This is a genomic window from Fictibacillus enclensis, assembly GCF_001457035.1.
In the GTDB taxonomy this organism is placed as follows: domain Bacteria; phylum Bacillota; class Bacilli; order Bacillales; family Fictibacillaceae; genus Fictibacillus_C; species Fictibacillus_C enclensis.
Window position 1 is genome coordinate 1,597,517 of sequence record NZ_KQ758617.1, and the last position, 57,671, is coordinate 1,655,187.

Annotated in this window: 56 protein-coding genes (2 of these 56 running past the window's edge); 12 read left to right on the top strand and 44 right to left on the bottom strand. The window is 45.2% G+C overall.

Annotated features, from left to right (window positions below):
- The 16 genes from AS030_RS08210 to AS030_RS08285 form a co-directional block, all read right to left on the bottom strand.
- On the bottom strand, positions 1–1,387 hold the 5' portion of the coding sequence (locus AS030_RS08210; protein ID WP_061970372.1) for a sigma-54-dependent Fis family transcriptional regulator. The gene continues 461 nt to the left of window position 1, outside the view; 1,387 of the gene's 1,848 nt are visible here — the first part of the coding sequence; it begins with the start codon at positions 1,385–1,387; its stop codon lies off the left edge, out of view.
- A gap of 164 nt (positions 1,388–1,551) precedes the next feature.
- The gene (locus tag AS030_RS08215; protein ID WP_061970374.1) at positions 1,552–2,325 is read right to left on the bottom strand and encodes an acetoin reductase; all 774 of its coding nucleotides are present in this window, start codon (positions 2,323–2,325) and stop codon (positions 1,552–1,554) included.
- Between the two features lie 21 nt (positions 2,326–2,346).
- Positions 2,347–3,729: a dihydrolipoyl dehydrogenase gene (gene lpdA, locus AS030_RS08220; protein ID WP_061970377.1), complete on the bottom strand. Its 1,383-nt coding sequence runs from the start codon at positions 3,727–3,729 to the stop codon at positions 2,347–2,349.
- Between the two features lie 15 nt (positions 3,730–3,744).
- Positions 3,745–4,986 carry a dihydrolipoamide acetyltransferase family protein gene (locus AS030_RS08225; protein WP_061970379.1) on the bottom strand — a complete coding sequence of 414 codons (1,242 nt, stop codon included), beginning with the start codon at positions 4,984–4,986 and terminating at the stop codon, positions 3,745–3,747.
- A gap of 28 nt (positions 4,987–5,014) precedes the next feature.
- A complete protein-coding gene (locus tag AS030_RS08230) occupies positions 5,015–6,046 on the bottom strand; it encodes an alpha-ketoacid dehydrogenase subunit beta (RefSeq protein WP_061970382.1) in 1,032 nt (343 codons plus the stop codon).
- A 21-nt stretch (positions 6,047–6,067) separates the two neighbouring features.
- Positions 6,068–7,063 (bottom strand): thiamine pyrophosphate-dependent dehydrogenase E1 component subunit alpha, encoded by a 996-nt coding sequence (locus AS030_RS08235; protein WP_061970384.1) that lies wholly within the window; start codon positions 7,061–7,063, stop codon positions 6,068–6,070.
- A gap of 202 nt (positions 7,064–7,265) precedes the next feature.
- Positions 7,266–8,144, bottom strand: a complete 879-nt coding sequence (locus tag AS030_RS08240) for an aldo/keto reductase (protein WP_061970387.1) — start codon at positions 8,142–8,144, stop codon at positions 7,266–7,268.
- A 170-nt stretch (positions 8,145–8,314) separates the two neighbouring features.
- On the bottom strand, positions 8,315–9,187 hold the full coding sequence (locus tag AS030_RS08245) for a YitT family protein (protein WP_061970389.1): 873 nt from the start codon (positions 9,185–9,187) through the stop codon (positions 8,315–8,317).
- A gap of 504 nt (positions 9,188–9,691) precedes the next feature.
- The gene (locus AS030_RS08250; RefSeq protein ID WP_061970392.1) at positions 9,692–10,918 is read right to left on the bottom strand and encodes a sensor histidine kinase; all 1,227 of its coding nucleotides are present in this window, start codon (positions 10,916–10,918) and stop codon (positions 9,692–9,694) included.
- 39 nt (positions 10,919–10,957) lie between these two features.
- Positions 10,958–11,728, bottom strand: a complete 771-nt coding sequence (locus AS030_RS08255) for a response regulator transcription factor (protein ID WP_061970395.1) — start codon at positions 11,726–11,728, stop codon at positions 10,958–10,960.
- Positions 11,729–11,854: 126 nt separating this feature from the next.
- A complete protein-coding gene (locus AS030_RS08260) occupies positions 11,855–12,268 on the bottom strand; it encodes a GlcG/HbpS family heme-binding protein (RefSeq protein ID WP_338082307.1) in 414 nt (137 codons plus the stop codon).
- 21 nt (positions 12,269–12,289) lie between these two features.
- Positions 12,290–12,589 carry a glycerol dehydratase reactivase beta/small subunit family protein gene (locus AS030_RS08265; protein WP_061970400.1) on the bottom strand — a complete coding sequence of 100 codons (300 nt, stop codon included), beginning with the start codon at positions 12,587–12,589 and terminating at the stop codon, positions 12,290–12,292.
- Positions 12,579–14,414 (bottom strand): diol dehydratase reactivase subunit alpha, encoded by a 1,836-nt coding sequence (locus AS030_RS08270; RefSeq protein ID WP_061970402.1) that lies wholly within the window; start codon positions 14,412–14,414, stop codon positions 12,579–12,581. Before AS030_RS08270 ends, AS030_RS08265 begins: the two co-directional genes overlap by 11 nt.
- A 2-nt stretch (positions 14,415–14,416) precedes the next feature.
- Positions 14,417–14,839, bottom strand: coding sequence for a diol dehydratase small subunit (locus AS030_RS08275; RefSeq protein ID WP_061970405.1), 423 nt, complete (start codon positions 14,837–14,839; stop codon positions 14,417–14,419).
- A complete protein-coding gene (locus AS030_RS08280; RefSeq protein WP_061970407.1) occupies positions 14,839–15,423 on the bottom strand; it encodes a propanediol/glycerol family dehydratase medium subunit in 585 nt (194 codons plus the stop codon). The genes AS030_RS08275 and AS030_RS08280 overlap by 1 nt, the downstream gene beginning before the upstream one ends.
- A gap of 12 nt (positions 15,424–15,435) precedes the next feature.
- Positions 15,436–17,118 (bottom strand): propanediol/glycerol family dehydratase large subunit, encoded by a 1,683-nt coding sequence (locus AS030_RS08285; protein WP_082635740.1) that lies wholly within the window; start codon positions 17,116–17,118, stop codon positions 15,436–15,438.
- Positions 17,119–17,368: 250 nt separating this feature from the next.
- Here AS030_RS08285 and AS030_RS08290 point away from each other — a divergent pair, with 250 nt between their 5' ends.
- The 3 genes from AS030_RS08290 to AS030_RS08300 are packed head-to-tail and all read left to right on the top strand — an operon-like array spanning position 17,369 to position 21,409.
- Entirely contained in the window at positions 17,369–17,827 is a 459-nt protein-coding gene (locus tag AS030_RS08290) for a MarR family winged helix-turn-helix transcriptional regulator (protein ID WP_061970410.1), read from the top strand.
- A gap of 16 nt (positions 17,828–17,843) precedes the next feature.
- Positions 17,844–19,568: an ABC transporter ATP-binding protein gene (locus AS030_RS08295; RefSeq protein WP_061970412.1), complete on the top strand. Its 1,725-nt coding sequence runs from the start codon at positions 17,844–17,846 to the stop codon at positions 19,566–19,568.
- Positions 19,565–21,409 carry an ABC transporter ATP-binding protein gene (locus AS030_RS08300; RefSeq protein ID WP_061970414.1) on the top strand — a complete coding sequence of 615 codons (1,845 nt, stop codon included), beginning with the start codon at positions 19,565–19,567 and terminating at the stop codon, positions 21,407–21,409. The genes AS030_RS08295 and AS030_RS08300 overlap by 4 nt, the downstream gene beginning before the upstream one ends.
- A 73-nt stretch (positions 21,410–21,482) precedes the next feature.
- On the opposite strand, the gene AS030_RS08305 is transcribed toward AS030_RS08300, so the two are convergent.
- Positions 21,483–21,806, bottom strand: coding sequence for a winged helix-turn-helix transcriptional regulator (locus AS030_RS08305; RefSeq protein WP_061970416.1), 324 nt, complete (start codon positions 21,804–21,806; stop codon positions 21,483–21,485).
- A gap of 132 nt (positions 21,807–21,938) precedes the next feature.
- Here AS030_RS08305 and AS030_RS08310 point away from each other — a divergent pair, with 132 nt between their 5' ends.
- Positions 21,939–22,475 carry a GNAT family N-acetyltransferase gene (locus tag AS030_RS08310; protein WP_061970418.1) on the top strand — a complete coding sequence of 179 codons (537 nt, stop codon included), beginning with the start codon at positions 21,939–21,941 and terminating at the stop codon, positions 22,473–22,475.
- Between the two features lie 127 nt (positions 22,476–22,602).
- Here the strand turns inward: AS030_RS08310 and AS030_RS08315 are convergent, their stop codons facing one another.
- From AS030_RS08315 to AS030_RS08375, 13 genes are all read right to left on the bottom strand, one after another.
- Positions 22,603–23,853 carry a M20 family metallo-hydrolase gene (locus AS030_RS08315; protein ID WP_061970420.1) on the bottom strand — a complete coding sequence of 417 codons (1,251 nt, stop codon included), beginning with the start codon at positions 23,851–23,853 and terminating at the stop codon, positions 22,603–22,605.
- A gap of 63 nt (positions 23,854–23,916) precedes the next feature.
- Positions 23,917–24,144: a hypothetical protein gene (locus tag AS030_RS08320; protein WP_061970422.1), complete on the bottom strand. Its 228-nt coding sequence runs from the start codon at positions 24,142–24,144 to the stop codon at positions 23,917–23,919.
- 36 nt (positions 24,145–24,180) lie between these two features.
- Positions 24,181–25,599: a dihydropyrimidinase gene (hydA, locus tag AS030_RS08325; protein ID WP_061970424.1), complete on the bottom strand. Its 1,419-nt coding sequence runs from the start codon at positions 25,597–25,599 to the stop codon at positions 24,181–24,183.
- A gap of 15 nt (positions 25,600–25,614) precedes the next feature.
- Positions 25,615–26,883, bottom strand: a complete 1,269-nt coding sequence (gene preA / locus AS030_RS08330) for an NAD-dependent dihydropyrimidine dehydrogenase subunit PreA (protein WP_061970426.1) — start codon at positions 26,881–26,883, stop codon at positions 25,615–25,617.
- 25 nt (positions 26,884–26,908) lie between these two features.
- Positions 26,909–28,282, bottom strand: a complete 1,374-nt coding sequence (locus AS030_RS08335; protein WP_061970428.1) for an NAD(P)-dependent oxidoreductase — start codon at positions 28,280–28,282, stop codon at positions 26,909–26,911.
- 27 nt (positions 28,283–28,309) lie between these two features.
- Positions 28,310–29,200 carry a nitrilase-related carbon-nitrogen hydrolase gene (locus AS030_RS08340; protein WP_061970430.1) on the bottom strand — a complete coding sequence of 297 codons (891 nt, stop codon included), beginning with the start codon at positions 29,198–29,200 and terminating at the stop codon, positions 28,310–28,312.
- A gap of 298 nt (positions 29,201–29,498) precedes the next feature.
- Positions 29,499–30,845 carry an aspartate aminotransferase family protein gene (locus AS030_RS08345; RefSeq protein WP_061970433.1) on the bottom strand — a complete coding sequence of 449 codons (1,347 nt, stop codon included), beginning with the start codon at positions 30,843–30,845 and terminating at the stop codon, positions 29,499–29,501.
- A gap of 15 nt (positions 30,846–30,860) precedes the next feature.
- Positions 30,861–32,324 (bottom strand): CoA-acylating methylmalonate-semialdehyde dehydrogenase, encoded by a 1,464-nt coding sequence (locus tag AS030_RS08350; protein ID WP_061970436.1) that lies wholly within the window; start codon positions 32,322–32,324, stop codon positions 30,861–30,863.
- 156 nt (positions 32,325–32,480) lie between these two features.
- The gene (locus AS030_RS08355) at positions 32,481–34,052 is read right to left on the bottom strand and encodes a PucR family transcriptional regulator (RefSeq protein WP_338082318.1); all 1,572 of its coding nucleotides are present in this window, start codon (positions 34,050–34,052) and stop codon (positions 32,481–32,483) included.
- Between the two features lie 77 nt (positions 34,053–34,129).
- Positions 34,130–34,351, bottom strand: a complete 222-nt coding sequence (locus AS030_RS08360) for a spore germination protein (RefSeq protein WP_061970440.1) — start codon at positions 34,349–34,351, stop codon at positions 34,130–34,132.
- Between the two features lie 117 nt (positions 34,352–34,468).
- On the bottom strand, positions 34,469–36,151 hold the full coding sequence (locus AS030_RS08365; protein WP_061970446.1) for a NucA/NucB deoxyribonuclease domain-containing protein: 1,683 nt from the start codon (positions 36,149–36,151) through the stop codon (positions 34,469–34,471).
- Positions 36,152–36,427: 276 nt separating this feature from the next.
- Complete coding sequence (locus tag AS030_RS08370) at positions 36,428–36,736, bottom strand: DUF4870 domain-containing protein (protein WP_061970449.1); 309 nt, start codon at positions 36,734–36,736, stop codon at positions 36,428–36,430.
- Positions 36,737–36,854: 118 nt separating this feature from the next.
- Complete coding sequence (locus AS030_RS08375; RefSeq protein WP_061970452.1) at positions 36,855–37,907, bottom strand: anthranilate phosphoribosyltransferase; 1,053 nt, start codon at positions 37,905–37,907, stop codon at positions 36,855–36,857.
- Between the two features lie 204 nt (positions 37,908–38,111).
- Here AS030_RS08375 and AS030_RS08380 point away from each other — a divergent pair, with 204 nt between their 5' ends.
- Genes AS030_RS08380 through AS030_RS08400 form a run of 5 tightly spaced genes read left to right on the top strand, consistent with a single transcriptional unit; the run spans position 38,112 to position 42,030 of the window.
- Positions 38,112–38,690 carry a biotin transporter BioY gene (locus AS030_RS08380; protein WP_061970454.1) on the top strand — a complete coding sequence of 193 codons (579 nt, stop codon included), beginning with the start codon at positions 38,112–38,114 and terminating at the stop codon, positions 38,688–38,690.
- A gap of 47 nt (positions 38,691–38,737) precedes the next feature.
- Entirely contained in the window at positions 38,738–40,207 is a 1,470-nt protein-coding gene (locus AS030_RS08385; protein WP_061970457.1) for an AMP-binding protein, read from the top strand.
- On the top strand, positions 40,203–41,297 hold the full coding sequence (locus AS030_RS08390; RefSeq protein WP_061970460.1) for an acetyl-CoA C-acyltransferase: 1,095 nt from the start codon (positions 40,203–40,205) through the stop codon (positions 41,295–41,297). The genes AS030_RS08385 and AS030_RS08390 overlap by 5 nt, the downstream gene beginning before the upstream one ends.
- A complete protein-coding gene (locus AS030_RS08395; RefSeq protein WP_061970463.1) occupies positions 41,294–41,689 on the top strand; it encodes an FAS1-like dehydratase domain-containing protein in 396 nt (131 codons plus the stop codon). The genes AS030_RS08390 and AS030_RS08395 overlap by 4 nt, the downstream gene beginning before the upstream one ends.
- A complete protein-coding gene (locus AS030_RS08400; protein ID WP_061970466.1) occupies positions 41,686–42,030 on the top strand; it encodes a MaoC/PaaZ C-terminal domain-containing protein in 345 nt (114 codons plus the stop codon). The genes AS030_RS08395 and AS030_RS08400 overlap by 4 nt, the downstream gene beginning before the upstream one ends.
- Positions 42,031–42,163: 133 nt before the next feature.
- On the opposite strand, the gene AS030_RS08405 is transcribed toward AS030_RS08400, so the two are convergent.
- The gene (locus AS030_RS08405) at positions 42,164–42,904 is read right to left on the bottom strand and encodes a L,D-transpeptidase family protein (RefSeq protein ID WP_061970469.1); all 741 of its coding nucleotides are present in this window, start codon (positions 42,902–42,904) and stop codon (positions 42,164–42,166) included.
- Between the two features lie 232 nt (positions 42,905–43,136).
- Here AS030_RS08405 and AS030_RS08410 point away from each other — a divergent pair, with 232 nt between their 5' ends.
- Together AS030_RS08410 and AS030_RS08415 are read left to right on the top strand one after the other, a co-directional pair.
- Positions 43,137–45,239: a molybdopterin oxidoreductase family protein gene (locus AS030_RS08410; RefSeq protein WP_082635742.1), complete on the top strand. Its 2,103-nt coding sequence runs from the start codon at positions 43,137–43,139 to the stop codon at positions 45,237–45,239.
- Positions 45,191–45,370: a hypothetical protein gene (locus AS030_RS08415; protein ID WP_061970472.1), complete on the top strand. Its 180-nt coding sequence runs from the start codon at positions 45,191–45,193 to the stop codon at positions 45,368–45,370. Before AS030_RS08410 ends, AS030_RS08415 begins: the two co-directional genes overlap by 49 nt.
- 45 nt (positions 45,371–45,415) lie before the next feature.
- On the opposite strand, the gene AS030_RS08420 is transcribed toward AS030_RS08415, so the two are convergent.
- From AS030_RS08420 to AS030_RS08445, 6 genes are all read right to left on the bottom strand, one after another.
- Positions 45,416–45,724, bottom strand: coding sequence for an MGMT family protein (locus tag AS030_RS08420; RefSeq protein WP_061971659.1), 309 nt, complete (start codon positions 45,722–45,724; stop codon positions 45,416–45,418).
- 189 nt (positions 45,725–45,913) lie between these two features.
- On the bottom strand, positions 45,914–46,399 hold the full coding sequence (locus AS030_RS08425; RefSeq protein ID WP_061970474.1) for a DinB family protein: 486 nt from the start codon (positions 46,397–46,399) through the stop codon (positions 45,914–45,916).
- Between the two features lie 133 nt (positions 46,400–46,532).
- Positions 46,533–47,564, bottom strand: a complete 1,032-nt coding sequence (splB, locus tag AS030_RS08430) for a spore photoproduct lyase (RefSeq protein ID WP_061970477.1) — start codon at positions 47,562–47,564, stop codon at positions 46,533–46,535.
- Between the two features lie 15 nt (positions 47,565–47,579).
- A complete protein-coding gene (locus AS030_RS08435) occupies positions 47,580–47,822 on the bottom strand; it encodes a transcriptional regulator SplA domain-containing protein (protein WP_061970480.1) in 243 nt (80 codons plus the stop codon).
- A 93-nt stretch (positions 47,823–47,915) separates the two neighbouring features.
- Entirely contained in the window at positions 47,916–48,461 is a 546-nt protein-coding gene (locus AS030_RS08440; RefSeq protein ID WP_061970483.1) for a GNAT family N-acetyltransferase, read from the bottom strand.
- 79 nt (positions 48,462–48,540) lie between these two features.
- Positions 48,541–48,822: a hypothetical protein gene (locus tag AS030_RS08445; protein WP_061970486.1), complete on the bottom strand. Its 282-nt coding sequence runs from the start codon at positions 48,820–48,822 to the stop codon at positions 48,541–48,543.
- Positions 48,823–48,969: 147 nt separating this feature from the next.
- Here AS030_RS08445 and AS030_RS08450 point away from each other — a divergent pair, with 147 nt between their 5' ends.
- The gene (locus tag AS030_RS08450; RefSeq protein WP_061970488.1) at positions 48,970–49,401 is read left to right on the top strand and encodes a DUF4395 domain-containing protein; all 432 of its coding nucleotides are present in this window, start codon (positions 48,970–48,972) and stop codon (positions 49,399–49,401) included.
- 38 nt (positions 49,402–49,439) lie between these two features.
- Here AS030_RS08450 and AS030_RS08455 read toward each other — a convergent pair whose 3' ends face one another.
- The 7 genes from AS030_RS08455 to AS030_RS08485 all read right to left on the bottom strand — a co-directional run.
- Positions 49,440–49,940, bottom strand: coding sequence for a metal-dependent hydrolase (locus tag AS030_RS08455; protein ID WP_061970491.1), 501 nt, complete (start codon positions 49,938–49,940; stop codon positions 49,440–49,442).
- An 83-nt stretch (positions 49,941–50,023) separates the two neighbouring features.
- Positions 50,024–52,462 (bottom strand): DNA topoisomerase IV subunit A, encoded by a 2,439-nt coding sequence (gene parC, locus AS030_RS08460; protein WP_061970494.1) that lies wholly within the window; start codon positions 52,460–52,462, stop codon positions 50,024–50,026.
- A 3-nt stretch (positions 52,463–52,465) separates the two neighbouring features.
- Complete coding sequence (gene parE, locus AS030_RS08465) at positions 52,466–54,439, bottom strand: DNA topoisomerase IV subunit B (protein ID WP_240482241.1); 1,974 nt, start codon at positions 54,437–54,439, stop codon at positions 52,466–52,468.
- A 175-nt stretch (positions 54,440–54,614) separates the two neighbouring features.
- Entirely contained in the window at positions 54,615–55,031 is a 417-nt protein-coding gene (locus tag AS030_RS08470; protein WP_061970500.1) for a CoA-binding protein, read from the bottom strand.
- A 173-nt stretch (positions 55,032–55,204) separates the two neighbouring features.
- A complete protein-coding gene (locus tag AS030_RS08475; RefSeq protein WP_061970503.1) occupies positions 55,205–56,719 on the bottom strand; it encodes a carboxypeptidase M32 in 1,515 nt (504 codons plus the stop codon).
- A 121-nt stretch (positions 56,720–56,840) separates the two neighbouring features.
- A complete protein-coding gene (locus AS030_RS08480; protein WP_061970506.1) occupies positions 56,841–57,035 on the bottom strand; it encodes a hypothetical protein in 195 nt (64 codons plus the stop codon).
- 82 nt (positions 57,036–57,117) lie between these two features.
- On the bottom strand, positions 57,118–57,671 hold the 3' portion of the coding sequence (locus tag AS030_RS08485; RefSeq protein WP_061970509.1) for a DUF421 domain-containing protein. Its footprint extends 151 nt past the window's final position; the window shows 554 of its 705 coding nt (coding positions 152–705); the start codon falls outside the window, past its right edge; the stop codon is at positions 57,118–57,120.

The window sequence follows — 57,671 nt, forward strand, 5'->3', positions numbered from 1 at the left end:
CTTGTTGAACGAGCTGTCCCAAATCCTGATGGGTGGCACAAATCACCCTGAAGTCCGCCGGAATTTCCTTTGTTCCGCCAACAGGCGTAACTTTTTTCTCCTGCAGCACTCTTAGAAGGGCGACCTGCATAGCCGGAGGGATCTCCCCTATTTCATCCAGAAAAATGGTTCCGCCATCTGCCTGCCGAAATTTTCCTACCGTCCCTTGCTTTTTGGCACCGGTAAATGCTCCCGGTTCATAACCGAACAGCTCGCTCTCAAGCAGTTCAGCTGAAAGAGCTCCACAGTTCACCGCAATAAAAGGGCCATTTTTTCGTAGGCTGTTATCATGAATTGCCCGTGCAACCAGCTCTTTTCCTGTTCCGGTTTCACCTGATATATAGACACTCAGCGAGCTCGGCGCGACCCGTCTGATCTCTTCAATCGTTTGCTGAAAAGACGTACTTCTCCCCTTTTCACCAGGAAAAACAAAAGCAAGATCCGCTGCAGTTTTCGCCCCCTGCCAGGCGGAGGAGTACTGTTCGGGAACAAGGCTCACACAATAACCAAGGATCCTTTTTTCTTCATTATGTATGGCCATTTGCTTTTCATTTACCAGGCCATAGTGGACAGTTTCCGCAATGTTTAGTCCTGCCAAATTTGCGGATCTTCTGCGGAGCGCTTGTCCCATGGCTAAAATTTTACCGTTTGGGCTGCAGACAACGAGATGGGGATTCATTTCTAAGAGATCCATGCACTGCCGGATGAGTTCCATCTCCCTATGACTGGACTGGATTCTCAGTTCCTGTTCAATCGCCTGGGATACCGAGGCGACAACACCGAGCATATAAGGGTGAGCCGTATTGACAGGACAGGAGACATCCAATACACCGAGAATTCTCCCTTCTGGGTCATGTACGGGCACGGCTGAACAGCTCCATTGATGGGATGCGATTGAATAGTGTTCTGTACCACTGACCAGCACGGCCTCTTTTGTTTGAAGAGCTGTGCCGATGGCATTGGTGCCCACTTCTTCTTCCGTCCACTTTACACCTTCAATAAAGTTGATCTTGGATGCTTCGGTTATAATTTTCCGGTTGCCGTTCAGCGAAAGAACATAGCCTTCTGAATCAATTAAAAGCGCCATCATACCCAGGTCCTGAAACGCCTTTTTCATCCGTTTCATGTGCGGCTCGGCAGCTTCCAAAAAACTGGAGCTCTGGTTTTTTCTGAGAAGCAGCTCCTTCTCAGATAAAATATGGCGCCCCTTGGTCAGATAAGGATCCACCTCAACATCCTTGCAGCGTTGCCACGATTCTTGAATGCGCTTATTTAACCGCGCTGGATCAAGCACTCCTTCCTGTACAAATCGCTTCCATGTGCTCAAATAACAGGTAGACGCAAGCATTTTAACCTCCTCTGTTGCAATAAGAGTCCGGGAATAAAGCTTGTGCATATTTTTGAATTTTCTGTCTGTTTTTCTATTATTATACCGGAGTTTAAAAGCGCTTACAATCCACACAAAAAGAAGGCACAGAACTTCGTGCCTTTTGGGTATGTTTATCATCATTTTTAGGAAAATACAACTCCGCCATCAATCATGATCGATTGGCCGGTCATGTAGTTGGAATCATTTGAAGCAAGATATGAAACAAATTGCGCCACATCCTCCGGTTCTTCAGGACGGCCAAGGGCAATTCCTTCCGAAAATTGCTTAAAGGCTTCTCCTCTTTTTAAATCCATATATTCAGCCATTTTTTCATCGATATGTTCCCACATCTGGGTTCCAACAATGCCAGGACAGTAGGCGTTCACTGTAATTCCGAACGGTGCCAGTTCCTGTGCGGCCGCCTGTGTCAAGCCTCTTACCGCAAATTTGGTGGCCGAATACACGCCGAGAAGGTTGAATCCTTTATAGCCGGCAATGCTGCAGGCATTGATAATTTTTCCATTTCCCTGTTTTTTCATCTGCTCGGCCGCTGCCTGAATGCCATACAATACACCAAAGACGTTCACATTAAAAATGCGTTCCAATTCCTCAGTGGTTACCTCAAGGAGAGGCTTTACCTGGGCAATTCCGGCGTTTGATACCATAACATCCACGCTGCCAAACGCTTCCTGTGTTCTGGAAACAAGGCCGAATACCTCTTCCCTGTTGCTCACATCCGCCTTGACTGCAATGCTTTTTTTGCCAAATTGCTGAATTTCCTGAGAGACACTGTCCGCCCTCTCCTGGTTTACATCATTGATGACCACATTAAATCCATCGCTCGCCAGCCTCAAGGCGATCGCCCGTCCGATTCCCTGTCCGGCACCTGTGACAATGGCAGTTCTTGTTTCTTCCATTTTACTCCTCCTGTCAATTAATCAAGCATGGACTGCCTGACCCGTTGTATTCGCAATTGCTTCTGAAATGGCTTCAGACAGCGTCGGATGGGCAGCAATAAAATCCTCCAGAACATCCACGGTTAGTTCACCGTGTATCATGAGTGTTCCCTGGCCAATCAGTTCTGTCGCCCGCGGACCGACAATGGAAAGCCCCAGAACTTCATTGTACTGAGGTTCAATGAGCACTTTGACCTTTCCGGAAGGTTCGTTAAGGATCATCGCCTTGCCGTTGGCTCCAAACGAGAATTCTCCCACTTTCACCTCTGTGTACTGTTCTCTTGCCTGCTTTTCTGTCAAGCCGACACTGGCGATCTCCGGTGATGTATAAATGCACCGCGGGACAGCTCTGTAATCGGCTCGTTTATGTCTTCCACACGCATTTAAAGCGGCAACCGTTCCTTCGTGAAATGCAACATGTGCAAGCAATATTCCCCCTGTCACATCTCCCGCCGCATAAATATGCGGCACGTTCGTCTGCATAAACTCGTTTACTTGTATTCCGCCTCGATCAGCAGCTACTCCAATTTCGTCAAGCCCCAGATCGGATACTAAGGGGGTTCGTCCTACCGAGACCAAAACCTTATCCGCTTTTAATTCAACCGTCCGACCAGCATCTTCATAAACCGCCATTCTTCTGTCAGCATCAAGCAATTTTAAAGAAGCGGACGTATGGATGTCTACACCGTCCCTGGCCAGTCGGTCCTGAAGAACAGCTGCCATATCCTCGTCTTCCCCCGGAAGGAGTTGATCCGCCATCTCTATGATCGTTACCTTTGTTCCGAACCGGGTATAAATACTTGCAAACTCGCACCCTATAACTCCTCCGCCCACAATTAGAAGAGTTGCAGGGATGGAATCGAGTTCCATCGCTTTCCCGCTGTCAATAACCCATTCTCCGTCAAAAGGCGCAAAAGGGAGCTCTGCAGGCTTTGATCCTGTAGCGATAATGCATGAATGAAAATCTATCATTCTTTCAGAACCGCTCCTTTCACGAACATGCAGGGTATTTTTCCTCAGAAACCCGGCCTTCCCCTGAATGACGGTTATCCGGTTCTTTTTCATCAAATATTGTATGCCGGCAACCAGCTGGTCTCTAATTGAGTTTTTGCGCTGCTGCACGGTTCTCCAGTCAATAACCGGTTCCATAGAGGAAAGTGAGATGCCGAATTCCCCTGCATGCTGAACCTTTTCGAGTACTTCCGCGCTTTCTAGGAGAGCTTTTGTCGGCATACAACCTTTATTCAAACAGGTGCCTCCCAAAGCGGTATGATCAATTAAAATTACCTCTTTTCCCTGTTGTGCCGCAGTAATGGCAGCAACATAGCCGGCAGGGCCGCCCCCGATTACGGCGATTGTTTCCATTTCATCACCTTCTTTCTATACCAGCATTGAAAACGGCTCTTCCAGATACCCTTTAATTTCCTTTAAAAAAAGGGCAGCTGGTGCGCCATCCACGAGCTGGTGATCAAAGGTTAGGCTGATCGGCAGAATGCTGCGGCGTTCCAAATTATCTCCCCGGTACACAGGCTGGTCTTCCGCTGCCCCCACACCAAGGATTCCCGCTTCCGGAGGATTCAGGATCGGAGTAAAATGCTCAACGCCATACGCTCCCAGGTTAGTGATGGTAAAGGTTGAACCTGTCATTTCTTCACTGCCAAGCTGATTCTCTCTTGCCTTTTTCGCCAACTCCCTAATCGAAGCGGATAATTGAGACAAAGAAAGTTTTTCAGCATCATTAATGACCGGTACAACAAGACCTTTTTCCAATGCAACTGCCATCCCCAAATGAACATTGTTTCTTTCATGGATCGAATAATCAATCAAGGCACTATTCATGAACGGGTGCACCTGCAACGCTAAAATTGTGGCACGAGCAATAAAATCCGTTAAGGTGAGTTTCTCTCCAAACCTGCGTTTGACAGACGCTGCACTTTGAGCCTGCAGCGTTTTCAGCTCTGTAATGTCCGCTTTCATGTAAATGGTCAGCTGAGCGCTGTTTTGCAAGCTGCTGTGCATCCGTTCAGCGATCACTTTGCGCATTCCGGTTAGCGGCCGTGATGCCTGATCAGCCTTGGTGTTTGTTTCATTTTCTTTCCGCGCAGGAGGTTCCGGCCGGGACTGTTGAGAAACGTTTTCGAGCGCCTTTTGCACATCTTCTTTGGTGATCCTTCCTCCCGGACCCGTTCCGGCCAGCGTCTGGATGTCCAGATTGGCCTCGGCAGCCATTTTTCTGGCAACCGGTGAGATTTTCACTTTCTCACCAGAGATCGTTACATGTGAAGGGTTTTCCTTTACCTGCGGGGATGCGGGAGCTGGAACCTCAGGCTCCGCGACAATACTCGCAGCTGCCTCCTCTTGGGCTCCACTTACAACCTTTTCATCCGGCTGTCCAATGTAGGCGATCGGCGTTCCGGGAGGCACACCCTTCCCCTCCTCTACGGCAATTTCCAGAAGAATGCCTTCTCCGGGAGACTCTATCTCCATCTCTATTTTTTCAGAATTAATGCTGGCGATCAGCTCTCCTTTTTGTACCGGATCTCCCACTTTCTTGTTCCAGACAGAGACCGTTCCTTCTTTCATCGCCATTCCGAGTTTTGGCATGACAACATTGATGGCCATCTTCGTTTCTCTCCTTTCCTTTATGCTGTTACACGCTAAGCGCGTTTTCTCCCAAGAGCTCCGAAACCACCTGTACGACCTTTTCCGGAGTTGGAAGGTAAATGTCTTCCAGCGGTGGAGAAAACGGAACCGGTGTATGCGGAGCGGTAATGCGCTTGATCGGAGCATCCAGTAAATCAAACCCTTTATCGGCAACAAGCGCTGCGATATCTGTCGCCATGCTGCACCGTGGATTCGCTTCGTCAATGACTACCACGCGGTTTGTTTTGGACACCGAAGCCAGAATCGTACCTTCATCAAGAGGAGAAAGGCTCCTTGGATCAACAATTTCAGCCTGGATGCCTTTTTCCGCCAACTGATCAGCAGCGGTCAGGGCAACCTGGACCATTTTTCCGATCGCAACAATGGTAATGTCGCTTCCTTCACGTTTGATATCTGCTTCTCCAAATGAAATAGTGTAATAGTCTTCCGGCACTTCGCCTGTCATGTTATACAGAGTCTTGTCTTCAAAAAAGATGACAGGATCATCGTCCTCAATCGCCTTTAACAGCAATCCTTTGGCGTCATAAGGAGTGGATGGAACCACCACTTTAATACCAGGAATGGCCGTAAAGAGGGCATACAGGCTTTGGGAATGCTGGGCCGCTGCTCGAAAGCCGGCGCCATGTGTGGTCCGGATGGTGATCGGAACTTTTGCTTTACCGCCAAACATGTAGCGGAATTTTGCCCCCTGGTTGAGCACCTGATCGAGGCAGGACCCGATGAAATCATTAAACATCAGCTCGGCTATCGGCCGAAGCCCCGTGGAAGCCGCTGCCATTGCAGCTCCGACATATCCCGCTTCGGTAATGGGAGTATCCAGCACGCGTTCCCGTCCGAATTCCTGAACAAGGCCCTTCGTTACACCAAGCACTCCGCCCCAGGCTTCATCATCCTGAAGGTGGTCAACCTGCGCACCTCCTGCCACATCTTCACCAAGCAGCAGTACATTTTCATCTTTTCTCATCGCAAGCTTCATTGCTTCATTTATGGCATCAGCCATACTGATTGTTCTTCCCATTGTCCCTTCCTCCTTTTTCGATTAATAGCTTACGTATACATCGTTCAGTAAATCGGATGGTTCAGGATACTCGCTGTCTTCACTAAATTTGACCGCTTCTTCGATCGCCAGATCAACAGCGTTTTCAATTTCGACCAGTTCATTTTCAGCAAACATCTCTTTTTCCAGCAAATATTTTCTGAAATTGATAATGGCATCCTTTGTTTCCTTATGTTCCTGTTTATCTTCTTCCACCTTATATTTCTGTGCATCTCCTTCAAAATGTCCGTAATTACGGTACGTGACACACTCAATTAATGTTGGTCCTTCACCTCTTCGTGCACGTTCAACCGCTTCTTCAGCTGCCTTGTAAACGGCAAGGATATCTTTCCCATCAACCGTGATTCCAGGAATATTGTAGCCGTGAGCCCGGTCAGCAATGGTTTTACAGCTTGAAGCATAAGAGAACGGTGTAGCTTCTCCATAGCCATTGTTCTCCGCCACAAACACAACCGGCAGCTTCCAGATGGCGGCCAGATTAATGCCTTCATGGAAAGTTCCCTGGTTGTTGGCACCGTCACCGAAAAAGCAAACGCTTACATTATTGGTCTTTTTATACTTGGCCGTCAATGCAGCACCACAGGCCAAAGGAAAGCCACCTCCAACGATTCCATTCGCCCCAAGCATGCCCTTGTCAAAGTCAGCGATATGCATGGATCCGCCTTTTCCTTTACAGAGTCCCGTCACTTTTCCATAAATCTCGGCCATCATGCCATTCAGTCCGCATTCCTTGGCAATACAGTGGCCATGTCCGCGGTGTGTGCTCGTAATGCTGTCATAATCCGTCAAATGCGAGCAAACGCCAACAGCTACCGCTTCTTCACCGGCATAAAGATGCACGAATCCCGGCAGCTTACCAAGCGAGAACAACTCATGCACCTTGTCCTCAAACTTTCTGATCTCGAGCATTTTTCGGTACATCCACTGCGCCCTGTCATTTGTTAAAGATTCTACGTTCTGACTTTGCGTCGCTTCCATACTTCAGCCTCCCTGTCTTCCTTTTTTAAAAACTTCACTTTACTATGTAGCAAGATCCGTGCCAACTTGAAAAACCCTTCAGGAAAAGGGTTTTGAATTATTATGGAAGAAAAAAACGAGACGGAATGAGACGGTTGTCTCATTTTGTCTCGTTCTGTCTCTGATAGTTTCATTAGTTTTACTAGTGTCTGTTAAATCAGTACTAAGCAATAGAAGTCGGTGAACCAAATATTGTGGTGTACCCACTGATTGAGCTTAAGATCCGTTCCGCCTCTTCGTTATTCATCGAACCATAGCGCTCAACTGCATCGACAATTTTAGGGAACAAGTGAATATCTCCCGCACTGGCAAAACCAGCAATACCTGGGAAGGAAAGAACAAAGTGAACACAGGCATCGATTACTTCTTGTCGGTCGAAGGGCTCGTACCATGTAGCATAATTGCGCTCTTGTCCTTCTTCCCATGGTGCCTTTGCAATGGCCTTAATCACTCTGACTGCCACGTTTTGGCTGTTCGCTTCGGCCATTAGTGCATCAAACGCTGCCCGGTAATCAACCAGCGAGTACATATAATAATTAAGCGGAAGCAATACGGTGTCGAATGAAAAGCGCTTTAAAGCTTCCAAGTGGGTAACAGGAGCCTGATGTCCATGGCCAGTTATACCAATCGCTTTAATGATCCCTTCTTCTTTTGCTTCAATGGCGGCCTCCAGCGCGCCTCCTTTTGCTGTACATTTATCCAGCTCCTCGATCGTCCCTACGGCATGCAACTGAAGTAAATCCACTGAATCCACCCGCATCCGTTCCAACGAACGATAGATTTCTTCCTTCGCTTTTTCTTTCGTCCGTTGTCCCGTTTTCGTTGCTAAAAAGATATCGTTGCGGACTTCGCTGATGATCGGTCCCAACCTCACCTCTGCATCCCCATAATCGGCGGCAGTATCAAAGTGATTCACTCCATGGTTCAGCGCATACGATATCGACTGATCCGCTTCTTCCTGCGTTACACTTCCCAAACTTGCTGCTCCAAACATAACCACTGAACCTTCATAACCCAAACGGCCAATTTTGCGTTTTAACATTGTAAAACCCTCCCTATTTGTGAGCTTCCTGGATAAAAATTCATTCTATGGAGAAATGTAACCAAGCAATAGTAAAAAATCAAATATTTGGACTTTTTCAAAACTATAAACTTAAACAAATTGAAAAAGCCTGCAGTCATGAAACTTGTCTGCAGGCTTTTTCCGGATCACTAATGAATATTATTCTTTCTGAAATTTCCGCCTTTAACTTCGGCTACGTCATATACCGTAACAAAAGCACCTTCATCTATTTCGTTGATGATTTCTTTAATTTTGCTTTCCTCCAGACGGTTGATGACGCATGTAATTTCTTTAAATTTTTCCTTTGTGTAGCCGCCGTATACTTCATTATATGTGGCACTTCGGCCTAAGCGGTCCCGAATGGTTTCTACCATTAATTCAGGTTCAGTTGTAATAATTTTAAACATTTTAGAGCCGCTTAATCCTTCTTCAACAATATGTATCACTTTCGATGCAATGAAATAGGCAATCGCAGACAGGATGCCCCCCTGAAGACCAAATACGAAGGAAACAAATATAAAAACAAACAAATTCAGGAAGAGGATAAAATCACTTGTACCGAATGGTAATTTTCTTGCGAGTAATACGGCAAGCATATCGATTCCATCCAAGGCACCACCGTTACGCAAAGCCAAACCCATTCCTAGTCCAAGAATGATTCCCCCCACAACCGTGATCAGCAAGGTGTCTCCTTCAATAATTGCCGGCATATGATGCATGAGGCTTGTTCCGAGTGCAAGCGAAGCAATGCCAATGACGGAAAAAATCGCGAAGCTTCTGCCAATTTGTTGATACCCTAACCATATAAAAGGAATATTGATAATCGCAATTAGGACCCCAAGAGGCAGATCAAATAACTCTGAACCAACGATGCTAAGCCCTGTCACTCCCCCGTCTGAAACGCTGTTGGGAATCAAAACGGTTTCCAGTCCATATGCCGCAATAAATCCTCCAATAATGATTGCTAGTCCTCGTATAGTCAGCCACAGTGCTTTGTTCTTTCGTTTTCTAATCGTTCGCATACCAATCCTCTTTCAATCTTTATCTGATTTAAGTGTAACATAAAGTGGTCTTATATTACTTTTCCCTAAGATGGAATGAAAAATCAAATGAGGAACGAATGTTACTCCTTGTACATCACTTGTGGTACCTGCCAGGAACTAATGTCTGTGACGGCGATCCTCATTTTCCTCTTTCCCCATGTTGCATGAAGATGAACTCCTTCACTTAATGCAAAATAAAGAGACACAGGAAGTGTAATCAGTAAACCGTTTTTAATATACCTTATTTGTTTATAAAGGGTATTATTTCTAATATCAAAAGAAAAAGGCAGCTCTGATAAGCTGTCCTTCCCTTTATTCCTCAATCCACCGGACGGTTTTCAAAAGGATATTCGACCGGATTCTGGTTATAGTTTGGTCCTGGGCAGACGACCTGGAACGTTGATGCTGCAACGATTTCCGCTGTTTGCTTCAGTTTTTCCTTATCGACCTTGTCCAGGGTATCTTCAGGCGTGTGATACCATGCTAAATTTCTACAAATCTCAACATTGACAGCGGAAGTTCTATATTTACTTTTGTTCCTCCATGTTCTCGTTTTCTAATATCCGCTATGCCCCATTGCATGCCAAAACCGTGTTTTAATCGCTTGTCAACATTCGCCAAACCGATTCCTGTCGTCTGCCTCTGTTTTTCGGAAGGAAGTGACCGGGTCTGATCCCCAATGCCAATACCATCGTCCAAAATTTCTATGATAACTTTATTGTCAGTTTGATAGGCATGCAGTGAAATATGTATCGGTTCGCCTGAGGGCTCAAAACCATGCACAATGGAATTTTCAATGATGGGCTGGATGGTGAAAATCGGGACTTGCATGGTCAACAAGGACTTATCCACTTCCAGCTGAAAATCAATTTTATGGCGGTAACGTGTTTGCTGGATTAATAGATAGTTTCTGACATGCTCGATTTCTTCTTGAAAGGGGACGTATTGTTCGGTATTTTTCAGGCTGTAACGAAGGATTTTAGCCAACAGGTAGGTGACTTCCTGAGTTTGCTCGGCTTGCTCCATATAAGCGATGCGGGAGATCGTATTGAGTGTATTGAATAGAAAATGGGGGTTAATCTGTGATTGAAGAAATTTAAGTTCTGTTTCTTTCAGATCGCGTTCCAGCTGAGTTCTGCGCTGAAGCTCCTTAACCAATTTGTCGCTTTTACGAGACAGCTCCTTTTTCGTCAAATAGGCATCACAGATTTTTACGATATGATTGGCAGTAACAAAGAGTAATTCGGCGATCGCTTCAATTTCGCTTTTCTTCTTGAAAAGCAGTTGATTGTAATGCATCCCTAGCTCCTCTGTGTTCAGGTCCAATTGATCCTTGTCCATTCTCATATCGGAAATGGTGTTCAATTCTGTTTCTGTCATTAAGACCTGACCGCAAAGAATGGCGCCCATGTACCTTCCCCGCAGCACGATAGGCGCCGCAAAATCTACCAATCCGGAATGACAGCGATGAAGAACAGGGCGCTGGCGCTGGGCAGCCATTCTTCCAACATTTTCGTCTGAAAGCATGCAGCGGCGGAAGCCTTCGGGAGAAGAGCGGACATATCTACAAAAGCTTGTGAAGTTGCTGGCTTCGGTAATGGGCACACCTGTATCGTCACAAATCAAAACGGCGACACTGGTCGCATCCGCAAACTTGTTTTGGATTTCCTGCAATATACTGACATCCACCAAATCAAGCAGCTTTTTCACATCTGTCACTCCTTGTTATTGAAATGTTCAGTCTCTTTTTTACATGATTCTATCATAAGGAAACCGATTTCGTTTTTCCTTGCGTAAGCTTTCATGATAGGTACGGTATTTTTTTGGCGGCACACCCTCAAGCTTGCTGAACACCCTGGAAAAATAATTGATGTCAGTAAAGCCGCATTGCTGGCTGATTTCTGTGATAGAGGAATGGGACTGGATTAACAGCTCTCTTGATTTTTCAATCCGTTTTTGCGTAATGTAGTCAGTGACCGTTTTTCCGGTTTCTTGTTTAAACAGCCGGCTTAAATATTGAGGATGGAGAAAAACATGGTCAGCGAGCTGCTTTAAAGAAAGTTTTTCGTCTAAATTCATCCGGATATACTCAGTCACCGACTGTATGGCATCACTCGCGTCTTCTTTATATACCATGCTTACAGCATGAAGGCCCATCTGTTCGGTTATTTTGGATAATGAAGCCAGAATTTCTTTTGGACTTACAGGCTTTAACAGGAAATCCTCGACCCCTATTTTTACCGTTTTGACGGCGTAATCAAAATCGTTATATGCCGTCAGTATGATAATTTTCACCTGTGGGTACTGATCCTTCATTTCTGCAGCAGCATGGATGCCATCCATCACCGGCATTTTTAAATCCATAATGACGATATCTGCTTGCTCATTCCTCATCTGATCTAAAGCAGCCCGTCCATTTTCTGCTTCAAAACACCGGTCAAACTCGAGAGAGCTTTTGGAAACAATATCAAGCAATACCTCCCGTTCCAACGGCTCATCGTCAACGACCATGATATTCATTGAGTCACCGCCTTTTAAAGGTTTTCTTTTTTTAGTATCTATGAAAGCGGATACAATTACAAGATAAACGGTTCATCACAAAAAGACCAATCCAGCTTCCGAATTGGTCTCTTGTCAACTTTTTTATCACGCCATAACCAATGCATCAGCGACAGCTTCGGCCACTTCAATGTCCTGACTTACCGACCCGCCGGAAACACCAACCGCGCCGATAATTTCATTCCCGGACACTAAAGGAATTCCTCCACCAAAAATGATGACCCGTCCACTGTTTGAGGTGTTTATTCCAAAAAGCTCCCCGCCGTTTGCACATGTTTCTGCGAGTGCCGCAGTAGGTTGTTTAAAAGCGACAGAGGTCCATGCCTTATTTAATGAAAGATCCACACTTACAAGAAGCGCATCATCCATGCGGTGGGTGGCGATGAGATTTCCGCCGCCGTCCACAACGGTAATCACCATGGGTACACCAAGTTCCTGCGCTTTTCCTTCACCTTGTTCAATCATGGATTTGACTGTCGATAAAGTAAGTTTTTCCATCATATCCTCCTTATTCTCTTAACGTTATTCAAGACAAAGTGGAAGGCCTTTAACCAATCTGGCCGCATTTTTCCCTCCCCACCGCTCCTGGCCCTCACTTCCGTTCAGATAACTTTGGCCATCGGGAAGTTTTTCATGAAAAACCATGAACTGGTTTCCTTTTACCAGAATAGAAATAGGCAGGGAGGATGAAAGTTTTTCAGATTCTGCTAAAATTCGGTATGGAACCCCCTCCTCCTCCAAACCCGCGCATAATTCTTTTAACGAGATGGAATGAGAAACGTTTTGACGAACGATAGGGACAAACACCTCTTTAAGATCCATTAGCCACCCCTTCGGTTACAGATAAAATAAGTCCTGTGGCAACTGCATTTCTTGGTCCCTCTGTTCCTCTCGTATTGGCAAAGCCGGCAACGATGGAATATTTGGACAGCTCTTCGGTAATCATTTGCGGGATTTCAAAATCCAGTGCAGACCCGCCAAGCATTACAACAAACGAAAGATGACGGAGATTTTGGGTAGGCGACACTTTTTCCAGGGCTCTCAAGGCGTTAGTTACAAAAACCTTTCGTTTGGCTTCCCGGCGTACATGGCGGATTTTCTCAAGACTGTCCCGTATGGGCAATGGCGTTAGTCCGCTATCCTCACGTATAACGACTTTGCCATACGTCTCAGGAGCATATGGTGTTTCCGTAAAGGAAATAGTCCCATCCTCAAGCTGCATATGAAAAAGGCTGATCACTTTTCCCAAAGGATACTTCTTTATTTTTTCAGCCAGATCAGCGTCTTCCAGCGCCAATTCTGACTTAATGACCAGGGTGACCATGTCACCCGCCCCTGCAAGGTGTGTTGTCGTTATTTGTCCTTTATGGTCAATGGAGGCAGCATCTGTTGAACCTCCACCCATATCAAGGATGACCAGAGGCTGTTCTGTTCCCGGTGTTGTCAATGCTCCGCGCATCGCCATTTCCGCTTCAATTCCTCCGACCTCCACCTCAACGTCCAATCGCTGTTGAAGCAAATCAGCTACTTTATGAACAGAGAGTTTTTCTGTTTTTACCATGGAAGCCAGGGCAACGCCTTGTTCCATGGCAATTTCTCCAGCCATCGCACCACTAATGGAAGTCGGTATTCCTGCATCCACCGCCAGCATGTCTGAAATATGAATGTCATTGGCATCCTGACCCGTCAAATTTGCCAGGTCCTGTCTGAGACCGTTCAGCATTCCGCCAACGTTCGTACCCATTTCACCCTGAACATCGACCAGATCCCCAATGTTCTCATAGGCTTTCATAATCCTCTCCGCTCCATCGTTGATCGGAACAGAAACTGAATCCTTGTCTCCTACTAATGTAATGTTGCCTGCTTCTATTTTTCGTTCCACAATTTCACCCTGAGGTGTCCGGATCACAACCGCAGAACGGATGCCGACCAGAGATTTGGCCACTGGTGCAATCTGCCGTGTTTCTTCCGGGCTCAAACCGAATACGGTCGCAAGTCCATAGGGGTTGGAAAGCATTCGGATCACATGCCCAGAGAGCGCCACCTCTACTGCAGCCAGCTTGTGAAGCGGAACTTTTTCAATGAAGTCCACTTCATCCACAATAGGGATTTTCTCCTGCAGCCGGTTATGAACCAGTACGCCATCATCCTTTTGGATGATTGCTCCTTTCACGGAGATTCCGTCCTTTATACATCGGTTGATCATATAGGCCACCCATTCGTAATCAAAGGACTCTGGAACGACCACAATAAAATCTTTATCTCTTCTTTGATCCGGCAGCTCATCAATCATGACGGTTTCTCCCACACCGATCCCTCCGCCACCTGGTGTATCGGGATTATGGCCGATCATGGATGATTCAGTAATAATGGTTTCACTGATCAGATCCATCGCAAGGTCTCCAATTACAGGCACTGCATCATTCAACCGGATTCGTGATAAATCCGAAACTTTGATACCTGCTTTTTCCGCGGCTTTTTCCAGACAGGCGACAATCCCATGGATATTCTCAGCCGTCCCTTTTACACCAGTTGTAGGAACAAGGTGCTGAGACAGAAACAGAGGATCTCTATCGCCCACCTCCGCAATGGCAATCTCGGTCGTGGAGTTTCCAATGTCAATTCCGGCAAGAATATCTTTTGCCATCGTTACTCTCCTTCTTGCCGCAGAATGCCCCGTCTTTCGTAAACTTCTGCAGCTTCCCGTACGAGCTTTGCATTTTCTGCTGCCTGGTACTCGTTTTCAAGCTCATCGGCAATTTGCAACAGCTCTCCTTTTGTGGAACGGTTAGGTCGTAATGCACTATAAATTTCCAGTATGCGCTGGTCCGATAAGTTGATGAGTTCAGCAGCGCGCCGGAAATTTTGCCCCAGCTGATCGCGGTGAAGACTTTCGGCGATCTCGGCATGCATGGAAAGTGTTTCGGGGCTGATCCGCATGTCCTTGCTCGTAATCTCACCGTTTATCGCCGCTTCGAGTGTGAGATCCTCCAATTTTTTTTGCGTTGGAGTGTAGATTAACTCTGACCGCTTTTGTCCTAAAGGATAATCTGCTTTTGTTAAACCTGCCATCAGTTTGCCTCCTCCTTGATTGAAAAGTTCCATTCGACTACGACCGGCTTTTTGTTTTTAATCACCTGCTCAGCTTCCCGTAAATGAAGCAGGGCAGCAATCGCCTGATATCTGGGACGTGCCATTTGATCATTGACCGAAGGTACAGGGTCGACACTTTCACCGAGAGCATAAAGCGCGGCATTTTTTCCAATCGCGCGGTAGGTTTCCAGCGTAATCGACGGGGATTGCGGAAAGAGCTCCAGGTTGCTCAGGGGATCCAGGTCTTTTTGATGAATAACGGTCGTGCCTCTGGATTGCAGGCCGATTCCGATGCCTGAACCGCTGAGCTTTGCTGCCTGGTGGCCCATGAACGCCAAATCTGCTGTATGGTAACTCCGAATAATGCGGGGAAGCGCTCCTTGCTCTTCAATGCCTGAAATGATTTCTCTGAGCACCTTGCTGTGATCGACTTTCACAATCGTTTTATTGAGTTCTTTTCCAAAAGCAGGAGAAATCGCAATAACCACTTCGTTGGCATTTGTTCCTTTTTGTGCCGTTTCTCCGTCATTCAGATTCATGAGTATTTCAAACGTGCCAATCATGAGCTTCCCTCCTTAATAATCGCTGGGACTGATCGCCTGGCGGATATTTTTGATTTCTTCCCATCGCTCCCCGCCCAATCGGTAGCCTGTTCCCGGTCCTTTGTAATCGTTTTCATCATTAACCGCACTCAACACTACATTTTGCGCATTGATAATCGCAGAAGTATGCAAATAATCACCTGCTACTTTATGCTTCAGCATATTGAAGATCCGTTCCGCCGTTTGCTGGTAGCCTCTTTTGGCAAGGATGAGGGCTACCTGAAATCCAGTAATCTCTTCCGTTAAGATCCGCTCTGCCGCCTTCAAATCTTCCACTACATTGCGTTTTGGCATATCCGCACTGCTGTTGGCATAGGTTGCCGCTTCGACTTCTTCATCCGTGATCCTCGGAAAACCCAACTCTTCAAAGATCGCCTGCATGGATTTCGCTGCCTGATAGCGGACATTGATAACGTCCGTTTCCTCTACAGGTTTCAGTCCGCCGTCAACCATCATGTCCCGCTGAATGATAAGATAGTCGTCAATATCCGATGAGTCCATATTGGAGCCGGCAAACATATCATCACTATTGGGCACTGCACTAAAGCCGGAGAAAATAAAATCGGTGCCTGGCAGCATTTGACAGAGCATTTTGGCGCTTCGCCTGATTTCCGAATGGGAGAATGTCTGGTCATTTCCCGAGGCGACTTCAAGATCGAACATAGTTGTGGCCAGGTTTTCCGCCAGGACCGCCCGCAACCCGCTCGGCACAGCCGCAGGAATACCGATACAGCTGATGGACCCGTTTTGCAGCCCCTGAACACCGGCGCCCTTTGCCATCATGACACAACGGACTTCAAGGTAAAGCATGGACTTCCCTTCCGCCCCTGCCATTTGCACTTCTGAACCAGTTCCGGACGTAAAGCGCATTTTTGCGCCTCTTGAAGCATAGGCCGATGCCAAAAAGGACTTGGACCACGGCGTGTCATCTCCATCCATAAAGACAGATTCCGTTCCGTAAATGGAAATGGTTTCGGCATAGGTGGTAAGCCCCAGCATGGCCAGCCGCAATTCCGTTGCTTCCTCAAGCGCATCCTGTGTCAAGACTCCGCCTCTTGCGGTCTGTGAACCTACGAGCAAGGCTAGTGCATTAAAAGGAGCGTACCGAACAATGCCGACCGTGGTCTCCTGTTCATCAAACCCGAGAATTCCAGCTTCTGCCGCATCGGCAGCCATCAGGATCGGATTGTCACGAACATTGGTTACGTGGCATTGGTTAGCCGGGGTTTTTCTTGCTCTCATTTTCTGCAAGGCCATCATCATTTCAACGACATTCAGCTGGTTCAGCACTTCCACCACTTTAGCCGGTGTCATTCCCTTAACGATCGAAATCATTTCAGAACGGGAAACATGAATGTCCACCAGTTTTCTGGCAATCTCGATACTTTCCATTTTCATAACTTCTCCTGCTGTCGACACGTCGATCGTGTAGTCCGCAATGAACTGATCCAGCATATCAAAGTCTTTTCGCTCTTTGCCGTCCATTTCGGTAATCTTGCCGTTTTCTATTGTTAACGACGGGTCTGGATCATGAGGACTGGACATGGCAACAAATCCCTGGTCCGGCCATTCCTTTACAAAGCCGTCTTTGTTAACCGGCCGCTCTTCAAGCACTTTAAACCGCTTGGAACGCTTTTCTGTCATCGTTCGATTCATGCCAACAACTCCTTCAAAAGTTTAAATTTTCTGTATCTTTATTCTACAGCGGTAAAAAAATGCAGTCTTTGAAAAAAAGCTACTTTCTTTTGGATTTATAAAACCTTCTGTCTTAATTTTAGGAGAATCATAACCTTTCCTATTGTTCCTTCAGCCTATTGACTGTGCAAGACGTTGGAGGTAACGTATAATAGTTCATAGATGAACTGTTCTAAAATGAACAGTTAATAAACAGAAGGAAGGGTCGTTCATGGAATTTGAAACACTGCACGCCACCCGGTCGGTTCAGCTTCTCCGCTCTTTTTGGAATGTGCAAAAAAATGTGATGCGGATTGTCCAGCGGACAGCAGCTGATAACGGCTTGTCCGTGCCGCAATATACCATTTTGACCGCCATGATTCTTCATAAGGAACTAACTCAGAAGAATCTTGGAGAAAAGACCTTTTTTCCAAAAAGTACACTTAGTCAGTCGGTGGATGCTTTGGTTCGTGAAGACTTGCTCCATCGGCAGCCGGTCGAAGATAACCGACGGGAAATTCAGCTTTCCATTACCGAAAAAGGAAAGAAACTATTAAAAACCATTCATGAGCAAAAAGACGGCATCCACCAGGCTATCGGGGAGGCAGTTCAAGGTCTGGAAGATGACCAGTTTCATAACCTTCTAAAAACACACCTGCATATTGCTCAGCATCTTGAAGAAAAAGAGTAAAGGAGGAAAATGCCCAATGATAAAAATACTAAAAAACTTAGCGACCTATAAGTGGATGGTCGCCTCGGTGTTTGGATTGATTTTCATCCAATCCATGTCAGACCTGTTTCTGCCCACTCTTATGTCAGACATTATCGACAAAGGCGTTGTTCCCGGTAAGTTATCCTACATCTGGGAAGTCGGAGGCTGGATGCTCCTTGTCTCAGCGGTTGGTGCCCTGGCTTCGGTTACTGCAAGCTATTTTTCTTCCAAAGCGGCCATTGGCCTCGGGCGTGACATTCGACTGAAGGTGTTTGAACACGTGGAACGTTTCTCATTGCATGAATTTGATCAGGTAGGAACCGCTTCCCTCATTACGAGAACGACGAACGATATTACCCAGGTGCAGCAAGTGGTTATCATGATGCTTCGTATGGTGATCAGCGCCCCCATCATGCTGGTAGGGGGCATCATCATGGCTGTCTCAAAAGATGCCAAGTTGTCTTTGGTCATTGTGGTGACTCTTCCCGTGCTGGTCGCCTCCATCCTGCTGATTTTATACAAAGCAGTTCCGCTTTTTAAAACAGTGCAGAAGCGGCTGGACCGTCTGAATCTGGTCCTTCGGGAAAATTTAACGGGCGTTCGGGTGATTCGGGCGTTTAATCGTGAATTCGAGGAAAAGAAACGTCTTCAGCACGCGAATAAAGACCTCAGGGATGTCTCGATCCAAGTAAACCGGATTATGGCCTTTATGATGCCAGTTATGATGCTGGTTATGAATTTGACCATCGTCGGCATCATTTGGTTCGGAGGCATGAGAATAGACAACGGCACCATGCAGATTGGTGACTTAATGGCTTTCACACAGTATGCCATGCAAATTATGTTTGCCCTCGTCATGTCATCGATGATGTTTGTCATGGTTCCGCGCGCAGCCGTTTCGGCCGGCCGGATCAATGAAGTGCTGAACATTCAGCCGGCAATTGAGGATAAGGGTGCAGAACGGGCAGACGCTGAGCCGGGAACTCTTGAATTTGATCGGGTTACCTTTAGCTATCCAGGTGCCGAGGAACCCGCTCTCTCCTCCATCAGTTTTAAGGCACAGGCCGGAGAGATTACAGCCATCATCGGCGGAACCGGGTCCGGGAAATCCACTCTGCTTCAATTGATCCCGCGCTTTTATGAGTGTTCAGAAGGAACCATCCGATTGAACGGTGTAAACATTGAAAATGCCACGCAAGACGAAATCCGGTCGAAGATTGGATTTGTTCCGCAAAAAGCAGTCCTTTTTACTGGAACGATTGCTGAAAACATCTGCTATGGAAAACCCGAAGCTTCTCATGGAGAAATCCGGCATGCTGCAGAAATCGCTCAGGCTGAAGATTTTATCCTCAAGATGAAAGACGGCTTTGAGTCCAGACTGGAACAAGGTGGCTCCAACCTGTCGGGAGGACAAAAACAAAGACTTTCCATCGCACGGGCAATCGTTCGAAAACCGGACATTTACTTATTTGACGACAGCTTCTCAGCACTCGATTTCAAGACAGACGCCAGGTTAAGGGCTGCGCTTAAAGAAGAAACCAGAAACTCCACCGTCTTGCTTGTGGCACAGCGCGTCAATACCGTAATGGATGCAGACCAGATCATTGTTCTTGAAAAAGGAAAAATAGCTGGTATGGGAACACACGAGGAGCTTCTGGAAACCAATGAGGTTTACAGGGAAATCGCCCTGTCCCAGCTCACTGAGGAGGAAATTGCATGAGCAGGCAACAAGGCGCAATGGGCCACGGCCCTGGCGGAGGCAGCATGTTAATGATGGGCCAGAAGGCAAAAAACTTCAAAGGAACACTCCTCCGCCTTTTATCCTATTTAAAACCGCGAAAACGAAAACTGGTCGCAGTCTTTATCGCAGCTATTATTAGTACCGTTTTTGTGATTATAGGACCGAAGATTACGGGTAAAGCCATTACGGTATTGTTTGAAGGAGCCTACGGAAAATTTAAAGGCATACCCGGAGCTGCCATTGACTTTGAAAAAATCGGACAGCTGCTTCTCATCCTTGCAGGACTCTATGTGCTCAGCAGCCTTTTTAATTTTCTTCAGCAGTATTTAATGTCGACCGTGTCTCAGGACACCGTGTTTGACCTCAGGCGGGATGTTAATCAGAAACTAGAAAAGCTGCCTCTCAAATACTTCGACGGACGGCCAAACGGAGAAACACTGAGCCGGATGACCAATGATATTGATTTGATCGGAAGCACGCTTCAGCAAAGTTTGACACAGTTCATTACTTCCATAGTGACTATCCTCGGAATTATTATCATGATGCTTTCGATCAGTCCCCTGCTCACACTGATTTCCATTGTAAGTCTCGGGCTGTCCATGTTTGTTATCCGTCCTATTCTGAAACGGTCTCAGAAACATTTTGCAGACCAACAAAAGACGTTGGGCCAATTGAACGGCCATATTGAAGAAATGTATACCGGGCATCAGGTGGTGAAAGCGTTCGGTTATGAAAAAGCGGCCATCTCGCAATTCAAAGGGATCAATGAAGAACTGTACCGTGCGGGAAGCAAAGCACAATTTATTTCCGGAATCATCATGCCTATGATGTTCTTTATCGGGAATTTAAGCTATGTACTCATCAGTGTGATCGGCGGGTTCCTGGTCACCAAACGCGCGATCTCCATTGGTGACATACAAGCCTTTATTACGTATTCCAAACAATTCACACAGCCTGTGACCCAAACCGCCAACATCGCCAATATCATTCAATCGACGGTGGCTGCTGCTGAACGGGTCTTTGAACTGCTGGATGAAGAAGAGGAACAAAAAGAACAGACAGATACGGTTTTGAACCGAACGGAAGGTGCTGTCCGTTTTGAACATGTGGACTTTGGTTATGGAGAATCATTGCTGATTGAGGATATGAACATCGAGGTAGCTCCCGGCCAGACAGTGGCAATTGTCGGACCAACAGGTGCAGGCAAAACGACCCTCATCAACCTCTTGATGCGATTTTATGAGCTGAATGGCGGAAAGATCGAAATTGATGGAACAGATACGAGGAAGATGCCACGATCTGAACTCCGGCGCAAGTTTGGCATGGTTCTTCAAGATACCTGGCTTTTTCATGGAACGATTAAAGAAAATATTGCTTTTGGGAAAACAGGAGCAACCGATGAAGAAATTATCATTGCCGCCCGGACGGCGCATGCAGACCATTTTATCCGCACTCTACCTGAGGGATATGAGACCGTGTTGAATGAAGAAGCGTCCAATATCTCACAAGGGCAAAAACAGCTCTTAACCATTGCCCGAGCTGTTCTGGCGGACCCGCCCATCATGATTCTTGATGAAGCGACTTCCAACGTGGATACAAGGACAGAAATTTATATTCAGAAAGCCATGAACCATTTGATGAAAGGGCGCACCAGCTTTGTGATTGCCCATCGCCTGTCGACCATTAAGGATGCGGACCTGATTCTCGTCATGGACCAGGGTAAAGTGATCGAACAAGGAACACACGAAACGCTGCTAGCAGCAGACGGTTTCTATGCCGATCTGTACAACAGCCAGTTTTCGGAAAAAGAAGCCGGATAAACCAGAAGACTCCCTTGCCGATGCAAGGGAGTCTTTATCTTTGTCCCAAATTTTTTTCAAAATGCCTATTTGCCTATTTATTTTGCATGGCTTTTCCCCACTTCGCCAATGATTCAAGAGATGGAATCAAAGCTTCTCCATCCTTTGTCAGTGAGTACTCCACTCTCGGTGGAATCTCCATATATTGCTTGCGAAGAATCAATCCCTGGTTTTCCATTTCTCTTAATGACTGAGATAACACCATATTGGTTATGCCATCTATTCTTCGTTTGAGTTCGTTGTAGCGCAAGATTTTTCCGTTCCATAACGCCCATATGATCGGAAGCCGCCATTTGCTGCCAATTAAAGTCAGGGCGAACGTTAACGGGCAATCTTCTTTTCTTTTATACTGTTCCACGAAGCACTATACCACCCTTTACTCAGTTTTTACTGACTTACTCATAAAATACAGCATACTTGTTTTCCATACTGGCTGTATTATGATTATATCGTAGCTTTTTTAATTTGAGAAAATGAAAGGGTGAAAGATATGAAGTTAACCTATGAGATTTTGCCGGCTGATCAGGCTGTACAATGCAGAGAGTTATGCAATGAACTGATGATCTACCAAAAGTCCAAGGCCGTGATCAAGCCGGAACTCTTTAACACCATGAATTTTGAAACAAGGATGCTCCCTTCCATCGAGTCGGCTCTTCATAATCACCTCGTCGCCGTGAAGGATGGAGATGAGATGATTGGCTATGTTTATACCAATGTTTCTCCCAAGACCGCGTATTCCAATGACTTTGCCACGTTCTTTGATTTGAATTCTGTTTCGGGCGATCAAGTCGGCTGTCTTTCCCAATTTTATATAAAAGACGGCTTCCGCCAATATGGGATCGGCTCGAAGTTATTTGAAATGTCCATGGAATGGCTACGGCAATTTAACCAGGTTGAAGATTTGTTCATTTATGTTTCAAATGGAAACAAAAACGCGCTTGAATTTTATCAGCGAAAAGGTTTTGTCGTGACTCATGATATATTGGGCGGCTTTATTACTGTGTTGCGAAACAGAAAATGTCGATAAAACCCCGCTGTTCGCTCTTTTCAAAAAGTACATATCTTCTTAATTGAAGAAAATACTAATGTTTTACGCAAAAAGGGGATGCCTGAAGGTCAATTTTTGACTTTCAGGACAGCCCCCCTCCTATTTATTAAATGACCATCATTTTGTTCATCGTCCGATAAAGCAGTTCAGCACCAAGCGCCAAATCCTCCGGAGAGGAATACTCTGCCGGATTATGGCTGATCCCATCTTTGCAGCGGACAAAACTCATTCCATAGTCACATGCATAGGAAAGCATCAGTGCATCATGAAACGGGCCACTCATCAATTCTGGCAATTCAAGTCCCATTTTCTTGCTTTCACTGTGCATGGTTTCTTTAATCCATTCCGCACAATATCTGGGTTCGCTGTTGGTGTCTTCTTGTATGTCATAAGATAAATGGTATTTATCACAGATGTCGTTGATCTCCTGCCTTAGCTGTTTTTCATAGGCGTCCCTGCGATTTTGGTCAATATCCCGCAGATCAATGGTAAAGGTCACTTCCTCTGCGATAATATTTCTTGAATTCGGAAACACCTGTACATGCCCCACAGTTCCTACGGTTGGTGCTTTCTCATCCTGCCGGACAATGCGATTGAGAGCAAGGGAGATTTCCGACATGCCGAGGATGGCATCCTGGCGCATAGCCATAGGAACGGAACCTGCATGACCGGCAAAGCCTTTTAGTTTCACTGTCCACCAAAGCGGACCTGAAATACCGGAAACGACGCCAAGCGGCAAGTTCCCTTTATCCAAAACAGGACCCTGTTCAATGTGCAGTTCCAAAAAAGCATGGATGCTGCCAGGTTTATATTGCGATTCCTGAAATTTTTTTGGGTCACAGCCAAATTCACGGAGTGCTTGTTCTCTTGTTACGCCATCCTGGTCTTTACGCTCCAGGTCAGCTTCTTCCAGCTTGCCAAGAATCCCCCTGGAGCCGAACAGCCCACGGTTAAAACGCCAGCCCTCTTCATCACAAAAGGATACCACTTCAATGGGTCGTTCTGGCGTGATGCCCTGTTCATTGAGCGTAGCGACAGCTTCAATAGCAGAAAGGACGCCTGCCGGACCGTCATACCTTCCTCCGTAGGGCTGTGAATCCAAATGAGAACCCATCATGAGAACTGGTGCATCAGGGTTTTTCCCTTCCATCCGCCCAATAAGGTTTCCAAAGTGGTCAATCCTGACCTTTAATCCAGCCTCTTTCATCCAGGAGCCAACCAGTTCGAACGCTTCCTTTTCAACAGTAGAAAGAGCGGGACGGCATACGCCAGTATCTCCTATTCTCCCTATTTTGGAAAGCTCATCGAGACGGCCATTCAGCCGCTCACTATTAATCTTTAGTTCTTGAACCTGCATCAGTACTCCTCCTTCTATGTATAAAAAGGCTGTTGACTATTGCCCAACAGCCTTCTTACTCTATTATTCTGCCATCGTAAGATTCTTTTGCAATGAAACCATAACAGAAGAAAAATATTTTCTCGCATCGGCTGTTTCAATCAGCAATACCTCTTGATTACGTTGATTCGCTGATTCAAAAACAACCGTGGCTCCATCCAGATTTTCTGTAACTTTTGTTATCTTAAAGCCCTGGTTCAGCAGGAGATCAATTTTTGCCTTCTCTTCAAAATATTCCTGTGACGCAGTCATACACCAGCCTCCCTTGACTCTTAAAATACGAACGATTCAGGATTTAGAAAGAGCTGCCATTTGTTTGTTCTCTGCGGCATTGAACCGTTTTCTCTTCACATACTGCCCTTTTCCGAGTGCGCCGACAAACTGTTTATCCTTGATGACAAACTCACCGCGAGACAGAACGGAAACCGGCTCCCCTGTCACCTTCATGCCTTCAAAGGCATTATAATCTACAGCCATATGGTGGGTTTGTACGGAGATGGTCCGCTCCACTGCCGGATCAAAAATGACGATGTCCGCATCACTGCCAATAGCAATGGTTCCTTTTTCCGGAAAGAGACCGAACAATTTCGCAGAACGAGTAGAAATAATATCTACAAATTGATTAAGGGTAATTCGGCCCTTTTTTACGCCTTCTGAAAAAAGAACCGTAAAGCGGTCTTCAATAAACGGACCGCCGTTTGGAATCTTTGTAAAATCACCTTTGCCAAGATCTTTTTGTCCTTCAAAATCAAACGAGCATTGATCCGAACCCAGTGCCTGCAGCTGGCCGTTCTTTAAAGCATTCCACAAATGCTCCTGATGCTGCTTTTCACGCAGCGGCGGTGACCAGACATATTTGGCGCCTTCAAAATTGGGCCGTTCCATATCACTTTGGTCCAATACAAGGTATTGCGGACAGGTTTCGCCATACACGTTATAGCCTTTGCTTCGTGCTTCTGCTATTTTTTCCACGGCTTCGCGGCAGGTGACGTGAACCACATACAATTGAGAATCGGCAAGTCCTGCCATCAAGCAGGCACGACCAGTTGCTTCGCCTTCGAGCTCCGGCGGACGCGTCAAAGCATGATAGATTGGGTCGGTCTTTCCTTCATCAAGCGCCTTTTTTGTCAGAAAATCGATCACATCTCCATTTTCAGCATGAACCATTACAAGAGCTCCTTGCTCTTTGGCCATAACCAGTGTTTTATAGAGAGTCTCGTCATCTGCCTGAAGCACATTTTTATAGGCCATAAAGACTTTAAAGGATGTGATTCCTTCCTCTTCGATTACTTGGGGAATTTCCTGCAGCACCTCTTCATTGATTTCTCCAATCATTAGATGGAATGAATAATCAATGACCGCTTTATCTTTCGATTTCTTATGCCACGTTTCAATCGAATTTTTCAATGGTACTCCTTTGTCTGTTAAACAAAAGTCAATGACTGTTGTTGTTCCGCCAAAAGCTGCAGCAATGGTTCCCGTTTCAAAATCATCGCGGCTTACGGTTCCTCCAAAAGGCATCTCAAGATGGGTGTGGGGATCTACTCCGCCGGGAAACAAGTAACATCCTTCGGCATCAATCACCTCGAGTCCATCAGATGGCAAGTCCCGCCCAATGGCGGCAACCTTTCCGTCCTCGACCAGCACATCGGCAACATACGTATCAGATGCGGTAACAATGGTTCCGTTTTTAATGATCTTTTTCATCGGCTTGTTCCTCCCTTAATTTCCTTTAAAACCCGCCAGTACCGTTTGGCGTTCATTCCAAGTCATGGGCGGCTGTTCATGCGGCAGTTCCACCATGTCGATGGCGCCGTCTTCAGGACAGACGATAGAGCAAAGATTGCATCCGACACAATCGTCTTCCCTCACCTGTAAGTAACGGTTGCCGTCCGGATCGGTCAGCATGTCAATGCACTGATGTGAGGTATCTTCACAAGCAATATGGCATTTGTTGCAGTTGATGCATACATCCTGGTTGATGCGGGCGACAATCCTGTAATTCAGATCAAGGTTGCCCCAATCCGAATAGCGTTCCACCGACTTGCCGATCAGATCCTGAACAGATGCAATGCCCTTATCATCCAAATAGTTGTTCAAACCGTCGATCATATCTTCCACTATGCTGAATCCATGGTGCATGGCGGCGGTACATACCTGTACACCGCCTGCGCCCATCAGCATAAACTCAACGGCATCCTTCCAGGTGGAAATACCGCCAATTCCTGAAATAGGCACATTAATTAGCGGGTTTCTTGCACATTCTGCCACCATGTTCAGCGCAATTGGCTTAACAGCCGGACCACAATAGCCTCCGTGAGCGCCTTTTCCGGCCACATGCGGAATGGTATTCCATGTATCAATATCCACGCCAGCCAGGCTGTTGATCGTATTGATCATGCTGATGGCGTCTGCGCCTCCCTGAACGGCAGCACGCGCCGTTACGGTAATATCGGTGATATTTGGTGTCAGCTTAACAATAACGGGTGTCCGTGCGGCTTCCTTTGCCCACATGGTCTGGGCTTCCACAAGGTCCGGCTGCTGACCGGAAGCAGCGCCCATTCCCCGTTCCGCCATTCCGTGGGGACATCCGAAGTTTAACTCAAGCCCATCAACACCCACATCTTCCACTCGTATGACAATTTCATGCCACTTTTCCCGTTGGGGCTCTACCATGAGCGAAGCAATAATGGCGTGGTTTGGAAACCTTTTTTTCGTTTCATAGATTTCCTTTAAATTGACTTCAAGCGGACGATCGGTAATCAGCTCAATGTTGTTGAACCCGGCTACTTTTTTACCGTTAAAACTGACAGCCGCAAAGCGGGCCGTTGTATTGATGATCGGTTCCCCCAGCGTCTTCCATACGGCGCCTCCCCAGCCTGCTTCAAACGCACGCTGAACCTGATAGCCGGAATTGGTTGGCGGTGCAGAAGCGAGCCAAAAAGGGTTTGGTGACTCTATGCCTGCAAGGTTGATTCGAAGATCTGCCATACTATGAACCTCCTCATTTGAATGGTTAGGCTGTTTCGATCATTGAGTTTCTTAGTTTCTGATGGACCGCATAAGCCGCAGTCTTGCCTTGCTGAGCCGCTGTCACCACCATTGCTTCTCCTTGACCGTCACCAAAAATGACATCTCCGGCTGCAAAAATCTTTTCATTGGACGTTTGATACGTTTCCAAATCCACTTTTACGACGCCCCATTGATGTTGAAGGCCAAAAGCCTCCACAAGGGCGGTATGGCGGGTTTGTCCAATCGCTTTAATAACGGCATCCACTTCAAGCAGAAATTCGGATCCTTCTACCGGCACAGGCCTTCTTCGTCCGTCCGGCCCGGGTTCACCAAGCTCCATCCGAATGCATTCGAGCTGTTTCACAACGCCGTTTTCATCCCCAACAATGCGCACCGGGGCTGTCAGCCAGCGGAACTCAACATTATCCTGTTTGGCAAATTCGTATTCAAAATCATACGCCGTCATTTCCTCCTTTGTACGGCGGTAGAGAATTTTTACGTTCTCAGCCCCAAGGCGGACGGAACAGGTAGCGGCATCAATCGCCGTATTTCCCGCTCCAATGACAGCAACCCGCTTTCCGACATACTGATGAGTCAGCTCTTTTGTTTTTGTTTCTTCAACAAACCGGATGGCGTCATGCACTCCATCGAGCTCTTCTCCTTCAATTTTCAGCATCGGCACTTTGGACATCCCAACCGCGAGGATGACCGCATCATAGGCTTCCAAAATCTCGGCCGGATCAATGTCTCTTCCAACCTTTGTGCTGGTCTTGATTTCAACACCCAGTTCCTCGACCTGCTTTACTTCCCATAGCGAAATACGCTCTGGAAGTCGGAAAGACACAATGCCATAGGTATTGAGCCCGCCGGCCCGTTCCTTTGCTTCAAAAATGGTAACTTCATAGCCGAAGCGCGCCAGCTCCCGAGCTGCCGACAAGCCCGCCGGTCCGCCTCCCACCACGGCCACTTTCAAACCGTTCTTTTGGCCGCGTTCAAATAAGGCCTGTTCATTTTTGATGGCCCAGTCGGTCGCGAAGCGCTGCAAATCGCCGATCATGATCGGCTTTGTGGAATGGTTCAGCACGCATGCGCCTTCACAAAGCTCTTCTGTCGGGCAGACACGTGCGCAGCTTGCCCCCACAGGATTGGATTCCATGATGGTGCGCGCTGAGCCTTTTAAATTGCCGGATGCGATTTTCTTAATAAAAGAAGGGATGTTAATGCCCGTCGGGCACGCCTGAATACAAGGAGCATCGTAACAGTATAAACATCGGTTTGATTCATCCCTTGCGTCTGCGGGACTTAATCCTGACTTTACTTCATCGAAATTCCGCTGCAGATCCTCCAGCGAAATAAACACCTGGCTTCCGTTATTCATCAACTTCGCCTCCCGTGATCTTTTGATTTATGGTAAAAGCTCAGTCATTTCCTGATACGTTTCCGGACGTCTGTCTCTGAAAAACTGCCATGTATTTCTTACTTCGCGGATCAATTCACGGTCCATGGTTCCAATGACCACTTCATCCTGGTCCCGGCTTCCGATCGCCACAAAACTTCCTCTTGGATCACAAAGGTAGGATTGTCCATAAAATTCTCCAAGGTTCCATGGTCCTTCCATTCCGACGCGGTTGATCGCGCCGATATAATAGCCATTAGCCACGGCATGGGCAGGCTGTTCCAGTTTCCACAGATATTCAGAGAGACCAGCGACCGTGGCCGAAGGGTTAAAAACAATTTCTGCGCCATTCAGACCAAGCAATCTGGCGCCTTCAGGAAAATGCCGGTCGTAACAGATGTAAACTCCAACCTTCGCAAAAGCGGTATCAAATACGGGATAACCGAGGTTGCCCGGCTTGAAGTAATATTTCTCCCAAAAGCCGTTTCCGCTATCTCCAACATTAACTTGAGGAATATGATGCTTACGGTATTTTCCAAGATAGGAGCCATCTGCATCAATGACAGCAGCCGTATTGTAGTAAGTAGCGATGCCTTCCCGTTCATACATCGGCAGAACGATGACAATGCCCAATTCTCTGGCTAATGCCTGAAACCTGCTGGTCGTGGGACCGTTCGGAATTTCTTCTGCGGCGTCATACCATTTGGCATTTTGTTCCGTACAAAAATAAGGACCATAGAAAATCTCCTGCAAACAGACGATCTGTGCTCCTTTTTCAGCTGCATGTCGAATCAGTTTGATATGCTTCTCAATTGCCATTTCTTTGTGAACCGCTACTGATTCACTTCCTTCTGCTTCATTGGAAGCCTGGATGAGACCAATCGTAACCAAGTTTGACATCATATCTCCCCTTTTATTTATTTAATTGTTTGATAAGGCATGAAACGTTGGTGTCGGAAGGCTTGTGGTGTGGAAACGGAAAGGCGGTATGGATTCTTCAAAAATTTCTTGCTTAAACTATTCTCCAAAGATGGTATGTACTCTTTTTAAAATTCTGAATATTTTAACTATACCTGTTTTTATTCCATTTTTCATTATACAATTTGTTAAATAAATACCCCATATTCATGGACACTATGTAAAATACATACGACAGATTGGAGCCATCGCCAGGGTATATGCCAATGGCTCCGTTTCTTTATAATGCCGCTAGGACTTCTTTTACCGTTTTACCAAGAATCTCGAGGTCTTCATCATTGATATTGAGTGGCGGAGCAAGTGTCAGAACATTATTGTATCCGGCAACTGTATCACCATTTTTGCCAATCAATACGCCTTTTTCTTTGCAGGCCGCAATTACCCCATTGACCTGCTTGGCATCCAGCGGAGTTTTGGATTGCTTATCCTCTACCAGCTCAATACCGATCAGAAGGCCTTTTCCACGCACGTTGCCGACTAAAGGATGATCTTCAAGTTCACTAAGCTGCTGCATTAGCTTTTCGCCCTGACTCTTCGAATGGTCCACGAGATTTTCATTTTCCATAATTTCAAGGTTTTTCAATGCCACAGCACAGCTGGCGGGATTCCCGCCGAATGTGTTCACATGGCGAAAATGATCATATTCCTCTTCTCCTTTAAACGCTTCATAGATTTCACGTTTAACGGCAGTGGCCGACAGAGGAAGATAGGAACTTGTAATCCCTTTGGCCATGGTCACAATGTCAGGCTGCACATCATAATTCATGAATCCAAATCGTTTTCCGGTTCGCCCGAACCCATTGATCACCTCATCGGAAATGAGAAGGGCTCCATGTTTCTTGCAAATTTCTGCTACCCGGCCCATATAGCTGTCGGAGGGGATTAGGACACCTCCCCCAGTTATGATGGGCTCCATGATGACACCGGCAATCGTTTCTGAAAGTTCCCAGGTCATCACGCGATCAATCTCGCCCGCACACTCTTCACTGAAGGTTTCCGGTGTATGATAATCCGGATGCCGGTAGCTGTCCGGAGGAGTAACATGCAGAAATCCTTGTGCCAGGGGTTCGTATTTGTATTTCCGCTGCGCCTGTCCTGTTGCGGCCAGAGCGCCCATCGAGTTTCCGTGATAGCCCCTGTAACGGGCAATAAATTTATGCCGGCCATGCTCTCCTTTTTGCTGATGATATTGCCGCGCAATTTTAAAGGCAGCTTCATTCGCTTCTGAACCGCTGTTTGAAAAGAAGATCACGTAATCTCCGCCCAGCCACTCATTCAGCTTTTCTCCCAGTTCAACTGCCGGCTGGTGGCTCTGCGTTAAAGGATAGTAAGGGAGTTCTTGTAATTGGTCGTAGGCGGCTTGTGCCAGCTCCTGCCTGCCATACCCGACATTGACGGACCAAAGCCCCGCCATCCCGTCCAGATACTTTTTCCCCTCCTGATCTGTGATCCATGAACCGCTTGCCGATTTCACTACCATCGTGGAAGGATGATAGCGCTTCATGGAATGCCATATATATTTTTCATCCTTTTGCTGCAGCACATCTTTTTGCTCAGTTTGCATCATATATTCTCCTCTCTGTTAGACAAAACGGGATGTGATCATCTTTTTGCGTGTGTAAAAGTTCAATCCGTCTTTTCCGTTCGCATGAAGATCGCCGTAAAAGGAATCCTTTGCCCCTGAAAACGGGAAAAATGCCATTGGAGCAGGTACACCCACATTGACGCCAAGCATGCCGGGTTCTGCTTCTTCCCTGAATTGGCGGACCGCTTTTGCATCCTGAGTGTAAAGGGTTGCTGAATTTCCGAATCGGGATGTATTTACAATCTCCAGCGCTTCGTCCAGATCATCCGCACGCAAAATGCTGAGAACCGGCGCGAACAGTTCTTCACGGGCAATTGTCATATCAGGAGTGACCTGATCAAAAATCGTGGCGCCAAGGAAGGTTCCATCCTGATGGCGTTCCATGTCCTCTCTTCCATCCCGTACCAAAACTGCCCCTTCTTCCTGTCCCTTTTGAATCAAACCAAGCACCTTTTCCCGGTGGCTTTGGCGGATGACCGGCGTCAAAAGGACTTCATCATCCAGTCCTGATCCCATTTTCATGTGATCTGCCTTTTCTTTTAATGCTTCAACAAATGAATCCTGGTGGCCAACCAAAACGACGGCACTGCACGCCATACAACGTTGTCCTGCACTTCCAAAAGAAGAACTGAGCACGTTTTGCACGGCTTTTTCGAGTTCAGCATCCGGCATCACTATATGGTGGTTTTTCGCTCCGGATAGCGCCTGCACCCGCTTGCCCTGGGCTGCAGCTTTTTCATACACATATTTGGCTACTGGCTGGGAACCGACAAATGAGATCGCTTTCACTTCATTGTGCTCGATCAATCCATTGACCACATCATGAGCACCATGAACGATATTGAAAACGCCTTGGGGCAATCCGGCTTCATGAAGCAGTTCCGCAAGTCGGTTGGCTAGAATCGGCGTGCGTTCCGATGGCTTCAGCACGAATGTATTACCACATACAATTGCCAGGGGAAACATCCAGCAAGGAACCATCATCGGAAAGTTGAAAGGCGTAATTCCGCCCACCACACCAAGCGGATAACGGAACATTTCAGAATCTATGTCTTCAGCGATACTTGAAAGAGAATCTCCCATCATGAGGGATGGGGCTCCGCAGGCAAATTCGACGCATTCGATTCCCCGCAGGACTTCACCGTACGCTTCCTTGTAACTTTTCCCATTTTCTTTAACGACAAGCTGTGCGAGACTTTCATGGTTTTCGGTGAGAAGCTGTTGATACTTAAACAGGATCCGTGCCCGTTTGGGAACAGGAACTTTGCGCCACGTTTTAAATGCTGCTTTTGCGGCTTTGACCGCTAGGTCCACTTCTTCCTTCGTTGAAATGGGAACACTCGCCAGCACAATTCCTGTTGCAGGATCGGGAACTTCAAGAAAATCGGTAGCCTTGGAATCGATCCACTGTCCATTGACAAAGTTCTTCAGCGTTTGCACCGTATTCGTTGTTACAGCCATCATCTCACTCCTTATTTTTTAAAAATTCTAAACTTTCCAACTCCAACTCTATTATATCGATAGTATGGTGTTGTTTCATTAGACAAAGTGTAAAATGATGGGTGGATATTGCTATACATTATGGTAAATTAAAAAAACCGGCTCATCGCCGGTCTTCTACTCCAGTTCCAAATATTCATGGGCCATGGCCGCAAATTCAATGGCCTGCCTCTTTCCAGGCTGCATAAAGTCGCTTCCAAGTAAATCTTCCAGCTGCTTTATTCGATGATAAAGGGTCTGTCTGACAATAAAAAGGTGTCCTGCTGTTTCCTGTTTGGATCCGTTGCACATAAGGTAAAATTTTAAGGTTTTTAGCAGTCGGGTTTGATACCTGGCATCATGATCAATAACCGGTTGTAAATAGTCGTTCACAAAATCATGAAGCTCGTCCCTTTCCCGGATCATGGAAATAAGCCTATACATGTGCAATTCATCGTAAAGAGGACTTATTTTTCCTTCGGCTAGCTTTCTATGCAGGCGCAGTGCCTTCTGAGCGGTATCATAGCTTTTATTCATGCCGTTCAGCTGACTGACGAGTTTGCCCGCTGTCATATGCACAGCAGGCAGTTTTTGATTCTGTCTTGCTTGCCTGATTCCTTGAAGAAGCCTTTCTTTCATCGTTGGTTTTTCTTTAAGGTTGATCATGATGAAAATAAGCTGCTCCCTTTTGGAATAAGGAAGAATATAAAATCCAAGTGGTTCAAACGCTGACCGAACAATAATTTGTATGTAGGGGTACTGATTTTCAGAAAGCCCGGCCTCCCATTGCTGCAGCTCTACACAAAATACCGCTGCTCCCTGATGTTTACCTTTCATCCCCAATAAGGAAAGATGTTTTTCAATCTCGTCTTCGCGGTGCCTTCCTTCCAGCCATTCCTGCATCCAGCTGTTCTCTTCTGCCCTCCTTTTTTCTGCCGCATACATTTCACGCAGCAGCTGGTTGGCCAGCGCGGTGGCCGTTCGGTCAGCAAGGAGAACATCAAGCTCTGTAAAGGGTCGATTTTCGGAGAAAAGAATCAGCTCGGCCAGCTGGTGGTCGAGCGCCTGTATCGGCTGCCTGATCTGCTTGCCTTCCTCCTTGTTTGATTTAATCTTGTGAAAAAACTCATTTTTCTCTTGTTCCTGAAGAACAGGAACGCACAATTCTTTTTGCTGGCCGCACTTAAAGATCACCTGTGATTTCACCGTTTCATGGAGATGATTCAAAATCAAGGCTTGAGGATCAGAGCCAAGCAGAAGCCTGTTCAGTTCTTGAGAAAAGGCTTCGAGTTCTGATATCATTTGAAAATGCTGCTGAATCAGGTAGGTGTGAAGATCTTGTGTAATGTCGATAAAGCGTACTTCTTCCTGAAATACGATGATCGGAAATCCATGTTTGTCAGCCAGGTCCATCACTTTAGCCGGTACTTCCTTCAAATGAGTCCCCAGTTCAATACATAATCCCGAAACATTATGTTCGATCAGTTCTTGCACCAATGACAAAAAGGCAGCTTCATCATTTTTCCATGCCATTCCTGTTGACAGAATCAATTCATTTCCATTCAAGAGATTGCCAATCTGTGTCACTTCCATCACATGAACCCATTTAATCAGCCGGTTTAATCCATTTTCTCCGGCAATCACAATGGCTTTTTCAAACATTTCTCTGTTTAAGACATCAGAAACTGTGATTTTTAGATGTAGAACGATAGTGGCACCTCATTCCTGGATCAATATTTATACTATCCACTCTTTTAGTCTACAATAAATCCTCTTTTATTTCGCTATTAATCATTGGTATTGCCATTGTCATCAACCTGATCATTATCAAATGTCCGTGTTTCACTGTAATACGTATGGGTAGCAATATTATTTCCGGTGTTGCCAAATCCTGAGCCGGTATACGATTTCTCGCTTCGTTTTGGCTGAATCACTTTGGCATCACCAAAATTTAATACTGAGCTTTGATGGATTTTTTTAATATCAATCGATCCCACAGTCGCACTCATGTCAAACGCCCCCTTGATTTTGTAGGATATTTTATGTAGGTAATGGTGGAAACTCCACAACAAATTAAAACCATGGCCCCAATGAATATGAGCCATGGTTTTATCTTAATGATATGTTTACGGAATGGCGTAAATTTCAACCGTAAATTCCTGGCCACCTGTATTTTCCGGATTGGCGATGTAAAGGTCTTTCATTTTTTTGATATCTGTTTTTGATTTGTCAGATAAATCATTAAAAATAGTTTCATCGATGCCAAAACTGTCATCATGCATCACATCGAATTTGGCGCCGGCTGGCCCTGAAGTAATCCTCCATTCGAGCTTGTTAGCATATGCAGGGATATCACCAATCTCAAAGTTATCGCTGGATCGATGGTCCTGTCCGGGTTTGGGGGTACCATAAGACGAGATGGTCGCCACTTTGACCGGTGCTTTTACTTGCACGTTAAACGCATCCCTGTCCAGAATGCGGTCATAGGCATACCAGGCACCCAGCCACCTTCCTGCCGCATTATTGGATTCCTTAGAAATCAGGCGGACAGAGAACCAATCCTGTCCGTTCATAGCTGAACCTTCCCACGTCGACGCGAATGGAAACTCATCGCATTCCTTTCCGGTCCGGTCTTCATCCTTAAATTCCTTATTGCAGACAGCACGGGTTTTGTTTCTGTTTTTTGCATATTCATCCGGATGTCTTTTCGTATACATGCGAGTAAGCGGCATTTTCCCAACGGCACCTGGTATTTTCTTGCCCAGCACATACGGCTTTGTCTCCTCGGGATGATCGATGGCGAATTTCCAATGTTCTCCCGCTTCTTTCAGATGAGCGAATGCCGGATCTGTAATCGGAACATTCAGGATGGGATCTGCCCGGCTGAAAATCGCTCCCTGCCAAAAATGCTGATCCGGGAAGGCAAACATATACTTTGCAGAATCAAAGCGGACGCGCTGTTTGATTCCTTCTATTGTTTTCGTAAATTTTTTGGGTGCATGTTTAATTGTCAGCATGGGAGAGAAATCCATATACCCCACCTGATCGGGATTGATGTCGCTTGGGGATGGAGCATCAGATAGAAAGGTTTTCAAACCATAGTTGACATTTTTCCATTGCGCAATGGTACGTTCGACTGGTGGTGTATCCGGATCGGGCTTACAGTCTCCCGGATTTATCTTCGCCTCGCAGTCAAAATCAATTTTTAATTTGGCTCCGTTCAATGATGGGTTGGTCACAAGAATATCGTCAATGCTGTAATAAACCCTCATCTTTCGGCTTTGATTGGAACCGAATCCAATCTCGGTAAACTGGATTTGCACTCCATCATAGGAGCAAATACCAAAACGGCATGACCGCGGCACCTGATAGGTGGCCACATGGGACCAGCAGAACGAATAGCGATTTTTAATATAGCCTGTACTTGATCCGCTGTCAGGGCTCCGCCGGCACTCCTCAACCGTGTTGATATGATCATAGTTGAAGGGTGGGGGTTCCCAGCCAAGCGCTGTAAATACCGGTGGACCCATTGGTGATTCATATGAAGTACTTGCATTCCTGTCTTCTGTCTGGATTTCATTCAAGCTTTTTTGTCCTTCGTCGCTCTTTTGTTGCACCTGTTTCTCGCCGTATTTTTCAAGTGATTTACCTTTTTTCAGTTGCTGTTCCGCTTTTTCAGCCTGGTCGTTACTGATCCAATACCCTCCTCCTTTATCGTTTGCTTGTGCATTTGCTGCAGGTGAAGCTATCCCAGTGATCAAAAATATCAAGAGAACAGCAGAAACGGGAAGCCTGATCAATCTGGCCATTGCTTTACCTCCTCTTTTATTTTGATTTGGAATAAGAGGTGCCAAAAGATGATGATTCCTATGCATTTTTGCCTAACAGTACCCTTTAATCCCCCTCCAAATCGCTGTCATATTACTATAAAAATGTAACTCTTTACAATACTTCCCATAGAAAACCCTTCCAACCTCCTATTCGTATAATGATACAACCATTCTCATTAGGCATATGGAAGAACGACCAATGGCATAAAAAAAAAGCATCTTTCCCTTTTCAGGAAAAATGCATTTTAACCTTTATTAATTGACCCAGGATCCTACGATAGGATACTGAAAATGACGGTCGTTCAATGCCCGGACGATACCCATTATTGGTGCAATAATAGCCATCAGCACGAAGATGATCAGGAATGGAATCCCAACGAGCACCCAGGACAGGAACGCAGATATACCAATTAATATTCCAATCACAAAGTGAAAGATCAATGCTTGAAGAGCCAGGCTTTTCACTTCGCGGTCGGCAATGAGCAAGTAAATGATAAGCGGCACCACAATCGGCGCAAACCAGGTGCTCGCATGAATTAAAATACGCAATCCTTTATTTTCCATATATTACCATACTCTCCTTGACTTTCATACTTAGTATACTCATATCATATACAAGTTATGAAGTCTTGTAACTGAACCTGAGGCTGAAATTTGCTACGCCTTAAGGCTTAGAAATTCCTCAGGAATCGATAGACCCCTGTAAAACCCCTCGCCACAGGATAAGCTGTTCTTCCCCTTTTTTCTGCGATAGCAGGCGGTCAGCCAGTTGGGTTCCTTCTTCAATGGTAGGTGTATGGCCCAACAAATAGAAACGCAGCCCTGCATTCAGTACCACTTGGTTCCGGTATGGCAACAAAGCATCCGATTGCTCTCCTGCCAGGAGCTGTGTCATCAAACCTGCTTGTTCATCTGCACTCAGCACTTCTTTGTTGAGTTCTTTTTCATGCTTCAAACCGTAATCTGACGGGTCAATAATGATGGACTCGCTTGATTCCGTACTGATGTTATAAATAAAGCTGCTTCGATGAACAGGCAGATCCTCTGAACCTTCCACTCCTTGAACGATATAAGCTCTTTCATAGTTTAATTGTTGAAGACTCGGAACAATCTTATTTACCGCTGTTCGGTGAAAAACACCGAGAATGATGGAATTCGCCCCTGACATGTCCAAGAGCTTTTCCACGGTATTCATGATGGTCCGAACACCCATTTCCTCACGGATTTTTCGTAAGTCAGCCAGCGGAGGGCACAGCTTGTCCGTCCATGCAAAACCAATATTCACAGCTTCGAGCGCTGCTAGAACTTCACCTTTTGTCTGTGCAACAGGAACGGAAAGCTTTTCCAGTATCGTTTTTAGCGAAGTCCCGTTTTTGGGAGGAAGTGATTCGCTGGCATGCAAAAATACAGGAAGCCCCTGTTGTGACAGTAAAATATTGACGGGTATCGTAGCCGCAAACGAGTTGCGGCCGTTATACGGACCTCCGCAATCCAGTATGCCTCCTGCGGCTCTGGGCTCCTCAAGCCGCTGAGTATGTCTCCTGAATTCATGAATGAAAGCCAGCAGCTCATCCGGACTCTCGGTTTTTATCCGTTCCGCCATTAAAAAAGCGGCCATTTGTGCTTCAGTGGCTTCACCTGAAGTAATACACTTTGCTGCTTCGAGTGCTTCCTCATAGGAAAGGTTTTTCGCTCCTCTTTTTCCCCGTCCTACTTCTTTGATCCATTTTTGCATGGCACGCGCCACCTCTCTTCTCAATTTATTTTAGAATTATCTCATTTCTTTCAAAGATAGGGCAACCGTTTCTTTTAAAGAATAACGGTCATACAGTATAAATCGCTTTATATGTTAACCCTAATAATTATTAAGTTGACATTAGAAATAAGAATCCCTTACCATAAAGTTGTTATAATAAAATGAACATAAGGAGACAACCAGATGAAAGTGATTGAAATTACTTATGTAGCATTATTTGCAGCAGTTATGGGAGTACTCGGGCTGGTTCCGCCAATTATGCTTTCTTTTACACCAGTCCCTATTACACTCCAGACATTTGGTGTTATTCTTGCAGGAGGTTTACTCGGTGCAAGATTAGGAGCAACCAGTCAAATTCTCTTCCTGGTGATTGTCGCTGCCGGGCTGCCACTTCTTTCTGGAGGCAGAGGGGGCTTAAGTGTATTTGCAGGACCGAGTGCAGGTTATTTAATTTCATATCCGATTACTGCCTTTTGTATCGGATATCTATTATCCCGTTTACAGCCATTAAAAGTAAAACATATTATTTCCATTAATTTAACAGTTGGAATTCTGCTCATCTATGCCATTGGAATTCCCGTTCAAGCCTTCATGATGGATATACCGGTTTTGGCTGCTGTAAAGTTAAGCCTCGTTTATATACCTGGGGATGTAATAAAAGCAGTCCTTGCGTCGCTTTTAGTCTACAAAATTAGAAAAAACCCTTTTTTCTCCCGCTCATTGGCAACAAGTTATATCCATCATGCTTCTAAAAATAGTTAACTACCAGAGACACGTATTGTGTCTCTTTTTTGAAAGGACAGTGCATTGTGCGATCCATTACAGAAACCTATGACTCTTTCGCAAAATTATCCCCCGACCAAACGGCAATTCATACCACTAACCAACAAATCAGTTATAAAAAATGGAACGTGTTAATTAATCAGACGGCCAACTGGCTGCATGCCCTTCCCTCAGAAACCAAAACCATCGGCATCCTGCTGCCAAATGACATCCCTTTTTTACAAATGTTCCTCGGGGCTTGCAGGGCCGGCTGGATTGCTGTTCCTTATGATTTAAAATGGAATCTAACAGAACTAAAACAACGAATTCATCTTTCAAGCCCTTCTCTCATTGTAACCACTCGAGAGATATACTCAAAAATAAAACATCAGATACCAAATGTGACGGTGCTGCAAGATTGCTTACACAACATCTCTCAATGTAGCACTTCCTTTGAATGGGAGCCAGAAGATGACCTTCCGTTTTATATTGGTTTTACATCCGGAACCACCGGAAGCCCCAAAGCCTTTATTCGCTCTCAGGAATCGTGGAGCGCCAGCTTTGATTGCAATCGCATTGATTTTGAATTAAATAAAACCGATCATGTACTTATTCCTGGCGCCTTAATCCATTCTCATTTTCTGTATGGGGCTGTAAGCACACTATACTTGGGCGGGACAGTTTATTTATTAGAAAAGTTCTCCACTGCAAAGGTTTTATCATGGACAAACAACTTTCCCATTACAGCCGTCTATGTCGTTCCAACGATGATTGAAGGATTATTGAAAGAAACGATATCTATCAATAAACCGCTAAAAGTCATCTCATCCGGAGCCAAATGGAATGAAAGATCCAAAATCCAATTCAGGCAAAGGTTTCCTGAACTGTCTCTGTATGAATTTTATGGAGCCAGTGAACTGAGCTTTATTTCAGTGCTTTCCGAAAAAGAAGGAATGCAGAAGGATCGAACAGTAGGAAAACCTTGTTACGGAGTCGAAGTCCAAGTGCGTGATGAGGATCAGGAAATTGTAAAACCATATTCCACCGGGAAAATATACGTCAGAAGCAATTATATGATAGCAGGGTACTTTGATCAAGAAGGAGTCATTCAAACTATTAAGGATGATGAGGGATGGGCTACAGTCCATGATATGGGCTATATTGACGAGGATGGTTTTTTATACATCACAGGTCGTGAACAAAACATGATCCTATATGGTGGAATCAATATTTTTCCTGAGGAAATTGAAAAGGTTATTTCCGTTCATCCGAATGTTGAAGAAGTAGCAATCATTGGTTTATCCGATTCTTATTGGGGCCAGGTGACTGCAGCTGTAATTAAAGGAAAAAATAATCTGACAGAAATGCAGTTAAAGAGGTTTTGCAAAAAGCACTTGTCCTCTTACAAGATTCCGAGAAAATGGTTCTTTCTAAATGAAATGCCGTATACAACCAGCGGAAAGATCGCTCGCGCAGACCTTGTGAAACAGATTGAAAGTCAGGTGAGCCATCATTAAAAGAGCGGTTATTGTAAGAGCTATTCGGACTCCGATCGGAAAAGCAGGTGGAATCTTTAAGGACATTCCCATACATGAGCTTACGGCTCCCGTTCTAAAATATACAGCGGCTGGGGTCGAGGAAAAAATCGATGAACTTATTTTGGGAAATGTCGTCGGGCCGGGTGGAAATGTAGCCAGGGTTTCCGCATTAGAAGCTGGACTTCCCCTCTCACTTACCGGTCTCACCATTGACCGCCAATGCAGTGCGGGACTGGAAGCCATTCGACTGGCTTCGTACCTGATCCAAGGAGGTGCTGGACAGTGTTACATTGCAGGTGGTGCAGAAAGCTCCAGCACCTCCACCTACTCTGCCAGAGCCAGATTCGCCCCCGATCACATTGGTGATCCCGATATGGGTGCTGCCGCAGAAAACGTGGCGGAAAAATACGATATTTCAAAAGAAGTTCAAGATGAATATGCGCTAATGAGTTATAAAAGAAGCTGGGAATCTTTTGATAAAGGATATTTGGATCAAGAGATCATTCCGGTCGGCACAATCAGCCAGGACGAACAGTTTCTCAAAAAAAGAAAGATGGAGCTTCTCGTACAGAGGGCGAAGCCTCTATTTAAAAAGGACGGTACGGTTACAGCCGCTAACAGCTGCGGGATCCATGACGGAGCGGCTGCTGTCCTTATTATGGAAGAAAACACAGCAAAAAAGAACGGGTTGCAGCCTGTTTTACGATTTATGGATAGTGAGGTGGCTGGTATTCATCCAAAGTACCCCGGTGCAGCACCCATCCCTGCGATTAGGTCTTTATTACAGAGAAACAAGTTAACCATTTCAGACATCGATTTAATTGAAATCAATGAAGCTTTTGCCTCCAAAATCGTCGCTTGCTCAAAGGAACTGACCATTCCTTATGAAAAATTAAATGTTCGAGGCGGAGCATTATCTCTCGGACACCCTTATGGTGCATCCGGCAGTATTATGATGACCCGGCTTTTCCATGAAGTTCAAAGAAGAAAAAACGTTAACTATGTACTGGCAGCGATCGGGAGTGGCGGAGGTATCGGCGTGGCTATCCTATTAGAGGTGGTAACATGAAGACAGAAGACCATGAAATTACGTTCAGTCACGAAAAGGTTCAAGAGTTTGTTCAGCTTATGGGGGACCGAAACCCAATCTACCAGAGTATCCATAAGGCAAAAGAATATGGATTTAAAACAATACCTCTGCCCCAGGCTATGCCAAACATAGCCTATCAGTGGATTGAAATTCCATGGAATCTGCAAGACCCTGTTATCCATCGAAAACAGAAATGCGTTCTGCATCAAAGGATGTTTATTGAAGAACGTTATCGTGCAGTGATAAAAGTTACAGATCAATATGAACGCCATAACCATTTTTTTATCCAACAAACTCTCTACCTTTACGACGGAAATGGACTACTATGCTTTGAAGGTATATCTGATTTGGTAGCGGGGGGGTTATCATGAGTGTACTCACCTTTCAAATAACTGAAAAGGATGTTGAACAATATGCTGTCATTTCAGGAGATAATAATCCCATTCATCTGGATATCGATGCAGCAAAACAGCATGGGTTTACTGATAAAGTCGCTCACGGGATGTTAACCATTTCCAAAGTACTCGGCGTGCTTTCCAATGAAGTTCTTTCACCCTGCGATGTTATAACAGACTATAATTTCAGCTTTTCAGCTCCAGTTTTTACAGGGAATCAAATAACGCTCCACATCAACCAAACCGAGAACAGCATCAATGTTTCAGGAGTATGTGAAGACAAGAAAGTCATAAAAGGATCAGTATTTCTTCTATAAAAATGCCTGTTTCCCCACTAAGAAGGTGGAGATGCAATATTCTTTTCATTTCCCTGTTTTATCAATATCTAAAACCAAGAGACTTTTTTAAGTCTCTTGGCTTTTATGAAATCCAAATTATAATTCTCATTCCTCACAGCATACCAAGCGCTTTCTTGGTCGCCGGACCTACAAGGCCATCCACCTTCAGCTTCTTCACCTTTTGGAACTTGCGAACCGCAGAATCTGTATTTTTGCCAAAGACGCCATCGATTCCTTTGGTGCTGTAGCCCTTTTGTGTTAAGAGCTTTTGCAATTCCTTCACTGCCTCGCCCTTGCTTCCCTTTTTTAAGGTGCCGGTGGAATAGGCCGGCAGTGATGACCCCTTTCCTTTCAAGCCATAGGCTGATGCGATGGAATCATACGATTTGCTTGAGCTCACAATGACTACAGGTGTATTCACTTTTACTCTCGTAAACAGCCATTGCACCTCATTATTGTACATACGGATGCAGCCTGCACTTGCATAAGTGCCAATTGACTTAGCATTGTTGTTTCCATGGATGGCATAAGTGGTGCCCCATGTTCCCCTGGCGTTCAATCCGAGCCACCGGTTTCCGAGTGGATTTCTGGGATCTCCCCCTGGAATGTGGCCACTGTAATAGGGCCGGTTTACAATTTTGTTTACAACTTTGAACTTTCCTTCCGGTGTGTAAGATTTTTGTCTTCCGGTCGCCACTTTAAATACACTTTTGAGCCGGGTATTTTCATAGTACGCCAATTCATTTTTCGATTTATTGATGATAATGAATTGGCTGGCGGCTGCTGCCTTGGCCGGGTGGGCAAAGAACAGAAGAAAGCTAAACGTTAACAAAAGCACGACAAATTTTTTCATGGATTCCCTTCCTTACATAAGATTTGCTGTTTGTTGCCAAACAATAAATCATATGCATCATCCACTGGAATAGATTACAAATTTTACAAAAAGATGTCGTTTGCGTTAAAATTCTGCTTTTCGTTTATCTATGCTTTTTTCTAAAGAATCCTTTTCATTTTGTTCAAATTCATTGATAATATAGAGAATATCAACTTACAAAGGCAACTATGAGCTTCGAAAGGAGTAACCAATGAGCACATATACGACAAAGGAAAATGGTATTTTTCCTTCTGTATGCCCGCTTGACTGTCCCGACCAATGTGGTCTGCTTCTTCATAAAAAAGACGGAAAAATAATAAAAGTACAAGGAGATCCGGACCATCCTGTCACACAGGGCAAGATCTGCAATAAAGTAAGGAATATGCCTGAGAGGCTGTATGATCCGAAGCGGCTGACAACTCCACTTAAGAGAATTGGCCCGAAAGGAAGCCTGGAATTTGAACCGGTCAGCTGGGATGAGGCGGTTGATACGATTACGTCCAAATGGAAAGAGCTTGTAGCTTTCGAAGGGCCTGAGAGCATTCTCCCCTACAGCTTTTATGGAAACATGGGGATTTTAAGTGCCGAGGGGATGGACCGGCGTTTTTTCCATCGGCTTGGTGCGAGCCGGCTTGATCAAACCATTTGTTCTGTAGCCGGATCGGTTGGTTACCGTTACACAATGGGCGGTGGTTTCGGCATTGACCCTATGGACACCGTCCATGCCAAGCTGTTTATTTTTTGGGGAATCAATGCCGTCAGCACGAATATGCATCAGGTGGCACTCGCCCAAAAAGCAAGGAAAAACGGAGCAAAAATTATCGTGATTGATGTTCACAAAAACCGGACGGGTATTCTTGCTGACTGGTTTATTCCAATCCTTCCTGGAACAGACAGTGCGCTGGCCCTTGGCATCATGAACTTTCTTTTTGAAAACAACATGGCCGATATGGATTTCTTAAAAGAGTTTTCCACAGGTTATGAAGAATTGATCGAACATGTTAAGCAATATGACCTGCATACTGTAGCTGCCATTACAGGCGTTTCTGCAGATGATCTGAAAAAGCTCGCACTTGAGTATGGAACGGTCTGTCCTTCGTTCATCCGGATCGGAAATGGCCTGCAGCATCATGACAACGGCGGAATGGCTGTACGCACCATTGCCTGCCTGCCTGCCGTAACCGGGCAATGGCTAAAAAAAGGCGGCGGTGCCATTAAATCCAATTCCAGCTATCTGTCCCATAACACAGCTGCTGTGCAGCGTCCGGACCTTTTGAAGAACAAAAATACCCGGATCATTAACATGAATCAAATCGGCAGTGCGCTTCTGGAAGCGGAACCGCGCATCTCGTCATTGTATGTGTATAACAGCAATCCGGTGGTTGTGGCACCTGAAGGAAACAAGGTAAGAAAAGGCTTCGAGCGGGAGGATCTGTTTACAGTGGTTCACGATCTCTTTCTGACCGAAACCGCTGCCTATGCAGACATTGTGCTGCCTGCCACCTCTTCATTTGAAAATACCGATTTTTACACCTCCTATTGGCATAAACACGCTCATTTGCAAGAGCCGGTCATAATGCCGTATGGAGAAAGCAAGTCAAATCCCGACGTGTTTCGTCTCCTTGCTGAAGCCATGGGGTTTAATGATCAAGCATTTAAAGATTCAGACGAAGAAATGATCGAACAGGCTTTTGAACACCCGGCCAATCCTTATGTGGAGGATATTAGCCTGCGGACACTAAAAAAAAGCAAGTTTGTTAAATCCAAGAATATCCCGCTGTTCTCGCGAAAGCTTTCCACCCCAAGCGGTAAAATTGAATTGTATTCCAAACAGATGGAACGCGAGGGCTATCCACCGCTACCGACCTATATTCCGCTGTCGGAAGACGGAGATCATCCCTTTCTGTTTGTGCCAGGGCCGAATCACAACTTTTTAAATTCAACCTTTAGTAATAACGATAAGCATATCCAGCTGGAAAAAGAGCCGAAAGTCCATCTGAATGCCCGTGATGCCGTTGAATTGGGCGTAGAAAATGGAGACTTGATCCGTATCTGGAACGACCGTGGGGAATGTCAGCTTCATGCTGCAGTTGGAGAAAATGTTTTGCCAGGCGTAGCGGTAACGATGGGGCTATGGGCAGACCTGCCTGGAACCAAACAGCTGGTCAATTCCCTGACCCCAGACCGGATCGCCGATATGGGAGGGGGAGCCACCTTCTTTTCGGGCAGAATCAGTATTGAAAAAATTTCTCCCGGGAGGATATCATGTACCAAAGCAGGATCCGGCCAAAAAATGATGACCGAAAAAATGTAAACACCACACTCAGCCAGTCCCTCTACAAAGAAATTAAGTCCCTGGCTGCCAGACTTGACCGTCCGGCCAACGATTTGCTCGAAGAAGGCATGCGGCATGTGATTGAAAAATATAAAAAGAAACGCACATAATTAATCAAAAAGGATGTACATTCCGGTATGGGGTGTACATCCTTTTTAACATTCTGGCCAATACTGGTAAACAGTCAAATTAATTTTACCCTCAGGACTCACTGCAATCCCTTCACTTTCCAAAGACAGTTTTTGGACCGCAAACATCTCTTCATCCTTGAACCCAATCTCACCCTTCGCATTGATGACACGGTGCCACGGAAGCTGATGTTTTTTGCTCATGGAATGAAGAACCCGGACGACCTGCCTTGCTCCCCTTGGACTGCCAGCGAGCTTTGCAATCTGGCCATACGTCATTACCTTGCCTTTTGGAATACTTTTTATAACACTTACTACCTCATCAGTAAACTTCATCATTTTCCCCTACATCCTTTTTTCTATAGTGTACATGAAAAACCGGCACAGCTGACCCTAGCTGTACCGGTTAAATTAATCTTATTTTTGTCCATTACTTAAATTTGGCGTCCGCCCAGTCTGCATGATCCCAGGTTTCCGTCACCGGTATCATTCCTCCCTATTAATGAAATTTACAGGATCAAGCTTTTAATATAAATCAAACATGTTGATGTCATACCCCTGTTCTTTCATGTAGTTAAACAGCTGGGCGCGGTGGTGCTGGGCATGGGTCACAATTTCAATCAGCCATTTCGCCTGGGCCGTCCCATGATCCAAGTAGAAGGCCTTTGTTTCTTTATGCAAAAAATCTTCATCTCCAAGGCTTTCCATATAGCGCGTGACCTCAAGCAGTCCTTCTTTCATGAATCCCGTCCACTGCGCCGGATCATGTTCCTTGGACAGGCTTGCTTCAAGTTCCCGAATGTCTTCCTCAGGTTTCTCCTGGAGGATCAGGAGATCGGTGGACGGAACCGAAACCAGATGCAGCACCACTTCATGCAAGGAACGCATATTTTCACGGGGCCTGTAGTCCAAATGGTTGGGGGATATCTTTTCGATCAGGTTTGAGGAGGTTCTGACGATCAGTTCAAGTTCTTTCAGTAGAAGTTCTTTCATTTCTTTTGTTCCACTCAATTGTCTCACTCACTTTCCAAAAATATTGAATCAATCGTTGTCATGGTCTTCCAGCTTTTATTTCGACGTGTCCCCCTTTTTTCCTTGCAACAATACAAAAACCAGGCCCTGGTTAACAAGGCCTGGCTGCTACTCATGTAAAATATTCAATCTTTGCGTTGGGAAAATAGGTGTCAATATCGGATTCCAGACTTTCACGCAATGCTTGCTCTTCCTCTTTGCTGTAAATGTATTTTCCGATTCCATACCTTCCCCATTTATACCGCCGCTCTTCCTCATTCATTTCAAGCTTTGTCTTCGGATAATTTTTTTCAATGACGCGTTTGGCGGGTTTCGTGAAACGGTGCTGAATCAATTCGAACGTGATGTCGTCTCTTGCGCTTTGTGGAAGGGCGGCATCGAGTTTTTCAAACAGCTCGCGATAGCCCTCCTGCCAGCCTTCATGGATATAGATGGGCGCAACAATAAAACCAAGCGGGTAGCCGGCCTCCGCCACTTTTCTTGCGGCATCAATCCGCAGATCAAGCGGTGAGGTTCCCGGTTCAAAATATTTAATCACATAATCGGCATTCACACTGAACCGAAACCGTGTACGCCCGTTGTGTTTCGCGTCCAACAGATGATCGACATGATGAAACTTGGTGACAAAACGCAATCTGCCCAGCTCTGACTGGCCAAAATACTCAATCGCGTGCTTCAACGTATGGGTTAAATGGTCAATACCCACGATGTCCGAAGTACAAGAAGCTTCAAACCGGGTAATTTGCGGAGCCCGTTCTTCCATGTACTGCTGTGCCTGATCCAATATTTCCTCCACATTGACATATGTGCGGATATACGGCTTGCTTCCCATGGTCGTCTGCAAATAACAATAATGGCAATGGCCCATGCAGCCGGTTGCAAATGGGATGGCGTATTCGGCAGATGGCTTGGAGGAGTCAAATTTAAGCGTTTTTCTCACACCTATCACAAGCGTGGATTTTGCATTCCGGTATTTCTGAAAATCGGTGTCACCCGGGATGTTTCGGACCTGGTTATGGGACGTTGTTTCCCGAATCTCAAGGCCCATATCTTTAAATTTCTTTTTAAGGGTTACACCGAGGGGGTACTCCAATGCTCTTGGTTCAATATATACAAGCTGAGGAACAAAAGGTTTATTCTTCAATGAGGACACATCCTTTTACTGATACTGATCATAATCAAAGATTTCTTTATATTTCTCCTCGGCTTGCTCATATGTATCATAAACTGCGTCATCCTCTGCCAATAGATGATATGACTCATGCAGAAATAAAGCCAATTGCTGTTCGTTCTCGGGATGCCGGACTATTTCAGCCTCTGTGATATTCGCCACGTTTGGCGTGTGGGGATTGCGATATATCACAAATACCTGGTCTCCTGCTTTGTACTCTCTTTTTTCCATAAGTACTCCTCCTTTCATGTTCGCTGTCCATTTTATCCTTGCCTTCACATCCATTTTTTATGTCAAAAAAGCCCTTCCGTAAAGGAAAGGCTTTTACTCGTCATTTGGATTAATAAGGGCCAGCACTTGGTGATCTTCCCATTTGCCGTTGATTTTTACATTTTTCACGGCCAATCCTTCTTTATGAAATCCAGCTTTCTCCAGCACACGAATCGATCCGATGTTATGGGGCATGACTCCCGCTTCAATTCTGTGCAGATTCACTTTATTAAACGCGTAAGTCGAAATGAGCTTAACGGCTTCCGTTGTATATCCCTTGCCGTTTTGTTCCTTGTCGAGAAAATAGCCAATGAAAGCGCTCTGGAGTGAACCACGCATCACGTGAAATAAACTTATCGTACCGATCAGTTTTCCATCTTGTAAAAAGATTCCAAAGTCATATCCCGCATCATTCTTCTGGCACTGCTCAAATTCGTTGATTCGGTATTGCTGGTAATCGAGTGTATAAAATTCATCCGAACGTGCCATTGAAAACTTTTCAAAAAAGTGTCTGTTCCTTTGTTCCAAGTCAAGCAGTGCTTCCGAATCATCCCCTGTAAAAGGGCGTATGTAGATGTTGGTCCCTGTTTGTTTTCCCATTATTTCGCTCCTTATTCTATATAAGTCTATCTATAGAATAGGGAGTTATAAATTTTGTGTCCAGTGCAGCTTGTACCTTTCAGACGTGTGAAACCTTTGATAATCGTTTCACGGCTGCCGTCCCAATAATTGGAAAACAGCACATAGACATGGCTGAAACCAGTATTCCTGCCCAAATGCCAAAAGGCGGGGCTATATGAAAGGTTTTATATAACAGAAGCACGCCGAGTGATAAGATAAACAGCGTTATGGAAAATAAAAATAAAAGAACATAATGAACTACATAAAACATCATAAAACGGTTACAATTCATATGCTGTAATGTGAGTCCATCCCATATAAAATCTACGAATCTTTTCATTATGCGCCTCCTTATATACATAATAGACGTTCTTCGGTTTAATTATTCATATATTTCGAAAAATTTTCAGATTATCTGCTTTACTTCACACTTTCTCCTTGTTACTATATACTAATTATATTCCTATGCGAAAGGTCGGATTTATATATGCGAGAACACCCTATTTCCATTCCCAGACCCTTAGTAAAGCTCAATCAATGGTTTATCGTTTTGTCGGTGGCATCTGTCTGGATCACCGGAGCCTATTGGTTGCTGCTCCTTCCACTTGCTGCAGGATTGTCCGGACTTTTATTTCGTTATAACCCGATCATGCAGTTAGGTAAACGTTTCTTAACCAAACCGCTTTCTTCTTATATTCCAGAAGACTGGGACCAACAACAGTTTAATCAAAAAATTGCCGTTCTTTGTCTCTTCCTTTCCTATCTATCTTACCTGCTGAAATGGCAGACAGCCGCCTATGTATTCACCGGCATGGTATTTGCCGCCGCATTTATTGCAATTCTTGGGTTTTGCATCGGCTGCTTTATCCGTTTTCAATGTCTGCAATTCAAGTACAGAAGACAACGAGCTAAAAGTTAAAATAAAACAACAAAAAAAACAGCCATTGGCTGTTTTTTTTAAATATGAAAAATATGCTCTTTCGCCAGCAATGCACAAGCTGCGATCATCAAGATTCCTGAGATCGCCGTCTCTGCAGGGGACCCTGTTTTCGTGTAGATGGGTGAACGAAATCGAATATGTATCGGATATAAAAACTGAATTCCCCTGGTCGTGCAGGCATCCAATATGAGATGGCTGATTACACCTGCCAATAATCCATATTTTATATCCGTGCTGTAACTTTTATCAAGCAGATTAGACACCCAGATGACAGCCATAATAAAAATCCAGCTGTGCGTTATGGTCCGGTGTCCAAAGGTCTTGCTCACTAGTTTTGAAACTAGTTTTGTTTTCCGTCCTGCCCATGAATTGGGATGGCAGAGGTCAGGAAGTAGGCTCCCCAAAATTCCTGCCCCATAGTAAATCAGCTGATGATCCAATAAAGTTGGTCCTGCTATCCATTGATTGGCCAATGCTGCCGCGGCCAATCCTCCCATTAAATGTGTATTGCCTTTCATTATTCACCTTTTCTAGTTGTTAGTTAACATAATATTATGTTGGTAAACTTAATTATGTAAAAGAAATAAAGAGCAGCAAAGCGCTACTCTTTGTTTTCTTCAGTCACAATCTTCCTCCAGACTTCAACCACTTCTCCAGAGTCGCTGATGTCCACAAGATAGGATCCGTTATTATACCGGTCTGCGTTCTTTAACTTTCCGGTCTCCACTGTTACCATACTTCCATTCTTCGTTTTTACGTCCAATACGGCATCTTTTTCTGAAAGTTCCACATCAACCACGCGGTGCGGATTGCTCTTAAGCTCCCTCAGCATAACGAGGCCTCTTTTCGCCCTCGTTGTTCTATCAAATTCCGTAATCTTCATTTTCTTGATTGCCCCGCGGTGTGTAATCAATACGAGTGATGCCTTTTCTTTATCCTGCAACGATTTGCCGCTGACAACGAAATCTCCATCTTTCAGATTAATGCCTTTCACACCTGCTGCACGCTGTCCCACTACATTAATTTCGTTCTCACCGAACCATAGCCCATATCCATAGTGAGTAGCGATAAAAATATCATCATTTCCACTCGTCAGCTGCACATCGACCACTTCATCCTCTCCCTTCACCTTCATGGCCATCAGCATTTTGTTATAGCGTTGTGCTTTGTAGGAAGAGAGTTCAGTCTTTTTGGCCATTCCTTGTTTTGTGAAAAAGATGAGGTACTGATTATCTGTAAATTCTTTAATCGGCATAATCTTGATCAATTGTTCATCCCGGTCAAATCCGACCATGTTCGCCAAATGCTGGCCCATGTCTTTCCATCGGGCTTCATGAAGTTCATAAACCGGCATATAAATGTAATTTCCTTTGTTGGTGAACATCAGCAACGTATCCGTTGTATTTAATTGTTCGGCCAAAAGCAGACGGTCTGTATCTTTCATGCCAGGCGCCTCACCGTTGGAAGCGGAATAAGAACGAAGAGAAGAACGCTTGGAATAGCCGTCTTTTGTTACAGTAACCATCACATCTTCAGATGGAATCATCACTTCCATATTAATTTTAATCTCTTCGATTTCATCTTCAATGACTGTCCGGCGTTCATCAGCGTACTTCTTTTTAATTTCTTCCATCTCTTTTTTTATAACGTTGAACAGTTTCTTCTCACTTTTCAAAATACCCGTCAAATGAGCGATTTTCTTTTCAAGCTCTTTTGCTTCTTTTTCAAGGGTCGTCACATCGGTATTGGTCAATCTGTACAATTGCAAGGTCACGATGGCTTCTGATTGTGCCTCCGTGAAGTCATACTGCTGAATCAAATTGTTTTTTGCATCTCTTTTATCTTTGGAACCGCGGATAATCCGGATCACTTCGTCCAGAATGGAAATAGCTTTAATCAGCCCTTCCACCACATGCTGCCGCTCATTGGCTTTGTTGAGATCATACTGTGAGCGTTTCGTCACAACTTCCTTTTGATGGTCGACATAAGCTGAAATGATGTGCTTGAGGCCCATCAGCTTCGGCGTCTTATTATGAATCGCCACCATGTTGTAGTTATAGGAAACCTGAAGATCTGTATTTTTGAAAAGATACGCCAGCACACCCTCAGCATGCGCTTCTTTCTTCAGTTCGATAACGATCCTCATTCCGGTTCGGTCGGTTTCGTCCCTCACTTCAGCAATGCCTTCCACCTTCTTGTCGAGGCGAAGTTCATCAATCCGTTTGACGAGATTCGCTTTATTGATCTCATATGGAATTTCCGTAATCCTGATCTGTTGCCGTCCGCCTTTAATTTCCTCGATCTCTGTTTTCGCGCGCACGATGACACGGCCTTTTCCTGTTTCAAAGGCTTTGCGAATTCCTTCCTTGCCCTGGACAATTCCGCCAGTTGGAAAATCAGGCCCTTTTATGACGGTCATCAATTCATCAAGCGTAACATCCGGGTTTTCAATCTGCATCGTAACAGCATCGATTACCTCTCCCAGGTGATGGGGAGGAATATCGGTCGCATAACCTGCTGAGATTCCTGTAGAACCATTGACCAAAAGGTTCGGATATCTAGCTGGCAAAACGACCGGCTCTTCAATCGTATCATCAAAGTTCGGAGCAAATTCCACCGTGTTCTTTTCAATATCACGAAGCAGTTCTGAAGCAATGGAGGACAAGCGCGCCTCGGTATACCGCATGGCTGCTGCAGGGTCTCCGTCAACACTTCCGTTGTTTCCGTGCATTTGAATCAGCACATTCCTTACTTTCCAGTCCTGGCTCATCCGTACCATCGCTTCATATACAGACGAATCCCCGTGCGGATGGTAGTTGCCGATGACGTTTCCGACGGTTTTTGCTGATTTGCGGTACGGCTTTTCAGCTGTATTTCCTTCTTGGAACATCGCGTATAAAATACGTCGCTGTACCGGCTTCAATCCATCCCTTGCATCAGGAAGGGCTCGGTCCTGAATGATATATTTACTGTAACGCCCAAAGCGGTCACCGATCACCTCTTCGAGCGGAAGATCCATAAAACGTTCTAATACTGACAAAATCTAAACCTCCTCAGGATACTGATCTGATAAGTTTTCGTTATCAAGAATGTTGGTATCCTCATTTAAACCAAATTCGACATGCTCTTCGATCCATTTTCTGCGGGGCTCTACTTTATCTCCCATCAGAACCGACACCCGCTTTTCTGCACGGGCCGCATCATCGATTTTCACCCTGATCAATGTTCTGGTTTCCGGATCCATCGTAGTTTCCCACAGCTGATCGGCGTTCATCTCGCCAAGACCCTTATACCGCTGGATGATATAGCCTTTACCCACCTTCTTTTGGGCTTCTTTGAGCTCATCATCATCCCATGCATATTCGATGATCTCTTTCTTTCCGCTTCCCTTGCTGACTTTGTACAGGGGCGGAAGAGCGATATACACACGCCCGTTCTCAATGAGCGGCTTCATGTAGCGGTAGAAGAACGTCAGAAGCAGCACCTGAATATGGGCTCCGTCCGTATCCGCATCCGTCATGATGATGACCTTTTCGTAATTCAAGTCTTTTTCGGTAAAATCAGACCCTACACCAGCACCTAAAGCATGGATAATTGTATTGATTTCTTCATTTTTGAAAATGTCGGCTAGCTTTGCTTTCTCCGTGTTGATGACTTTACCACGAAGCGGTAGAATCGCCTGAAACCGGCGGTCCCGTCCTTGCTTGGCCGATCCTCCGGCAGAGTCACCCTCTACGAGATAGAGCTCATTTTTAGCCGGATTTCTGGAGGTAGCCGGAGTAAGCTTTCCGCTAAGCATCGTTTCCTTCCGCTTATTTTTTTTGCCGTTACGCGCATCTTCTCTTGCCTTACGGGCCGCTTCGCGGGCCTGAGCAGCTTTTACAGCCTTTCGGATGAGCATATCAGCCGTTTGCGGATTTTCCTCGAGAAAATAGGAAAGATGGCCTGAAACCACACTGTCTACACTCGAGCGTGCATCACTGCTTCCAAGCTTGCTTTTCGTCTGTCCTTCAAACTGTAGTTTCTCCTCCGGGATCCGTACAGAAACAATGGCGGTTAATCCTTCACGAATGTCTGAACCGTCCAGGTTTTTATCTCGTTCCTTTAAAAGAGAAACTTTCCTGGCGTAATCGTTCATGATCCGGGTGATGGCCGTCTTTGCTCCGGATTCATGTGTTCCGCCATCCTTTGTCCGGACGTTATTTACAAAAGAGAGGACATTTTCTGCATATCCGTCGTTAAATTGAAACGCAAAGTCGACCTCGATATCATTTTGGTCACCTTCAAAACTGACCACCGGATGAAGAACATCTTTATCTTCGTTCAAGTAGCCAACAAAAGCTTCCAATCCTGTATCATACTGAAAGCTTTCACTCTCGCCGCTTCGTTTGTCACTGAGCTCAATTTTTACCCCTTTTAAAAGGAAAGCTGCTTCTCTCAGGCGCTCACTTAACGTTTCATAATTGTAGTTGGTCGTACTGAAAATGGCCGGATCCGGCTTAAAGTGGATGATGGTACCCGTTTTCCTGGTAGTACCTATTTCTTCAAGTGTAGTTACCGGCTTTCCGCCAAACTCAAAGCGTTGTTGATAAATGGTTCCGTTTCTGTGAATCGTCACCTCAAGCCATTCAGACAGCGCATTAACGACAGATGCTCCAACACCATGCAGTCCACCGGATGTTTTATAGCCTCCCTGACCAAATTTCCCTCCCGCATGAAGCACAGTCAGGATGACTTCCGGCGTTGGTTTTCCCATCTTATGCATCCCCGTTGGCATGCCACGTCCTTCGTCCCGAACACTTATACTGTTATCTTTATGTATCGTGACGTATATATTTTTGCCGTGCCCAGCAAGTGCTTCATCGACGGCATTATCTACGATTTCATAAACGAGATGATGCAGCCCGCGGCTGTCTGTGCTCCCGATATACATCCCGGGTCGCTTCCGGACCGCTTCCAGGCCTTCTAATACCTGAATGGCGTCATCGTTGTAATCTAAATGTGGTTTACTAGCCAAAACACTTTCTCCCTTCACAAACATACAATAAACTAATCATACCAGAACATTTGTTTCTATTCCAGAAATCAAAAATTACGTACACCGCTTTCTATTTTATCTTTTCTGCTTCAATCGTGCAAAAACCTTTTGAACTTATATAAAAAACCACCCCTTCATAACGGGTGGTTAAGACCTATCTGGCTAGCCTGGCGTACTCTACTTTGATGCATTTATCCATGATGGAAATCACATTGTGTTCTTTCAGATAATCATATGCTTCGTCATTGGCAAGACCGAGCTGTGCCCAAAAAACATCCGCTCCAATCGCTACGGTATCCTTTGCCACTTGGGGTAAATACTCACTTCGGCGAAATACGTTTACAACATCCACATGGCCTTCAATGTCCTGCAAGGTTTTCACAGCCTTAATCCCGAACACTTCATCCACGGCCGGATTGACAGGGATGATTTCATAACCGGCATCCCTCATAACGGAGCTGACCATATAGGAGGTTTTCATGGGATTGTCAGACAGTCCCACGACAGCGATCCTTTTTTTGTTTTTTAAGATATTCCTGATTTCTTCATCGGTTGGATTTTCAAAACGCATTCTCTTCTCCCCCTTAAATATAAAAAATTTCATTTTATACCTTATATATCGACTGAAATTCGACTTTTCAAACACATAAAAAAAGCCGTCCCATGACGGGTTGGGCCTTTTCGGTAGAGAAAATCAACCGAAAGCTTCCAAGTTCCGTCGGGATTCCGGCTTTCTGGGAACGATTAAAGTGAAAAAATGGAAGAATATTTTTCCTCAAAGTAACGGATCAAATAATCTGGATTCAATCCTTCTCCCGTTACGTCTTGAAGAATTTCCATCGGCTTTTTCATTTTTCCATATTGATGAATATTTCGGCTCAGCCATTTCTGAATTGGATTCAGTTCTCCTTTTTCGAGCAACTCGTCAAATTCAGGAAGGTCCTGCACCAAAGCCTGTTTCAATTGGGCTGCATAAATGTAACCGAGAGCGTAGGATGGAAAATACCCGAAGCTTCCTCCGGACCAGTGAACATCCTGAAGCACACCCTGGCTGTCATTCTCCGGTGTAACCCCTAAGTACTCCTGCATTTTCTCATTCCAGATGCGTGGCAGATCCCTCACTTCAATTTCATCATTGAACAATCCCTTTTCAATTTCATAACGGACAATGATATGAAGCGCATATGTCATCTCGTCCGCTTCGATACGAATGAAAGAAGGTTCCACAATATTAATGGCTTTATAAAAGGTATCAAGGTCCACTTGATCAAACTGCGTGCCGGCATATTTTTTGAGAGAAGCATAATGGTGCTTCCAGAAGCCACGGTTCCGGCCAACGAAATTTTCCCAAAAAAGGGATTGTGACTCGTGAATTCCCATAGATGTGCCCGTAGAGAGCGGTGTACCAACCAGTTCTTCTGAAAGGTTTTGTTCATATAGAGCATGTCCGCCCTCATGAATGGTTCCAAACACAGCTGTTCTGAAATCACTTTCTACATAACGGGTCGTTACACGCACGTCACCAGGATTTAGCCCGATCGCAAATGGATGAACCGTTTCATCCAGACGGCCAGCTCGAAAATCATAGCCCATCTCCTTTAATACCTTAAGGCTGAATTCCTTTTGCTTTTCTTTTGGAAATTGCTCAAAAAGGAATGAAGCTTCCGGCTTTCCGGCTTCTGTAATTTTTTGCAGAAGGGGAACAATACGGTCACGCAGCTTGGAGAATGTGGCATCAATGATATCAACAGTTACACCCGGCTCATACATATCCAAAAGGGTATTGTATTTGTTGCCCTCATATCCCCAATATCCGATAAAGCGTTTGTTGAAATCCACAAGCTTCTCCAGATAAGGCTGGAACATGGCGAAATCAGACTGTTCTCTCGCTTCTTCCCATACACTTTCCGCCTTCGACTGCAAGATCACGTACTCTTTGAATTCTTCAGGAGGAATTTTCGTATTTCGTTCATATTCTTTTTTGACTTCCTCAAGTGTCTTTTTGGTTACATCAGACAGCGAGCTGTATACCTGCTCTTGACATAATTCATCTATGTATGATTTCATTTGTTCCGAAGTGGACATGGAAAACACATCAGCGGATAGTGTGCCAATGACTTCTGAACGCTGGCTGACACCCTTTTTGGGAGCTCCTGTACGAAGATCCCAATACATCAGGCCTACCGCCTCATTCAAATGCGTCATCTTTTTTACATACTCTAAAAATTCCTTCTCCACTGTTTGCAAGATTTTTGACATTCTTTTCTTCCTCTCTATATCTAAGTAGACTAACCATACCATGCTTACTATTCGCCGGAAAATAAAAAAATCCTTCTACAGCAAAAAAACAGCCCGGCTTGGACTGTTTTCTCTTTGTGTATTAATGCAATCGTTCCATGTAGGCCGATACCCCGTGTTCTCCACAAATGCCAAATTCGAAATATAGCGCCTGTTTCAGTGCATCATCAGCTTCGATTAATGCTTGACCATAAGGCTCCCCATGCTGTTCCGATATTGCCTTGATATTCTCATACGCATGCTTCAGCTGAAGAATATAATCCGATTTTTGGTCCATTTCTATCACCTCTGTAACAGTATGGACCAATTACGAATTCTTCATGACATCCCGTCTTTAGCTTCTTGGCGGTCCAGATGATTTAGTAATATAAAAATACGGTTAGTTGGTTATTAGTATCTATAGTAGCTAATAATATTTGGCTGAGTTCTACACTATATTCTGTTTTAATTTGTTTTTTTAACCAATCCTCATCTTTGCCAATTTTATTAAGATGATTCATATCAACCTGTCCGTCCTTGATGAGGGTTATGGGATGTTTGAAGGATGGTATGTTTATATTTAAATCCTTAGGGGTTAATGCATTATATTCGGCTTTTAAAAAAAAGGAAATAGTCCCGTCAGGTTCCCATAAAGCTAATGCAACTTTTTGAGGATCCTCTATCTGTTTTTTTCTTAATTCGGATAGTAGTATATCAAGTGGAATTCGGGCTTTACGTAGTCCTTTATAATAAATGGCTCCATCCTTTATAAGTGTAAACGGGGGAGGATCAATAAACTTTGTGAATGGTGACCATTTAAGACTTAAGACTATTAAGATTAGATATAAAAAGACTAGTGCGCTTATGGTCACCATTGCTCCTTTCATGCTAAGGTGTTGGTCTGACAAAGGATGGGCAATGATGTTACCAATAG

Bases quoted from the DNA above. Each gene is read 5' to 3' on its own strand.
- AS030_RS08275 (WP_061970405.1), bottom strand. From the start codon at position 14,839: ATGGCAGGTTTAACAAAAGCAGATTATCCTTTAGGACAAAAGCGGTCA.
- AS030_RS08265 (WP_061970400.1), bottom strand. From the start codon at position 12,589: ATGGATCTTAAAGAGGTGTTTGTCCCTATCGTTCGTCAAAACGTTTCT.
- AS030_RS08405 (WP_061970469.1), bottom strand. From the start codon at position 42,904: ATGAAAAAATTTGTCGTGCTTTTGTTAACGTTTAGCTTTCTTCTGTTC.
- AS030_RS08285 (WP_082635740.1), bottom strand. From the start codon at position 17,118: ATGAATCGAACGATGACAGAAAAGCGTTCCAAGCGGTTTAAAGTGCTT.
- AS030_RS08455 (WP_061970491.1), bottom strand. From the start codon at position 49,940: ATGAAAGGCAATACACATTTAATGGGAGGATTGGCCGCGGCAGCATTG.
- AS030_RS08300 (WP_061970414.1), top strand. From the start codon at position 19,565: ATGAGCAGGCAACAAGGCGCAATGGGCCACGGCCCTGGCGGAGGCAGC.
- AS030_RS08480 (WP_061970506.1), bottom strand. From the start codon at position 57,035: ATGGACCAAAAATCGGATTATATTCTTCAGCTGAAGCATGCGTATGAG.
- AS030_RS08445 (WP_061970486.1), bottom strand. From the start codon at position 48,822: ATGAAAAGATTCGTAGATTTTATATGGGATGGACTCACATTACAGCAT.
- AS030_RS08270 (WP_061970402.1), bottom strand. From the start codon at position 14,414: ATGGCAAAAGATATTCTTGCCGGAATTGACATTGGAAACTCCACGACC.
- AS030_RS08440 (WP_061970483.1), bottom strand. From the start codon at position 48,461: ATGGGAAAACAAACAGGGACCAACATCTACATACGCCCTTTTACAGGG.
- AS030_RS08280 (WP_061970407.1), bottom strand. From the start codon at position 15,423: ATGATTGGCACGTTTGAAATACTCATGAATCTGAATGACGGAGAAACG.
- AS030_RS08450 (WP_061970488.1), top strand. From the start codon at position 48,970: ATGCGAGAACACCCTATTTCCATTCCCAGACCCTTAGTAAAGCTCAAT.
- AS030_RS08365 (WP_061970446.1), bottom strand. From the start codon at position 36,151: ATGGCCAGATTGATCAGGCTTCCCGTTTCTGCTGTTCTCTTGATATTT.
- AS030_RS08290 (WP_061970410.1), top strand. From the start codon at position 17,369: ATGGAATTTGAAACACTGCACGCCACCCGGTCGGTTCAGCTTCTCCGC.
- AS030_RS08260 (WP_338082307.1), bottom strand. From the start codon at position 12,268: ATGATGGAAAAACTTACTTTATCGACAGTCAAATCCATGATTGAACAA.
- AS030_RS08415 (WP_061970472.1), top strand. From the start codon at position 45,191: ATGTACCAAAGCAGGATCCGGCCAAAAAATGATGACCGAAAAAATGTA.
- AS030_RS08295 (WP_061970412.1), top strand. From the start codon at position 17,844: ATGATAAAAATACTAAAAAACTTAGCGACCTATAAGTGGATGGTCGCC.
- AS030_RS08245 (WP_061970389.1), bottom strand. From the start codon at position 9,187: ATGCGAACGATTAGAAAACGAAAGAACAAAGCACTGTGGCTGACTATA.
- AS030_RS08235 (WP_061970384.1), bottom strand. From the start codon at position 7,063: ATGGAAGCGACGCAAAGTCAGAACGTAGAATCTTTAACAAATGACAGG.
- AS030_RS08340 (WP_061970430.1), bottom strand. From the start codon at position 29,200: ATGTCAAACTTGGTTACGATTGGTCTCATCCAGGCTTCCAATGAAGCA.
- AS030_RS08420 (WP_061971659.1), bottom strand. From the start codon at position 45,724: ATGAAGTTTACTGATGAGGTAGTAAGTGTTATAAAAAGTATTCCAAAA.
- AS030_RS08475 (WP_061970503.1), bottom strand. From the start codon at position 56,719: ATGTCAAAAATCTTGCAAACAGTGGAGAAGGAATTTTTAGAGTATGTA.
- preA (WP_061970426.1), bottom strand. From the start codon at position 26,883: ATGGCAGATCTTCGAATCAACCTTGCAGGCATAGAGTCACCAAACCCT.
- AS030_RS08230 (WP_061970382.1), bottom strand. From the start codon at position 6,046: ATGGGAAGAACAATCAGTATGGCTGATGCCATAAATGAAGCAATGAAG.
- AS030_RS08255 (WP_061970395.1), bottom strand. From the start codon at position 11,728: ATGAATATCATGGTCGTTGACGATGAGCCGTTGGAACGGGAGGTATTG.
- AS030_RS08435 (WP_061970480.1), bottom strand. From the start codon at position 47,822: ATGGAAAAAAGAGAGTACAAAGCAGGAGACCAGGTATTTGTGATATAT.
- AS030_RS08410 (WP_082635742.1), top strand. From the start codon at position 43,137: ATGAGCACATATACGACAAAGGAAAATGGTATTTTTCCTTCTGTATGC.
- AS030_RS08225 (WP_061970379.1), bottom strand. From the start codon at position 4,986: ATGGCCATCAATGTTGTCATGCCAAAACTCGGAATGGCGATGAAAGAA.
- AS030_RS08395 (WP_061970463.1), top strand. From the start codon at position 41,294: ATGAAGACAGAAGACCATGAAATTACGTTCAGTCACGAAAAGGTTCAA.
- AS030_RS08370 (WP_061970449.1), bottom strand. From the start codon at position 36,736: ATGGAAAATAAAGGATTGCGTATTTTAATTCATGCGAGCACCTGGTTT.
- lpdA (WP_061970377.1), bottom strand. From the start codon at position 3,729: ATGGAAACAATCGCCGTAATCGGGGGCGGCCCTGCCGGCTATGTTGCT.
- hydA (WP_061970424.1), bottom strand. From the start codon at position 25,599: ATGAAAAAGATCATTAAAAACGGAACCATTGTTACCGCATCTGATACG.
- AS030_RS08400 (WP_061970466.1), top strand. From the start codon at position 41,686: ATGAGTGTACTCACCTTTCAAATAACTGAAAAGGATGTTGAACAATAT.
- AS030_RS08470 (WP_061970500.1), bottom strand. From the start codon at position 55,031: ATGCGTTTTGAAAATCCAACCGATGAAGAAATCAGGAATATCTTAAAA.
- AS030_RS08315 (WP_061970420.1), bottom strand. From the start codon at position 23,853: ATGCAGGTTCAAGAACTAAAGATTAATAGTGAGCGGCTGAATGGCCGT.
- AS030_RS08360 (WP_061970440.1), bottom strand. From the start codon at position 34,351: ATGAGTGCGACTGTGGGATCGATTGATATTAAAAAAATCCATCAAAGC.
- AS030_RS08350 (WP_061970436.1), bottom strand. From the start codon at position 32,324: ATGGCTGTAACAACGAATACGGTGCAAACGCTGAAGAACTTTGTCAAT.
- AS030_RS08320 (WP_061970422.1), bottom strand. From the start codon at position 24,144: ATGACTGCGTCACAGGAATATTTTGAAGAGAAGGCAAAAATTGATCTC.
- AS030_RS08380 (WP_061970454.1), top strand. From the start codon at position 38,112: ATGAAAGTGATTGAAATTACTTATGTAGCATTATTTGCAGCAGTTATG.
- AS030_RS08310 (WP_061970418.1), top strand. From the start codon at position 21,939: ATGAAGTTAACCTATGAGATTTTGCCGGCTGATCAGGCTGTACAATGC.
- AS030_RS08240 (WP_061970387.1), bottom strand. From the start codon at position 8,144: ATGTTAAAACGCAAAATTGGCCGTTTGGGTTATGAAGGTTCAGTGGTT.
- AS030_RS08345 (WP_061970433.1), bottom strand. From the start codon at position 30,845: ATGATGCAAACTGAGCAAAAAGATGTGCTGCAGCAAAAGGATGAAAAA.
- AS030_RS08335 (WP_061970428.1), bottom strand. From the start codon at position 28,282: ATGAATAACGGAAGCCAGGTGTTTATTTCGCTGGAGGATCTGCAGCGG.
- AS030_RS08215 (WP_061970374.1), bottom strand. From the start codon at position 2,325: ATGGAAGAAACAAGAACTGCCATTGTCACAGGTGCCGGACAGGGAATC.
- AS030_RS08375 (WP_061970452.1), bottom strand. From the start codon at position 37,907: ATGCAAAAATGGATCAAAGAAGTAGGACGGGGAAAAAGAGGAGCGAAA.